Origin of the sequence: Glycomyces arizonensis DSM 44726 (genome assembly GCF_000482705.1) — a bacterium.
Taxonomy (GTDB): domain Bacteria; phylum Actinomycetota; class Actinomycetes; order Mycobacteriales; family Micromonosporaceae; genus Glycomyces; species Glycomyces arizonensis.
This window is the reverse complement of sequence record NZ_AXWO01000014.1, coordinates 1-57333: the sequence shown is the minus strand read 5'-3', so window position 1 is coordinate 57333 and position 57333 is coordinate 1. Positions and strand designations below refer to the sequence as shown.

At 68.5% G+C, this 57333-nt stretch carries 48 protein-coding genes and 5 pseudogenes (1 of these 53 only partly in view); 36 read left to right on the top strand and 17 right to left on the bottom strand.

The genetic code is table 11. The features are described 5' to 3' along the window. Positions 1–746, top strand: the 3' portion of a protein-coding gene (locus tag H613_RS0111365) for an SDR family oxidoreductase (RefSeq protein WP_026923887.1). 19 nt of this gene lie to the left of the window's left edge; only the last 746 of its 765 coding nucleotides appear in the window; the start codon falls outside the window, past its left edge; its stop codon occupies positions 744–746. Between the two features lie 150 nt (positions 747–896). Further along, complete coding sequence (locus tag H613_RS0111360) at positions 897–2099, top strand: glycosyltransferase (protein ID WP_026923886.1); 1203 nt, start codon at positions 897–899, stop codon at positions 2097–2099. On the opposite strand, the gene H613_RS0111355 is transcribed toward H613_RS0111360, so the two are convergent. Next, the gene (locus H613_RS0111355; protein ID WP_026923885.1) at positions 2087–3133 is read right to left on the bottom strand and encodes an aldo/keto reductase family protein; all 1047 of its coding nucleotides are present in this window, start codon (positions 3131–3133) and stop codon (positions 2087–2089) included. The genes H613_RS0111360 and H613_RS0111355 overlap by 13 nt on opposite strands. Positions 3134–3359: 226 nt before the next feature. Here H613_RS0111355 and H613_RS0111350 point away from each other — a divergent pair, with 226 nt between their 5' ends. The 9 genes from H613_RS0111350 (at position 3360) to H613_RS26025 (ending at position 13643) form a co-directional block, all read left to right on the top strand. After that, positions 3360–3842, top strand: coding sequence for a hypothetical protein (locus H613_RS0111350; protein ID WP_156925972.1), 483 nt, complete (start codon positions 3360–3362; stop codon positions 3840–3842). A 337-nt stretch (positions 3843–4179) separates the two neighbouring features. Continuing rightward, positions 4180–4917 (top strand): SDR family oxidoreductase, encoded by a 738-nt coding sequence (locus H613_RS0111345; RefSeq protein WP_035737731.1) that lies wholly within the window; start codon positions 4180–4182, stop codon positions 4915–4917. Between the two features lie 570 nt (positions 4918–5487). Further along, positions 5488–6165, top strand: a complete 678-nt coding sequence (locus H613_RS0111340) for a DUF624 domain-containing protein (protein ID WP_026923882.1) — start codon at positions 5488–5490, stop codon at positions 6163–6165. A gap of 55 nt (positions 6166–6220) precedes the next feature. Then, complete coding sequence (locus H613_RS0111335) at positions 6221–7741, top strand: extracellular solute-binding protein (protein ID WP_035737727.1); 1521 nt, start codon at positions 6221–6223, stop codon at positions 7739–7741. Between the two features lie 71 nt (positions 7742–7812). Next, positions 7813–8784 (top strand): ABC transporter permease, encoded by a 972-nt coding sequence (locus H613_RS0111330; protein ID WP_026923880.1) that lies wholly within the window; start codon positions 7813–7815, stop codon positions 8782–8784. Further along, complete coding sequence (locus tag H613_RS0111325; RefSeq protein WP_035737724.1) at positions 8784–9668, top strand: carbohydrate ABC transporter permease; 885 nt, start codon at positions 8784–8786, stop codon at positions 9666–9668. The genes H613_RS0111330 and H613_RS0111325 overlap by 1 nt, the downstream gene beginning before the upstream one ends. Next, positions 9668–10372, top strand: a complete 705-nt coding sequence (locus H613_RS26030) for a rhamnogalacturonan acetylesterase (protein ID WP_051393255.1) — start codon at positions 9668–9670, stop codon at positions 10370–10372. The genes H613_RS0111325 and H613_RS26030 overlap by 1 nt, the downstream gene beginning before the upstream one ends. Continuing rightward, entirely contained in the window at positions 10369–11025 is a 657-nt protein-coding gene (locus H613_RS0111315; protein WP_211234781.1) for a DUF1961 family protein, read from the top strand. Before H613_RS26030 ends, H613_RS0111315 begins: the two co-directional genes overlap by 4 nt. After that, positions 11022–13643: an exo-rhamnogalacturonan lyase family protein gene (locus H613_RS26025; protein ID WP_035737721.1), complete on the top strand. Its 2622-nt coding sequence runs from the start codon at positions 11022–11024 to the stop codon at positions 13641–13643. Before H613_RS0111315 ends, H613_RS26025 begins: the two co-directional genes overlap by 4 nt. Positions 13644–13694: 51 nt before the next feature. On the opposite strand, the gene H613_RS26020 is transcribed toward H613_RS26025, so the two are convergent. The 5 genes from H613_RS26020 to H613_RS0111285 form a co-directional block, all read right to left on the bottom strand. Next, a complete protein-coding gene (locus H613_RS26020) occupies positions 13695–14351 on the bottom strand; it encodes a hypothetical protein (protein ID WP_051393254.1) in 657 nt (218 codons plus the stop codon). Beyond that, positions 14348–15259, bottom strand: a complete 912-nt coding sequence (locus H613_RS0111300; RefSeq protein WP_026923877.1) for a carbohydrate ABC transporter permease — start codon at positions 15257–15259, stop codon at positions 14348–14350. Before H613_RS0111300 ends, H613_RS26020 begins: the two co-directional genes overlap by 4 nt. Then, positions 15256–16203, bottom strand: coding sequence for a carbohydrate ABC transporter permease (locus tag H613_RS0111295; RefSeq protein WP_084546550.1), 948 nt, complete (start codon positions 16201–16203; stop codon positions 15256–15258). Before H613_RS0111295 ends, H613_RS0111300 begins: the two co-directional genes overlap by 4 nt. 68 nt (positions 16204–16271) lie before the next feature. Then, entirely contained in the window at positions 16272–17564 is a 1293-nt protein-coding gene (locus H613_RS0111290) for an ABC transporter substrate-binding protein (RefSeq protein ID WP_026923875.1), read from the bottom strand. Positions 17565–17697: 133 nt separating this feature from the next. Beyond that, positions 17698–19545, bottom strand: coding sequence for a glycoside hydrolase family 2 protein (locus H613_RS0111285; protein WP_026923874.1), 1848 nt, complete (start codon positions 19543–19545; stop codon positions 17698–17700). 102 nt (positions 19546–19647) lie between these two features. Here H613_RS0111285 and H613_RS0111280 point away from each other — a divergent pair, with 102 nt between their 5' ends. Then, entirely contained in the window at positions 19648–20646 is a 999-nt protein-coding gene (locus H613_RS0111280) for a LacI family DNA-binding transcriptional regulator (RefSeq protein ID WP_026923873.1), read from the top strand. A 30-nt stretch (positions 20647–20676) separates the two neighbouring features. Here the strand turns inward: H613_RS0111280 and H613_RS32790 are convergent. After that, positions 20677–21342: pseudogene (locus H613_RS32790) on the bottom strand (dienelactone hydrolase family protein); the annotation flags it as partial. 252 nt (positions 21343–21594) lie between these two features. Here H613_RS32790 and H613_RS26015 point away from each other — a divergent pair. Continuing rightward, on the top strand, positions 21595–22449 hold the full coding sequence (locus H613_RS26015; protein ID WP_051393252.1) for a helix-turn-helix transcriptional regulator: 855 nt from the start codon (positions 21595–21597) through the stop codon (positions 22447–22449). Positions 22450–22561: 112 nt separating this feature from the next. Continuing rightward, positions 22562–22834, top strand: a complete 273-nt coding sequence (locus H613_RS0111270) for a DUF2277 domain-containing protein (RefSeq protein ID WP_026923872.1) — start codon at positions 22562–22564, stop codon at positions 22832–22834. 110 nt (positions 22835–22944) lie between these two features. Here the strand turns inward: H613_RS0111270 and H613_RS0111265 are convergent, their stop codons facing one another. The 3 genes from H613_RS0111265 to H613_RS0111255 all read right to left on the bottom strand — a co-directional run bounded on the left by H613_RS0111265 (position 22945) and on the right by H613_RS0111255 (position 26419). Then, the gene (locus H613_RS0111265) at positions 22945–24003 is read right to left on the bottom strand and encodes a TFIIB-type zinc ribbon-containing protein (protein WP_026923871.1); all 1059 of its coding nucleotides are present in this window, start codon (positions 24001–24003) and stop codon (positions 22945–22947) included. A gap of 22 nt (positions 24004–24025) precedes the next feature. After that, positions 24026–25135 (bottom strand): SPFH domain-containing protein, encoded by a 1110-nt coding sequence (locus H613_RS0111260; protein WP_026923870.1) that lies wholly within the window; start codon positions 25133–25135, stop codon positions 24026–24028. A gap of 459 nt (positions 25136–25594) precedes the next feature. Next, entirely contained in the window at positions 25595–26419 is an 825-nt protein-coding gene (locus tag H613_RS0111255) for an SAM-dependent methyltransferase (RefSeq protein WP_051393251.1), read from the bottom strand. A gap of 451 nt (positions 26420–26870) precedes the next feature. Here H613_RS0111255 and H613_RS0111250 point away from each other — a divergent pair, with 451 nt between their 5' ends. After that, the gene (locus H613_RS0111250) at positions 26871–27248 is read left to right on the top strand and encodes a hypothetical protein (protein ID WP_026923868.1); all 378 of its coding nucleotides are present in this window, start codon (positions 26871–26873) and stop codon (positions 27246–27248) included. 94 nt (positions 27249–27342) lie between these two features. On the opposite strand, the gene H613_RS0111245 is transcribed toward H613_RS0111250, so the two are convergent. Next, on the bottom strand, positions 27343–28359 hold the full coding sequence (locus tag H613_RS0111245) for a LacI family DNA-binding transcriptional regulator (RefSeq protein WP_026923867.1): 1017 nt from the start codon (positions 28357–28359) through the stop codon (positions 27343–27345). Positions 28360–28498: 139 nt separating this feature from the next. On the opposite strand from H613_RS0111245, the gene H613_RS31695 reads away from it, so the two are divergent. The 3 genes and pseudogenes from H613_RS31695 to H613_RS32595 form a co-directional block, all read left to right on the top strand. After that, entirely contained in the window at positions 28499–29206 is a 708-nt protein-coding gene (locus H613_RS31695; RefSeq protein WP_026923866.1) for a ThuA domain-containing protein, read from the top strand. Further along, positions 29191–30282 (top strand): Gfo/Idh/MocA family protein, encoded by a 1092-nt coding sequence (locus H613_RS31690; RefSeq protein ID WP_026923865.1) that lies wholly within the window; start codon positions 29191–29193, stop codon positions 30280–30282. The genes H613_RS31695 and H613_RS31690 overlap by 16 nt, the downstream gene beginning before the upstream one ends. Further along, a pseudogene (locus H613_RS32595) lies at positions 30279–30660 on the top strand (potassium-transporting ATPase subunit KdpA); the annotation flags it as partial. The gene H613_RS31690 and the pseudogene H613_RS32595, both read left to right, overlap by 4 nt. 280 nt (positions 30661–30940) lie before the next feature. Here H613_RS32595 and H613_RS26010 read toward each other — a convergent pair. Further along, positions 30941–32050: pseudogene (locus H613_RS26010) on the bottom strand (ISAs1 family transposase); the annotation flags it as partial. Positions 32051–32356: 306 nt separating this feature from the next. Here H613_RS26010 and H613_RS30025 point away from each other — a divergent pair. From H613_RS30025 to H613_RS0111165, 12 genes and pseudogenes are all read left to right on the top strand, one after another. Beyond that, positions 32357–32455 (top strand): annotated as a pseudogene (locus H613_RS30025) (transposase); the annotation flags it as partial. Between the two features lie 416 nt (positions 32456–32871). Further along, a complete protein-coding gene (locus H613_RS0111215; RefSeq protein ID WP_051393250.1) occupies positions 32872–33900 on the top strand; it encodes a branched-chain amino acid ABC transporter permease in 1029 nt (342 codons plus the stop codon). Next, a complete protein-coding gene (locus tag H613_RS26000; protein WP_051393249.1) occupies positions 33897–34955 on the top strand; it encodes a branched-chain amino acid ABC transporter permease in 1059 nt (352 codons plus the stop codon). The genes H613_RS0111215 and H613_RS26000 overlap by 4 nt, the downstream gene beginning before the upstream one ends. A 32-nt stretch (positions 34956–34987) precedes the next feature. Next, positions 34988–36442, top strand: a complete 1455-nt coding sequence (locus H613_RS0111205) for an ABC transporter substrate-binding protein (RefSeq protein WP_169731984.1) — start codon at positions 34988–34990, stop codon at positions 36440–36442. Between the two features lie 34 nt (positions 36443–36476). Further along, positions 36477–37265 (top strand): ABC transporter ATP-binding protein, encoded by a 789-nt coding sequence (locus H613_RS0111200; protein ID WP_026923861.1) that lies wholly within the window; start codon positions 36477–36479, stop codon positions 37263–37265. After that, on the top strand, positions 37262–38020 hold the full coding sequence (locus tag H613_RS25995; protein ID WP_051393248.1) for an ABC transporter ATP-binding protein: 759 nt from the start codon (positions 37262–37264) through the stop codon (positions 38018–38020). The genes H613_RS0111200 and H613_RS25995 overlap by 4 nt, the downstream gene beginning before the upstream one ends. Further along, the gene (locus H613_RS0111190; protein ID WP_026923860.1) at positions 38013–39209 is read left to right on the top strand and encodes a Gfo/Idh/MocA family protein; all 1197 of its coding nucleotides are present in this window, start codon (positions 38013–38015) and stop codon (positions 39207–39209) included. The genes H613_RS25995 and H613_RS0111190 overlap by 8 nt, the downstream gene beginning before the upstream one ends. Further along, entirely contained in the window at positions 39206–42760 is a 3555-nt protein-coding gene (locus H613_RS25990) for a lectin (protein WP_156925970.1), read from the top strand. Before H613_RS0111190 ends, H613_RS25990 begins: the two co-directional genes overlap by 4 nt. A gap of 25 nt (positions 42761–42785) precedes the next feature. After that, a complete protein-coding gene (locus H613_RS0111180) occupies positions 42786–43790 on the top strand; it encodes a sugar phosphate isomerase/epimerase family protein (RefSeq protein WP_026923859.1) in 1005 nt (334 codons plus the stop codon). Positions 43791–44235: 445 nt separating this feature from the next. Continuing rightward, entirely contained in the window at positions 44236–45240 is a 1005-nt protein-coding gene (locus H613_RS0111175) for an ABC transporter permease (RefSeq protein ID WP_026923858.1), read from the top strand. A 43-nt stretch (positions 45241–45283) separates the two neighbouring features. Next, the gene (locus tag H613_RS0111170; RefSeq protein ID WP_026923857.1) at positions 45284–46318 is read left to right on the top strand and encodes an ABC transporter substrate-binding protein; all 1035 of its coding nucleotides are present in this window, start codon (positions 45284–45286) and stop codon (positions 46316–46318) included. After that, positions 46315–47082, top strand: a complete 768-nt coding sequence (locus H613_RS0111165) for an ATP-binding cassette domain-containing protein (protein ID WP_026923856.1) — start codon at positions 46315–46317, stop codon at positions 47080–47082. Before H613_RS0111170 ends, H613_RS0111165 begins: the two co-directional genes overlap by 4 nt. On the opposite strand, the gene H613_RS25985 is transcribed toward H613_RS0111165, so the two are convergent. Next, the gene (locus H613_RS25985) at positions 47071–47784 is read right to left on the bottom strand and encodes a FadR/GntR family transcriptional regulator (protein WP_035737698.1); all 714 of its coding nucleotides are present in this window, start codon (positions 47782–47784) and stop codon (positions 47071–47073) included. The genes H613_RS0111165 and H613_RS25985 overlap by 12 nt on opposite strands. A 326-nt stretch (positions 47785–48110) precedes the next feature. Here H613_RS25985 and H613_RS0111155 point away from each other — a divergent pair, with 326 nt between their 5' ends. From H613_RS0111155 to H613_RS30840, 6 genes and pseudogenes are all read left to right on the top strand, one after another. Further along, positions 48111–49067, top strand: a complete 957-nt coding sequence (locus tag H613_RS0111155; protein WP_026923855.1) for an alpha/beta hydrolase — start codon at positions 48111–48113, stop codon at positions 49065–49067. Further along, complete coding sequence (locus H613_RS0111150) at positions 49060–49530, top strand: GbsR/MarR family transcriptional regulator (RefSeq protein WP_035737695.1); 471 nt, start codon at positions 49060–49062, stop codon at positions 49528–49530. Before H613_RS0111155 ends, H613_RS0111150 begins: the two co-directional genes overlap by 8 nt. An 8-nt stretch (positions 49531–49538) precedes the next feature. Further along, positions 49539–50351, top strand: a complete 813-nt coding sequence (locus H613_RS0111145; protein ID WP_026923853.1) for a class I SAM-dependent methyltransferase — start codon at positions 49539–49541, stop codon at positions 50349–50351. A gap of 80 nt (positions 50352–50431) precedes the next feature. Beyond that, positions 50432–51609: pseudogene (locus H613_RS32785) on the top strand (transposase). Positions 51610–51830: 221 nt separating this feature from the next. After that, positions 51831–52325: a hypothetical protein gene (locus H613_RS30845; protein ID WP_156925969.1), complete on the top strand. Its 495-nt coding sequence runs from the start codon at positions 51831–51833 to the stop codon at positions 52323–52325. 85 nt (positions 52326–52410) lie between these two features. Beyond that, positions 52411–53946: a hypothetical protein gene (locus tag H613_RS30840; protein WP_156925968.1), complete on the top strand. Its 1536-nt coding sequence runs from the start codon at positions 52411–52413 to the stop codon at positions 53944–53946. A gap of 8 nt (positions 53947–53954) precedes the next feature. Here the strand turns inward: H613_RS30840 and H613_RS30835 are convergent, their stop codons facing one another. From H613_RS30835 to H613_RS0111115, 4 genes are all read right to left on the bottom strand, one after another. Continuing rightward, on the bottom strand, positions 53955–54671 hold the full coding sequence (locus H613_RS30835) for a hypothetical protein (RefSeq protein WP_156925967.1): 717 nt from the start codon (positions 54669–54671) through the stop codon (positions 53955–53957). A gap of 132 nt (positions 54672–54803) precedes the next feature. Continuing rightward, the gene (locus tag H613_RS0111125) at positions 54804–55367 is read right to left on the bottom strand and encodes a class IV adenylate cyclase (protein WP_026923850.1); all 564 of its coding nucleotides are present in this window, start codon (positions 55365–55367) and stop codon (positions 54804–54806) included. A gap of 13 nt (positions 55368–55380) precedes the next feature. Further along, positions 55381–56232, bottom strand: coding sequence for a helix-turn-helix domain-containing protein (locus H613_RS0111120; RefSeq protein ID WP_026923849.1), 852 nt, complete (start codon positions 56230–56232; stop codon positions 55381–55383). 160 nt (positions 56233–56392) lie between these two features. After that, a complete protein-coding gene (locus H613_RS0111115; RefSeq protein ID WP_026923122.1) occupies positions 56393–57226 on the bottom strand; it encodes a transposase family protein in 834 nt (277 codons plus the stop codon). Positions 57227–57333 lie beyond the last annotated feature (107 nt).

Genomic DNA, 57333 nt, shown 5'->3' with positions numbered 1-57333 from the left:
CCATTTTCATTCCGGGCTCGACCAGCGGCATCGGCCTGGCGCTCGCACTCGAGCTCCAGGCGAAGGGCAACACCGTCATCGTCGGCGGCAGGCGCGGCGACCTGCTGCGGCGGATCGCCGACGAGCATCCCGGCATCGACACCGTGCAGATCGACACGGCCGACTCCGCGAGCATCGAGGCCGCCGCCAAGGACGTGCTGACGCGCCATCCCGAGCTGAACGTGCTCATCGCTATGGCCGGGATCATGCGGGCCGAGGACTGGCACCGCCCCGAGGGATTCCTGGAGACGGCGGCCTCGGTCATCACGACCAACGTGCTCGGCCCGATCCGCCTCATCGGCGCGTTCGTCGAGCACCTCCAGACGCGGCCGGACGCGACGATCATGACCGTCTCCTCGGGCCTGGCGTTCACGCCGCTGCGGGTCACGCCGAGCTACAACGCCTCGAAGGCCGCGATCCACATGCTCAGCGAGTCGATCCGGCTCCAACTGGCCGACACCTCCGTCAAGGTCGTCGAGCTGGAGCCGCCCGCGGTGCAGACCGACATCGTGCCGGGCCACGCGGAGAACCCGAACGCGATGCCGCTGGAGGAGTTCGTCACGGAGACCATGGGGCTCATCGAATCCCAGCCGGAGGCGACCGAGATCCAGGTCGAGCGGGTGAAGTTCCTGCGCTACGGCGAGGTCAGGGGCGACTACGACCAGGTCGTGGCGGTGCTGAACGCCGCCGACCCGCACAACCGGTAGCCGCTCGGCAAGGGGGACTCCCGTCCCTTTGCCTCCATTGTGCGGCACTCCCGGCGAGCCGCGACCTCCGGCGGGTCGCGGCTATGACCTGGGGCTTAGTGCAGCATTGTCGTCCGGAACCGGAAACCTTCACAGGACGGGAGTCGTGGAATGCGGGTACTGCTGTCGACCTACGGGTCGCGGGGCGACGTCGAACCGCTCGCGGGACTGGCGGCGGAATTGCGGACGCTCGGCGCGGAAGTGCGGGTGTGCGCGCCGCCGGACGCGGAGTTCGAGAAGCTGCTGAACGGCGTCGGCGCGTCGCTGGTGCCGATCGGGCCCTCGGCGCGGGAACTGGTGTCCGGGGTGACGCCGGGATCGATGGACGACGCGCGCCGGATCGCGTCCGCCCTCGTGGCGATGCGGCTCGGCATGCTGGAAGCGGCGTCGGAGTGCGACGCGCTGCTGGCGACCGGCCTGGTTCCGGCCGGGGCGCGGGAGGTCGCCGAGCGGGTGGGCATCCCGTACGTGTTCGCCGCCTTCATACCGGGGGTGCTGCCCTCGCCGCACCATGCGCCGCTGCCGCTGCCGGGCAGGCCGTTCCCGCCCGGCGCCGACAACCGGACGATGTGGGACGTCCACGCCGAGAACATGGCCGCGCTGTACGGCGAGCCGCTCAACGCCCAGCGGGCCGGACTGGGCCTGCCGCCGGTCGACGATGTCCGCGCCCACGTCTACACCGACCACCCGTGGCTGGCCGCGGATCCGGTCCTGGCGCCGATGCCGGAGGCGCCGGAGCTCGGCGTCGTGCGGACCGGCGCGTGGCTCCTGCCGGACGAGCGCCCGCTGTCGGAGGAGTTGGAGGCGTTCCTCGACGCCGGGGAGCCGCCGGTGTACGTCGGCTTCGGCAGCATGCCCGTGCACGTCCTGAAGGGAGCCGCCGAGGCAGCCGTCGAGGCGGTCCGCTCGCACGGCCGACGCCTGCTCGTCTCGCGCGGTTGGGCCGAGCTGGGCCTGGTCGACGGCGCGGACGACTGCTTCCTCATCGGCGAGACCAACCACCGGGCCCTGTTCGGCCGGGTGGCCGCGGTCGTGCACCACGGCGGCGCGGGCACGACGACCACGTCCGCCAGGGCCGGTGCGCCGCAGGTGGTGGTGCCGCAGATGGCGGACCAGCCGTACTGGGCGCGCCGGGTGGCCGAGCTCGGCATCGGCGCCACTCCTGAGGGGCCGCCGACCGCCGAGTCCCTGTCGGCCGCGCTCGCGACGGCCCTGGATGCCGAGACCGGCGCCCGGGCGAGGGCGGTGGCCGCCGAGGTCCGCGCCGACGGGGCCGCGGCGGCCGCGCGTCTGCTGGTCGATCAGCTCCGCTGAGCAGCGCCCTCCTGCTTCCAGGCGTCCATGACGGCGAACATGCGGGCGGTCTTGGACGGGTCGCGTTCGACCAGGTCGCCGTGCTCGTCGTCCACGAGTGCGGCGTCCACGGCGGCGAGCACGTCATCGCCGAGTTCGAGCTCGGTGGCGGCGACGTTGTCGAGGATCTGCTTGGGGCTGGAGGCGCCCATCACCGCGGCCGCGACGGTGGGGCGGCCCAGCACCCAGGCGAGCGAGAGCTGCGCGATGGTCGCGCCGAGGTCCTTGGCGATGGGTTCGAGCCGGGCGACGGCGGTCAGGACCGGATCGGACATGTACCGGCCCACGAAGCGCGCGGCGTTCTCCGCGGCGGCCCTGCTGGACTCAGGCGGCGCCTGGCCGGGGCGGTACTTGCCGGTGAGGACGCCCTGCGCCAGCGGCGAGAAGACGATCTGGCTCAGGCCGGACTCGACGCACTCGGGGACGACCCGCGCCTCGACGATGCGCCACAGCAGGCTGTACTGCGGCTGGTTGGAGACCAGCGGGACCTTCAGCTCGTCGGCGAGGGCGGCGGCGCGCCTGATCTGCGGGGCGGTCCACTCCGAGACGCCGAGGTAGCCGACCTTGCCCTGGCGGACGAGGTCGGCGAAGGCGCTCATGGTCTCCTCCAGCGGGGTCTCCTCGTCGTAGCGGTGCGCCTGGTAGAGGTCGATGTGGTCGGTGCGCAGCCGCCGCAGCGAGCCTTCGCAGCCCTCCATGATGTGCTTGCGCGAGAGGCCGCGGTCGTAGGGGCCGTCGCCGACGGGCATGCAGACCTTGGTGGCCAGCGCGATCGACTCGCGCCGGACTCCGGCGAGGGCCTCGCCGAGGGCCCGCTCCCCCGCGCCGAAATCGGGGCGGCCGTAGACGTCGGCGGTGTCGAAGGTGGTGATGCCGACGTCGAGCGCGGTGCGGACGCAGTCCTTGGCGAGCGCGGGGTCGACGCCGGGAAGCCAGTTGCCGTAGGTGATGGCGCTGACCTTGAGCCCGCTGCCGCCGAGTCGCCGATACTCCATTGGAAGGTCCTTCCCAGTCGCGATTGACGAACGCGTGTAAGGCTACTCGCCGAGCGGTCTCGGAGCGGGCGGCCGCGCGGAGGGCCTCACTTCCGGAGGCGGTCGGCCGGTCGGCACCGGGGCCGAAATCGGCTGTTCGGCCGATGACCGAAAGTCGTCTCATTGCTACAGTCCTTTGAGACATCATATTGATGTTTTTCGATTTACTTCGATCAAGGGAAATGCGATGCGAACGAATCTCCTGCGACGCGCGCTCGTGGCGCTCGCCGCCGTCCTCGCCATGTCCGGCGTGGCGGTCATGGCGCCGTCCGCGGCCCAGGCCGCCTGGGACGGCCAGCACTCGGTGACGATCCAGGTGACCGGCGCCGGCCAGAACCTCGGCTACGCCGACGGGTGGATCCAGTTCAACGGCGACGGCGAGACCTTCAGGTACTCGGTCACGGTGTGCCGCCAGTCCAGCTACACCCCGCCGCACTTGACGGTCTCCTACAACACCTCCTCGTGGGACCTCGACGGCACGCCCGTGACCACCCACTACATGTCGGGCTCGCAGACCAGCGACGACGGCCCGTGCTACGGCCTCACCACGACCTTCACGGGCCAGTACTCCCGCCAAGGGCTCAACAACGTCTACTTCGTGCTCTCGGGCAACACGTTCGTCAACGGCAACAACTTCACCGTCTTCACGCAGGACCGACTGACCTGGTAGCACCGGGTCCGGCCCGGGTCGCCACCGCGCGGCCTCCCCTCACGCCCCCATCATGACCGACCATGGCGCCTCGCCCCGGTGGTGCTCAAGCCCGCTCCCCGGGCACCACCGGTGAACCGCGGCGAGCCGCACGCGGCCTCCAGCGGTCGACACGCGCCGCGACCCACCGCCCCGTCTGAGCCGAGGCCGGAGTGCCCCCCATCGGCGGATTCTGTGCCGTGGCGGCTTCGTCGATTAGACTCGCCACGCGCGCCGCTCAGCATGACTCCCGCCCCGAGCCCACCGGGTTCGATCGGCGCGGCCGCGGCGCCGCCCCGTCATCGACTTGGAGGAACCAATGACCGTCGCACTCGTTTCAGGAGCTTCTCGAGGACTGGGTGCGGCCATCGCCCGCAGGCTCGCCGCCGACGGCTTCGCCGTCGCCGTCAACTACGCGGCGGGCCGCGAGCGGGCGGAGCGGGTGGTCGCCGACATCCGCTCGGCGGGCGGAACCGCCGAGGCCTTCGGCGCCGATGTGACCGACGAGGCCGCCGTGCAGGACCTGGTCGAGCGGATTCGGGCCGCTTTGGGGCCGGTCGGGGTGCTGGTCGCCAATGCCACGGGCCCGCAGCCGGAGATTCCGGTCGACCGGCTCGGCTGGCGCGATCACCTGGACCAACTGGAGTTCTTCGTCAAGAGCCCCACCCTGCTGCTCCAGGCCGTGCTGGCGGACATGCGGGCGGCCGGGAACGGGCGGTTCGTCCAGATCGGCTCGGACGCCTTCGAGCGGGCGATGCCGGGAATGTCGGCGTACAACGCCGCGAAGGGGGCTCAGTGGGGGCTGACCCGCACGTGGGCCCGGGAGCTGGGCGGCGACGGGATCACCGTGAACCTGGTGGCGCCGGGCTGGGTGCCAGTGGAGCGGCACGGCGACCTGACCGACGCCGACACGGCGGGCTACGTGTCCGAAGTCCCCATGGGCCGCATCGGCAGGCCAGAGGACGTGGCCGCGGCGGTGTCGTATCTCGCGTCCGACGCCGCGGGCTTCGTCACCGGCCAGCGGATCACCGTCAACGGCGGCCACAACATGGACTAGCCGACCGAACGGGACCGGCCCCGCGCGCTCGCACGTCGCCGCGGCGCTGGTCCCGTTCCGTTCCGTCGACGATCAAAGCACCTGCCGGGTCGCGCCGCAGCGGCGGCTGCGGGAGCGAGTCGGCCTTGTCGGCGCGAGTCGCGGCCGTCTTGAAGCGGTGCTCGGAATGAGTTATCGCACACTTGTCCGGACTTCATTTGAACCGATTCAATGCCGCCGCCCCATCCACAAGCCGCAATCCGGTCCGTACACTGCGATCTTTTCTCACGAACCATGTTGTGCCACAACATTATTCGACAATCTCAACGTCCGTATCACCAGTGGACTCACCCCTGTGGACAGGGTTTCACCGGAACACGGTCCCGACCGACCGGCGCCCGCGCAGGCGACCGTCTTTACGTCTGTCTCTACCCCCCATTGACGTGACATCGTTCATTAACTATTGTGTCAATCACATTTGAATCCTTTCAAATGTGATCGTGAACGGAGCCGCCGAACGGCGGCCCCGAAGACGGGCGGTCGACGAAGCTCAGACCGCGGCAGACACCGATGAAGAAGGGGAGCGCACCGATGACGACGCTGGACACCCCTCGCGGCCCGGCGGCACCCGACCGCGGCGCTCGCGCCGCCCGCGACGGCTCGCGGGTCGAACGCTGGTACGGATGGGCCGACGCCGCGGCGTTCATCGGACTGCTGAACCTCCTGGTGATCGTCTTCTCGCTGGCGGGCGGGATCGTCCTCGGCTGGGCGCCCGCGCTGGCGGCCGCCACGTCGTGCAGCCGGACCCGGCTGCGGGGCGACGACCAACGGCTCGTGCGCGCCTTCGCAACCCGGTGGCGCGCCCAGTTCAAGCACGCCAACCTCCTCGCAGCGCCGTCCGCCGCCGCGCTCACGTGCTTCGGCGTGAGCCTCCTGGCGCTGGCCGGACGCCCCGGCACGGGGTGGCTGGAAATCGCGCTCATCGCGGCGGCCGCCGTCTGCCTCGCGCACCTCGTGCTCGCGGTGACGATGGACGCCCATTACGAGCTGCGGCGCGGGCGGTGCATACGCCTGGCCTGGGCCTTCCTGGTCCGGTTCCCCGGCGCTCCGCTCCTGCTCATCGCGACGACCGCGCTCGTCGCCGCGATCACCGCGTTCGTACCCGGGCTGCTGCCCGTGGTCTCCATCGGCGGGTGGGTGTACCTGTGCACCGCGCTCTGCCTGTCCTTCTACGCCGCGAACGACCGGAACCTTCCGGCCGACGCCTGACCCCACCGGCAAACCACAGAACAACCGACGAAATCCCCTTGTGAAAGGACCCCCGATGACGCTAAGAAAGCGCATACCAGTAGCCGTCCTCCTGTCCGGCAGCCTGGTGCTGGCCGGATGCAGCGACGACGGCGAATCCGGCGACCCGCTGGAGACGCTCGACATCATGGCGCCCTACTTCTCCGCGACGCCGCCCGAGGAGGACGACCCGATCGACGAGGCGCTCAGCGAGATCGCCGGCGTGGACCTCAGCGTCCAATGGGTGCCCAACAGCGATTACGGCGCCAAGACCAACACGGTCCTGGCGGGCGACGACATCCCCGACGTCATGGTCATCCAGGGCAAGGACCAGGCCTTCGTCCAGACCGCCGAAGCGGGCGGGTTCTGGGACCTCACCGACTACCTCGCCTCGGGCGACTATCCCAACCTCGTCACCGAGAACCCCGAGGTCCAGGAGGCCTCCAGCGTCAACGGCAAGGTCTACGGCGTCTACCGCGCCAGGGACGTCATCCGCCACAGCGTGATCATCCGCCAGGACTGGCTCGAGAACCTGGGCCTGGAGCTGCCCGAGACCACCGACGACCTCATGGAGATCGCGCGCGCCTTCACCGAGGACGACCCCGACGGCAACGGCGAGGACGACACCTACGGCATGATCAACATCGCCTGGAGCGGGCTCGGCAACGGCAGCCCGTACGACGCCATCGAGGTCTGGCACGGCGCGGGCAACCTGTGGCGCGACGAGGGCGGCGAGCTCGTCCCCTCCTTCACCACCGACGAGTGGAAGCAGGCGCTGGGATACGAGCGCGAACTGATCCAGAACGGCTACGTCAACCCCGACTACGCCACGCTGGACGGCGCCAAGTGGAACGAGCCGTTCCTGAACGGCGAGGGCGGCATCATCATCGACGTCCAGTCCCGGGCCGCCCAGCTCGTCGACCTGTTCAAGGAGCAGGACCCCGAGAACTACGACCAGTATGTGGCGCTCGCCGGCCAGCTCGATGGGCCGAACGGCACCTACGCGATGCCCACCGCCGGGTACTCCGGCTTCCTGGCGATCCCCCGCTCGGGCGTGCAGACCGAGGAGCAGCTCAAGGAGGTGCTGACGGTCCTCGACAAGCTGAACACCAAGGACGCGCAGGTCCTCATGAACAACGGGATCGAGGGCGACAACTTCACGGTCGAAGACGGCTACTCCGTGGACAACCCGGACAGGCAGGACTTCACCGACCAGGTGACCGGAGCCTGGGCCCAGCTCGGCATGAACGTCGCCGGATATGAGGCCTACAAGGCCAAGCCCGAGTCCGAGTACGACGAGCAGATCGCGCAGCTGCGCCTGGAGCTCCAGGCCGAAGACCTCGAGAACGCCGTGTTCAACCCCGCGGCCTCACTCGTCTCGCCGACCTACACCACCAACGGCGCCCAGCTCGACACCATCATCACCGACGCCCGCATCCAGTACATCGCCGGGCAGATCGACGACGCCGGACTGCAGGACGCCATCGACCAGTGGTACGCCAGCGGCGGCGAGGACGTGATCACCGAGATCAACGACCTCTACGCGGAACTCGACTGACCCCCGGTGCGGGGCCGGTGGCGTGAGACCGCCACCGGCCCCGCACCTCGAACCTCAAGGAGGAGACTGCGATGACGACCGTCGTGGAGGTCGAGCGCGAGTCGCCGGGCACGCGGTCCCCGCGGACCGCCGCGCGCCGGAAGCACCTCTGGTCCCGCATGGTGCGGTACCGGTGGCTGTTCTTCCTGATGCTGCCGGGCATCCTGTACTTCGTCCTGTTCCGGTTCTGGCCCATGTACGGGGCCCGGATCGCGTTCAAGAACTACATCCCGTTCCTCGGCATCGAGGGGAGCGAGTGGGTCGGCCTGGAGCACTTCCAGGAGTTCATGTCCAACCCCGACTTCCCGCGGCTGCTCGAGAACACCCTGATCATCGCGGCGCTCAGCCTGTTCATCGCGTTCCCGATCACCATCGTGGTGGCGCTCCTGCTCAACGAGCTGCGCCTCCAGATCCTCAAGCGCACGGTGCAGACGCTCGTCTACATCCCCCACTTCCTGTCGTGGACCGTCGTGGTGTCCCTCACCGCGCTGCTGTTCGCCATCGGGACCGGGCCGCTGTGGACGTTCTTCAACGGGCTGTTCGGCTCGGACACCAACATGCTCGCCGACCCCGGCTGGTTCCGGCCGCTCATCCTCATGCAGATGATCTGGAAGGACACGGGCTGGGGCACGATCATCTTCCTCGCGGCCCTGGCAGGCGTGGACCAGGGGCAGTACGAGGCGGCGGTCATCGACGGCGCGGGGCGCTGGCGCCGCGTCTGGCACATCACGCTGCCCTCGATCCGCCCCACGATCGTGGTGATGCTCATCCTGCAGACCGGTCAGCTCCTCAACACCGGCTTCGAGCAGATCTACCTGATGTCGAACGCCCTGAACCGCAATGTCGCCGACGTCTTCGACACCTACGTCTACTTCGCGGGCATCGAGCAGGGGTCGTACAGCTACGCCACGGCCGTGGGCCTGTTCAAGGCGCTCGTGGGGCTCGTGCTCATCTTCGGCACCAACTGGCTCGCGAAGCGATTCAACCAGCAGGGGATCTTCTGATGAGCTCTTCGATCAACAAGCGGTTCAACACCCGCGCCGGACGCGCCTTCGACGTCTTCAACGTCCTGCTGCTGATCGCGGTCGGGCTGCTCGCGCTCCTGCCGTTCCTGTACGTGCTGGCCGGTTCCTTCGCCACCGAGTACGAGATCACCACTCGGCCGTTCTTCGTGTGGCCGAGGGAGTTCACCACCACCTCGTACGAGTCGATCCTGTCCTCGGACGTCATCGTGCGCGCGTTCGTCACGACGATCGTGGTCACCTTCGTCGGCACGCTGATCCAGCTGGCGCTGACGGCGCTGATGGCGTATCCGCTGTCGAAGACGGACCTGCCGGGGCGCGGCCCGATCCTCAGCCTGGTCATCTTCACGATGGTGTTCAGCGCGGGCATGATCCCGACGTTCCTCGTGGTCAAGCAGCTCGGCCTGCTGGACACGTACTGGTCGCTGATCCTGCCGATGGCGATCAACCCGTTCAGCCTGATCATCATCAAGAACTTCTTCCAGCAGCTGCCGGTCGAGCTGGAGGAGTCGGCCAAGATCGACGGCGCGAACGAGCTCCAGGTGCTGCGGCACGTCGTCCTGCCGCTGTCGAAGCCGGTGCTGGCGACGTTCGCGCTGTTCTACGCCGTGGGCATCTGGAACGACTACATGTCGCCGCTGCTGTACCTGAACGACACCAGCAAGTGGACGCTGCAGATGATCCTGCGGCAGGTGACGGCCGCGGCGTCGCTGACGCCTGAGGAACTGCACTCGGAGGTGCCGCCTCCGGCGCAGGGCATCAAGTTCGCGGTGGTCATCGTCGCGACGATCCCGGTGCTCCTGGCGTATCCGTTCCTGCAGAAGCACTTCGCGAAAGGCATGCTCATCGGGAGTGTGAAGGGCTGATGACGATCCACCTCGCGGGCGACTCCACCGTCGCCCCCACCGACGACGGCGCCACCTCCGGGCGCGCCGACCTGCCGCTCCTGGGATGGGGCGACGAGCTCGCCCGCTTCACCGGCGAGGCCGTGCGCAACCTGGCCATCGGGGGCGCCACCACCCGGTCCTTCCGGGAGGAGGGGCACTGGGACAAGGTCACCGCCGAGCTCCGCGCCGGCGACACCGTCGTGATCCAGTTCGGCCACAACGACCAGAAGGAGCCCGACGTCCTGGCCGCGGAGGGCGGGTACCGGCTGCGGCTGGCCGAGTTCGTCGCCGAGGTCCGCCGCGCCGGGGCGCGGCCGGTCCTGGCCACGAGCGTCGAGCGCCGCCTGTTCGACGAGGACGGGTCGCTGCGGTACTCGCACGGGCCGTACCCGGCCGCGGTCCGCGCGCTCGGCCACGAGCTCGACGTGCCGGTCATCGATTTGACCGTGTTCACCCGCTGGCTCTACACCTGGCTCGGCGAGGCCGATTCGGCCGCGCTGTTCGTGCACGGCGCGGCCGCGGCGCGCGGCATCGACGTCGATGCGAACCTGGCCAAGGACAACACGCACTTCACGACGGCGGGCGCCAGTGCGGTGGCACGGTTCGTCGCCGAAGCGCTGGGCGCGCTGGACGGCGTCGGCGACGACGGCGAGCCCCTCGGCAAGTGGATGGTGCGGCCTTGAGCTACCGCAACCCGCTCGCCGCTCCGTCCGATCTCGACGGCTGGGTGGCGGAGGGACCGGTCGGCGTCGAGCATGCGGACGGCGGCATGGTTCTGTCCAGCACCGCCGACGAGGCCGCCCTGGCCGCGGACGGGCGCGGCGACCTGGCTCACTTCACGTTCTGGTGCCCGGAGGTGTTCGGCGCCGACGTGGCGATCTCGTGGGACTTCCGGCCGCTGACCGGCGACGGCCTGGCGATGCTGTTCTTCGCGGCGACCGGCACGGACGGGCGCGACCTGTTCGACCCGTCGCTCGCCGCCCGCACCGGTCACTACCCGCAGTACCACTCGGGCGACGTGTCAACGCTGCACGTGTCGTACCTGCGGCGCAAGTGGCCCACCGAGCGCCGCTTCCGCACCTGCAACCTGCGCAAGAGCCCCGGGTTCCGCCTGGTGGCGCAGGGCGCGGACCCGCTTCCCGCTCCCCAGGACGCCGACGGCCACTATCGCGTCCGCGTCGTCAAGCGCGGCGGCGAGGTGTCCTTCGCGGTCGACGACCTGGAGCTGTTCACATTCCACGACGACGAGCCGCTGGGCGGGGGAAGGATCGGCTTCCGCCAGATGTCCCCGCTCACGGCCCACTACCGCAACCTCGAGGTGACTCCGCTGACATGAAGACCGTCGATGTTCCCCTGCGCTGGCTCGAAGACGCCGAACCCGTCCTTGCGATCGGCGGTGTGACCTGCGGCGTCCCGCTGGCGTCCGGCGCCGTGACCGACGCCGCGAGCCTGGCGGTCGTCGACGCCGCCGGTGCGCCGGTGCCCGCCCAGACCTGGCCGCTGGCGACCTGGCCGGACGGCAGCGTCAAGTGGGCGGGCGTGGCGCTCGGCGCCGAGGGCGAATCCGCGGACGGCTACCGGGTCGTCGCCCGGGACGCCGCCGAGCCGCGGGCGCGGGTCACGGTGTCCCCCGTCGAGGACGGCGTCGTCGTCGACACCGGCGCGTGCCGCGTCACCGTGGCCGCCACCGGACCCGACCTCGTGCGGTCCATGCGGATCGGTGAAACGGAGGTGGCCGCGTCGGGCAGGCTGGTCTCCAGCAGGCAGGACCGCCCCGAAGCCGACGTGCGCGGCCGGGTCCACGCCGTCGGGCACGTCACCGCCTGCGAAGTGGAGCAGGACGGGCCGCTGCGCGCCGTCGTGCGGGTCACCGGGGTCCACCGCGACGAGGGCCGCGCATGGCTGCCGTTCACGGTGCGGCTGGTGTTCGCCGCCGGTGCGGCGACGTTCAGGCTCGTGCACTCCTTCGTGTGGGACGGCGACCCCGAACGCGACTTCCTCTCCTCGCTCGGACTGCGGTTCACGGTGCCGATGCGCGCGGCATGGCACGACCGGCACGTGCGCCTCGCGGGCGCCGAGGGCGGATTCCTGCGGGAGGCGGTGCGCGGGCTGACCGGGCTGCGCCGCGACCCGGGGGCCGAGGTGCGCGCCGCGCAGCTCGACGGGCGGGCCACGCCGCCGCCCTCGGAGTGGGAGCGGGACGTGGAGCGGCTCTCCCGGTGGATTCCCACCTGGGCCGACTACTCGCTGCGCCAGCTCAACGCGAACGGCTACACCGTCCACAAGCGCACGGCCGCAGACAAGCCGTGGATCGACGTCGCGCAGGGCACGCGCGCGGACGGCCTCGGCTACGTCGGCGACGTCTCCGGCGGACTCGCCGTGGGGCTGACCGGGTTCTGGCAGTCGCACCCGACCGGCGTCGACGTGCGCTCGGCCGACACCGACGCGGCGACGCTGACCATGTGGCTGTGGTCGCCGGACGCCGCGCCGATGGACCTGCGGTTCTACCACGACGGCCTCGGTCAGGACGAGTACGCCGACCAGCTCGACGCCCTCGACATCACCTATGAGGACTACGAGCCCGGCTTCGGCTCGGCGCACGGCATCGGCCGCACCCACGAGCTGACCGTGACCCCGTTCGCGGCCACCCCGCCGGTCGCCGAGCTGGCGCGCCTCGCCCGCGGGACGGCCGCCCGTCCGCAGCTGGTGCCCACGCCGGAGGCGCTGCACGAGGCGGGCGTGCTGGGCGACTGGGACCTCCCCGACCGCGCCGACTCCCGCCGCGCCGCCCTGGAGGACCGGCTCGACTTCCTGCTGGACTTCTACGTCGGCCAGGTCGACCAGCGGTCCTGGTACGGGTTCTGGAACTTCGGCGACGTCATGCACGCCTACGACCGCGACCGGCACACCTGGCGCTACGACGTGGGCGGGTACGCGTGGGACAACTCGGAGCTGTCGCCGGACCTGTGGCTGTGGACCTCGTTCCTGCGCACCGGCAGGGCGGACGTGTTCCGCCTGGCCGAGCGCATGACCAGGCACACCGGGGACGTGGACGTCTACCACGCAGGCCCCTGGCAGGGGCTCGGCAGCAGGCACAACGTCCAGCACTGGGGGTGCAGCGCCAAGCAGGTGCGCATCTCCACGCCCGCGTACCGGCGGTTCCACTACTTCCTCACCGGCGACGAGCACACCCGCGACCTCATGCTGGAGCTGCGGGACTCCGACACGACGTTCCTGTCGCTCGACCCGACGCGCAAGGTGCGGCCGGACGCGGCCACGTATCGGCCCGAGCGCCGGGCGCTCGCCGTGGGGCTCGGGACGGACTGGAGCGCGCTGGCGGCGACGTGGCTGGCGGACTGGGAGATCACCGGGAACGAGCGCTCGCGCGACCGGCTGATCGGCACGATGAGCGACATCGGCGCGCTGCCGAAGGGCTTCTTCACCGGTGAGGCGCTGTACGACCTGGACACGGGCCGGTTCGACACCGAGCGCGACCGCGTCTCCGTCTCGCACCTGTCGGCCGTGTTCGGCCTGGTCGAGGTGTGCAGCGAGCTGGTGAGCCTGATCGACGCAGGCCAGGTCGAGGCCCCCGGCTTCAAGGAGGCGTGGCTCCAGTACTGCCGCCTGTACCTGGCCGGGCCCGAGGAGCAGCGCGCGGAGCTGGGCGTGGTGCCCTCGGGCTTCAACCTGGAGCAGGCGCACTCCCGGCTCGCGGCGTACGCGGCGAACCGGACGGGCGACGAGGCGCTCGCCGACCGGGCGTGGCGGGCGTACTTCCAGGGCGGCGAGTTCATGGGCGAGGAGGCGTTCCGCGCGGTGCGGATCCTCCCGCCGGAGGTGCTGTCCCCGGTGGACGAGGCCCGCACGCTCTCCACCAACGATGCCGCGCAATGCGGCCTGGCGACGATCCAGAACCTGGCCCTCATCGGCGAACGGCTCGCGCGGTCCTCGTGACACGAACATCGGCGGGTCCCGGGGCGTGCCCGGGGACCCGCCGATGTTCTTTTAACGCCCCCTCCGGGCGTGGTCCATGCAGACCGGCGCGTTCGCCCGCCGCCGCGCGGCGAGCATGGCGATGGCGAGCATTCCCGGCGTGACGATGATGAGCGGCAGGAACATCCACGCCACGACGGCGCCGACGCCGAGTCCGATCAAGACGTATGCCGTGCCGACGGGGTCGGCGGTGGTCAGGGAGGCGGCCTCGCGCAGCAGTTCGCGCCAGTCCGCCGAGGGCTCCCACAGCGACGCCGCGCGCACCACGACCACGGCGATCACCGCGGCGAAGAGCGCGCTGACGATCGCCAGCGGCGTGCCGCCGGGCACCAGTCCCTGGACGCCGAGCGCGACGTTGAGCCCGAGCAGGCCCAGCGCCAGTGCGGCGACGGCGCCCACCGCCCAGCCACCGCGGCAGGCCCGCCGGGCGGCGTCCAGGAGCTCGCCCAGGCCGTCACCGCGATCGGAGACGTGGCGGTCGAGATGGTGGACCCCCGCCGCGATCGCGGGGACGGCCGTCACCAGCGGCAGCGACAGCGCGGTCACGACGAGCCCGACCACGAGCATCTCGCCGAACAGGGCGACGGACCCGCCGCCGAACCGGAACAGGTGCTCAGCCCCCGCCGATGCGGGCCGCTCCTCGCTCTCATGAGCGGTGTGCGCGCTCATCCCTTCAGCCCCTGGGTCGCGACGCCGCCGACCAGCTGGCGCTGGAACGCGAAGAAGAACAGCAGCACCGGCAGCAGGGAGAGGATGGCCATCGCCATCTGCGCGCCGTAGTCGCTCGTCGACGTCTGGTCGACGTACAGGCGCAGCGCGAGCGGCATCGTGTACATGCCGGGCTCCTTGAGGTAGAGCAGCGGCCCGAAGAAGTCGTTCCACGACCAGATGAAGGCGAAGATCGCGCTGGTGACCAGCGCCGGTTTCATCAGCGGGAGGATGATGGAGAAGAAGATCCGCGGATGCCCGGCCCCGTCGATGACCGCCGCCTCGTCCAGCTCGCGCGGCAGCCCGCGGATGAACTGGATCATCAGGAACACGAAGAAGGCGTCCGTCGCCAGGAACTTCCCCAGCAGCAGCGGCCAGTAGGTGTTGATCATGCCCAGCTCGTTGAACACGATGTACTGGGGAATGATCACGACGTGGAACGGCAGCAGCATCGTGGCGATCATGCACACGAAGAACAGGTTGCGCCCACGGAACCTGACCCGCGCGAACGCGTACGCCGCGAACGAGCACGACAGCAGGATGCCGACCACCGAGCCGACGGCCAGGATCAGCGAGTTGCACACGAACGTCCAGAACGAGATCCCGCCGATGCCCTCCAGCGCCTTCGCGTAGTTCTCGAATCCGCCGCCGGTGGGGGCGAGGCTCACCGAGCCCACGATCTCGCTGCTCTCCTTGAAGGAGCTCATGAGCATCCACACCGCGGGGTAGAGGATGACCACGACCACGGCGAGCGCGAAGGCGTGGAACAGGATCGAGCCGCCGGTCCGGCGGGCCTCGGCCCGGCGCCGGAGCCGGACGGACTGCTGGTGGTCGGCGCGCGGGGCGGCCGGTGCGGGGGTCTGGCTCATTTGTCGTCTCCCGAGTAGTGCACCCACGATTTCGAGCTGCGGAACAGCAGGAGGCTGACCAGCCCGACCACGAGCACCAGGACCCAGGCCATCGCCGAGGCGTACCCCATCTGGAAGTCCCGGAAGCCGCGGAAGTACAGGTACAGCGTGTAGAACAGGGTCGACTGGGCGGGGCCGCCCGAGCCGTTGGAGATGATGAACGCGGAGTTGAAGATCTGGAAGGCGTGGATCGTCTCCAGGAGGAGGTTGAAGAACAGCACCGGCGAGAGCAGGGGGACGGTGACGTTCCAGAACCGGCGGACCGGTCCGGCGCCGTCGACCTCGGCCGCCTCGTACAGCTCGGTCGGCACCTGCTTGAGGCCGGCCAGGAAGATGACCATGGGCGCGCCGAACTGCCACACGGTGAGCAGGATGAGCATCGGCAGGGTGCGGCCGGGGTCGCCGACCCAGCCGCCGTCGGCGGCGGGCGCGGCGCCGAACACCTCGCCGATCCGGGCGACGATGCCCTCGTCGATGAACATCGCCTTCCAGACGATCGCGATCGACACGCTGCCGCCGATGAGCGAGGGCAGGTAGTACGCCGAGCGGTAGAAGCCCTGGCCGCGGCGGGAGTTGTGCAGCAGCATGGCGACCGCCAGCGCCGCCGCCAGCTTCACGGGCGTCCCGAAGACCACGTAGAGGGCGGTGACCTTGGCGGCCTGGAGGAAGTTGGAGTCCGTCAGGAGCCGCTGATAGTTCTCGAGGCCGATGAAGGTCGGCGCCGTGAACAGGTTGTAGTCGGTGAACGACAGGTAGAGTGACGCGATCATCGGTCCGGCGGTGAGTCCGAGGAATCCGATGAGCCACGGGGACAGGAACGCGTATCCGGCGCGAGTCGAGCGGTCCCGGCTGCGCCTTCGCGCCCGGGCGCGGACGGGGTCTCGCGCGATCGTCGTTCCGGCCATGTGCCGACCTCCTTTGAGCCGAAGGGGTTTGGCGCGGCCCGGGCACTCGCCCGGGCCGCGGCGGGTGGTCATCCGAGCAGCATGTCCATTTCGGAGAACAGCTCCTCCGCCATCTGCTCGGTGGTGATGTCGCCGTACAGCAGCTGCTCGTGCAGCGAGCCCCACTTGGCCTCGATGGACCCGTACCCCGACGGCAGCAGCGGGTAGCTCTCGGTGAGCTCGTCGGCGATCGAGTCGAGGTAGGCGAAGTCGACGGCGTCCGAGGCCGACTGGTCGACGGCCGCGCGGCCCTCCTCGGTCGGGGGCGCGCCGAGGGACGCGCCGAAGATCGCCTTGACCTCGGGCGAGTTGGCGAGGAAGTCCACCAGGACGGCGGCGGCGTCGGGCTGGTCGGAGCCAGCCGACACGCTCAGCAGCATGCTGGGGTGGTCGGCGAGCACGTGCTCGCCGTTCCCGGTCGGGGCCTGGACCATGCCGATGTTCTCGGTGCCGATGTCGCTCATCGCCTGGGCCACGGTGGTGGAGAAGTTGAACCAGAGCGCGGTCTCGCCGCTGAGGAAGCCGCCGAGGGGGTCGAGCGCGACGCTGCGCTCCACGGGGTAGAAGTCGCCGTTGTCGCGGAGGCCCGCGACGGAGTCGAGGTAGTCGACGACGTCGTCCTCGCTGAAGGCGGGCCCGCCGTCCTCGGTGAACACCCGCTCGCCCTGCTGCATCCGGTGGTAGATGAATCCGGGAAAGCCGCCGGTGTAGTCCGAGGCGCCGTAGATCCGCGGGTCGTGCGCGGCGCCGGCCTGGTTGACCTGGAGGACGTACGCCTCGAGGTCGGCGAGGGTCATGTCGTCGGTCGGGTAGGGGACGCCGAGCTCGTCGAGCAGGTCCTTGTTGTACATCATGGACCAGGCGTTGTACCCCATCGGCACCCCGACGAACTCGCCGTCGACGGTGCCGGATTCGATGAGGGTCTCGGAGTAGCCCTCGGTGTCGAGCAGGCCGCCCTGGTAGGCGCCGAGGTCGAGGAAGAGCCCCTTCTCCGCGTATTCGCCGAGGTATCCGGCGTCCATCATGAGCACGTCGGGGAGCGCGTGGCCCGCGGCCTCGGTGTTGCGCGCCGTCCAGTAGTCGCCCCACGCGTTGAAGTTCCGCACCACCTCGACATTGGGGTACTCCTCGTTGAAGAGGTCCAGCGCCCGTTCGAACCATTCGGCGCGTTCCTCGTTCCCCCACCAGGTGAAGGTGATCTCCGCTTCCGTGTCGGGGGCGAACGTCGTCGCGGCCTCGTGGGGGGTGCCGCCGTTCGAGCACGCGGCGAGGGAGAGCACCGCGGCGGTGCCGAGCGCCGCAGCCGTCTTCATTCTTGTCATGGATCCTCCTCAATAGTGGAAGGACGTTGTCCAACCTGGATAGTTCAGCGTTGAACTACGAAAGATCCAGTTCAACGATGAACTATTCGCGTGACGCTATCACAGGCCCCCTCGCGGGGGCAATGCCCCGGTTTCAGTCCTCGCGGCCGAGCACCAGCGCCCGCAGCCGCTCGATCGGCAGTTTCGGTTCGCGGTCCTCGGACAGCAGGCCGTTGGTCTCCTGGAGGGTGTCGGTCAGCTGCGTCCAGCACCATCCGGCCAGGCCGTGCCGGCGGCCGCGGTGGCCGATCGTCCCCCGCTGGACCGCGCCGAGGATCTCGCCGACCCGGCGCTCGAAGTCCTCGTCGCTCACCGCCTCGGAGTAGCCCCACGCGCCGTCCGCCTCGGGGCCCTTCGACCACTTCACGCCGCCGAACTCGGTCAGCATGACCGGCTCGCCGCGGTCCTCGGTCCCGGGCAGGCGCACCGGGCGGTCCGCCGGACCGGTGTCGCCGATGTGCGCGCGCAGCTCCTCGATCGGCACGTCGTAGCGCTCGGCGAGCGTGCGCCCGTCGGACTCGTAGTCGTGCATGGTCCACAGGTCGGAGGTGCCGAGCTCCCAGCCGTCGTTGGAGATGACCGGCCGCGTGGGATCGAGCGCCTTGGTCAGGTGGTAGAGCGCCTCGGCGAGGGCGCGCTGGTCATCGCGCAGGGCGAGGTGCTGCACGCCCCAGCTCTCGTTGAGCGGCACCCAGGTCACGATCGAGGGGTGGGCGGCGTCGCGCCGCACCGCCTCGGTCCACTCGGCCACGGTGCGGCCCACGGAGGTACGCGAGAAGGCGTAGGTCGCCGCCATCTCGCCCCACACCAGCAGGCCGATCCGGTCGGCGTGGTAGAGGAAGCGCGGGTCCTCGATCTTCTGGTGCAGCCGCACGGCGTTGAAGCCCAGCTCCCCGATCAGCTCGGCCTCGCGCCGCAGCGCGTGCTCCGAGGGGGCGGCGAGGTGCGACTCGGGCCAGTAGCCCTGGCTCAGCACCGAGCGCAGCACCACGGGCCGGTCGTTCAGCAGGAACCGGCCGCCGCCCACGCGGACCGAGCGGAGCCCGAGGTAGCTCGCCACGGCGTCCTCGGTCCGGCCCTCGGCCTCGACGCTGACCCACGCGTCGAGGAGGGTCGGCGACCCCGGCCGCCACAGCAGCCGCTCGTACTCCTGGCCGTTCTCCTGCCCCGCGAGCGGCACGGTCACGCTCGCCTGAGCGCCCGTGGCGCGCACCGCCGCCTCGCCGATCACGGCGCCCTCGTGCTCGATGCGGACGCGCACCTCGGCGTCGGTCCGGTGGCTGAGGTCCACCTGCGCCGTCACGGTGCCGTCAGTGAGATCGCAGGTCCACAGCAGACGCTCCACGTGCAGCGGTGCCACCGACTCCAGCCACACCGGCTGCCAGATGCCGGTCGTCCGGTGGTACCAGATGGCGTGCGGCGCCTCGTGCCAGTCCTGCTTGCCGCGGGGCTGCGCGAGGTCGTGCGGGTCGTCCTCGGCACGGACCACCAGGACGTGCGGCCCGGCGGCTCTCAGATCATCGGTGAGGTCGAGGGCGAACGGCGTATGCCCGCCCTCGTGCTCCCCCACCAGCTGCCCGTCGAGCCAGACGCGGGCGCGGTAGTCCACCGCGCCGAAGTGGACCAGCAGCCGCCTGCCTCGCTCGTGGCCGACGGCGGCCAGATCGTCGGCGGTGAGCTCGCGCCGGTACCAGACGACGGGGTGGAAGCCGGTCGCGCCGATGCCGGACGCCGGGGACTCCGGGGGGAACGGCACCGTGATCGCCTGCGGCAGCTCGCGGCCGTCGAACCAGCGCTGGGCGAGGCCGCGGTCGTCGTCGTCATGGGCGAAGCCCCACTGGCCGCTCAGGTCGAGGAAGGACTCGCGCAGCATCTGCGGGCGCGGCCGGGCGACCTCCTGGCGGCTCGCTCGAATGTCGAATGTCGGCGATTGGCTGTTCATGTTCGCTACTCCCTGCTCGGCTTAATTCAACGTTGAATGTATCAGCCCCGGAGGCTATCATCGACACCGTCGACCCTGCCCCATCCGCACGGAGAGAGTCCCATGGCCCGAGCCCGCGTCACCCTCGCCGACATCGCCGCGCGCGTGGGCGTCAGCGCCAAGACCGTCTCCAACGTCGTGAACAGCACCGGCTGGGTGGGCGCGGAGGTCCGCGAGAAGGTATTGGCGGCGATCGATGAACTCGGCTACCGGCCGAACCTGGCCGCGCGCCAGCTGCGCAGGGGCTCCAGCGGAGCGCTGGCGCTCGCCTTGCCGAGCCTCGCCGAGCCCTACTTCGCCGAGCTCGCCGCCGTCTTCGTCGACGCCGCGCACGACCGGCACCTCACCGTGCTCGTCACGCAGACCGGAGGCGCACGCGAGCGGGAGGTGGAGGCGCTCGACGGCGTCCGACTGCCCGCCCTCGACGGGCTGATCATGAGCCCGCTCCGCCTGAAGGCCGAGGACGTGGCCGAGCGCCGCCGCGACATCCCGCTCGTCCTCGTCGGCGAGCACGGCGAGCGCGTCGCGGGCGTCGGCGACCACCACGTGGGGATCGACAACGTCGCCGCGGCCGCGGCGGCCACCGCCGAGCTGATCGCCCAGGGCTGCCGCCGGATCGCCGCGATCGGCGTCCAGGACGAGGGCGCGATCGAGACGTCGCGCGACCGCTTCGACGGCTACGCGCTGGCGCTGCGGCAGGCGGGCATCGCCATGGACGACACGCTGACGGGGCACGTCCGCAAGCTCAACCGCGCTGAGGGCGCGGTCGCCGCGCAGCGCCTGCTCGAATCCGGAGCCGAGTTCGACGGGCTCCTGTGCTTCAACGACTCGCTCGCGCTGGGCGCGCTCTACACGCTCGGAGTGCGGGGGGTGGCCGTCCCGGACCAGGTGCGCGTGATGGGCTTCGACGACATCGCCGACGGCCGGTACTCCATCCCGGCGTTCTCCACCGTCGCACCGGGCCGCGAGGCGCTCGCGAACCGCGTGCTCGACATCATCGCCGACCCCGACTCCGCCGCGACGGGACACCACGAGGTGCCGTTCTCCCTGGTGATCCGATAAGGGCCGACGGGTCGGCCGCTCGAGCGCCTTGAGGATCCGCTCCCATGCGTCCCCGGCGGCACCGGCGTCGTAGCCTGCCGGGCGGTCCTCGCACAGGAAGCCGTGCGCGGCCCGAGGGTAGGCGACCAGTTCGTGGCGCACACCGGCCTCGTCGAGCCGCTGCCCCGTCCGTCGCCGTTCGTCGGCCGAGATCAGGAAGTCCTGTGCGCCCACCAGGATCAGCAACGCGGTGCCGTGTCCGGCGATGGCGGCCGCGCCTCCGGGCGAGAGCGGCGGCTCCGGCTCGGCCAGCGGGATGCCGCCGTCCAGCGTCCAGCCGCCGTAGCAGCTGACGACCAGGTCCAACGGCAGGCGGGTGGCCGCGAGGATCCCGAGATGCCCTCCCAGCGAGAACCCGGCGAAGGCGCGGGCTCGGGCGGCCCCTCGGGCCGCGCCGAGCGCCAAGGCGGCCTCGGTGTCGGCGGCCACGCCCTCGGGGGTCAATCCGTTCAGCAGCCGGAACCCCTCCTCGCGGCCCGCATCGTCGTAGCCGAGCTCGGCACGGGGAGCCTGGCGCCAGTAGAAGTCGGGGGCCACCGCCGCATACCCGGCGCCCGCCAGCCGCTCGCACACCCGCCGCACCCACGGGGTCAGCCCGAACAACTCCATGCCCACCACCACGGTCGCCGCGGGGACCCCCGTCGACGGCACGGCCATGAACGCCTCGGCCCCGCTTGGCAGCCGAGTCCAACCGGCAGAGTTCGGAACGCTAGACATGGACACCCCCCAGCGGGCATGAGCGGCCGCCCATCGCAGCCGATCCGGCGACCACCGATCGTCCCAGTCGCTTCCGCACCACTTCGCTCCTTCATGATTGACAGTCGAGACGGTCGGCTCAAGCCTCGCCGAACAAGCGGATGCGGAGCGGGCGCGCTCGATACTGGTAGTCCCACCACCAGGGAGCGGAACATGGACGAGGTACGGCGCGGCACGCTGGCGGCGTTCCTGCGCAGCAGGCGCCGGAGGCTCACGCCCGAGGAGGTCGGGCTCGCTCCGGGCGCGAGGCGCCGGACGCCCGGGCTGCGGCGCGAAGAGGTCGCGGTCCTCTCCAATGTGGGTTTGACCTGGTACACGTGGCTGGAGCAGGGCAGGGACATCAACCCCTCCCCCGAGATCCTGTCGGCGGTCGCCCGGGCGCTGCGGCTGGACGATGCGGGCACCGAGTACCTGTTCCGGCTCGCCGGGCAGCTCCCGCCCGCCCCGGGACACGGGAGCGCCGCCGCGCCCGAGCGGTTGCTGCGGCTCATGCACGCCCAGGAGCCCGCGCTCGGGATCGTCGTCGACGCCGGTTGGGACCTGGTGGCGTGGAACGCCGCGGCCGAGGCGCTGTACCGATATGCGGAGTTCCCTCCCGAGGAGCGCAACGGCGCGTGGGTCTTCTTCTCCTCCAAGCGGATCCGTGAGGAGACCGTCGACTGGGAGTCGCACGCCCGGCGCATGCTCGGGGAATTGCGCGAGTCCTTCGCCAGGAGTCCCGACCGCCGCATCGAGCGCCTGCTCGACCGGCTGAGCGCGTCCTTCCCGGAGGCGGCCGCGTGGCTCGCGGAGCACGAGGTGGTGCACCGGGGAGCGGGGGTCGACAAGGTCGTGGAGCATCCCGACGTCGGCACGCTGCGGCTGGAGCAGGTGGTGCTGCAATCGGCCGAGGCGCCGGAGCTCCAGCTGATCGTCAAGAGCCCCAAGCCGGGCACCGGCACCACGGCCAGGCTGCGCGAACTGGTCGCGCTGCACGGCGGCCGGCCGGCGCACACCGCAACGGCGTGAGCGCGGAACACCGATCGCTCATCCGCGGGTAGACGGGCGTCCGAGGATCCGCCGACGCCGTCGGGGCGGTGATCGGGTCCCCGCCGGTTCGGCGCCGTGCGACCCTGGAGGCATGTGTCGCAGCATTCGCACCCTGTTCAATCTCGAGCCGTCCGCCACCGACGACGAAGTCGCCGCGGCGGCGCTCCAGTACGTCCGCAAGATCAGCGGCTCGTCTCGACCGTCGCGGGCCAACCGGGAGGCCTTCGACAAGGCGGTCGCGGCGGTCGCCGACGCCACCCGGGACCTGCTGGACTCGTTGGTGACCACGGCGCCGCCGCGGGACCGGGAGGTCGAGGCGGCCAAGGCGAAGGCGCGGGCGGCCGAGCGATTCGGCAACGGATGACGCCGGTGGAGACCAAGGCGCCGCGGCCGCGCTCGACAGTGCGGTAGGCGGGTCGAACCGCGAAGGCCATGACCGTTCGGACGATCCGGCCCCGGCGACGCCCGCTCCCGCTACCGGATGGCCATCAGGTAGACGACGCCCGCGATGACGATGAGCGCGACGAGGACCGCGAAGGTGATCTTCCAGGCGCTCCAGGGCCGTTCGCCTCTGACCTTGCCGGTCTGGCCGCTGACCAGGACCTGCCAGGACTTGCCGTTGAACAGGTAGGCGAGGAGCCAGACCGGCAGCAGCAGGAGCTTGTAGGTGAGGTTCTCGTACCTGGTGTCCACGTCGTGGATGCGCTGCGCGTCACCGCCGATGTGGCGCTTGATGTCCTCGCGGATCACCGGCGCCATCTTCTGCTTGGCGGCTTCGAGCGCCGCGTCGGGGCCGATCTCGTAGCGCTGCGTGAAGTGCCCCGAGAGGTACTGCGGCTGGAACGCCGCGGCCTCCTTCGTGTTCCAGTCGCTGGAGAGGCCGTCGAGGTGGTCGCCGCCGACGTGGGCGGTGGCCGGGACGACCACGTCGTCGAAGTCGCGCTCGACGGTGCCGTGCGCGGGGTACCACCGGGTCCTCCGCTCCTGCTTGCCGTCCCGCTCGACGTAGTAGTGCTCGCCCCGCTCCCCGCGGTAGTCCGTCGTGGTCCCCGCGTCCCAGGTCCAATGCGGCAGGTAGGTGCTCTTCAGCGATTCGGCCTCGTCGACCTTCTTGAACGAGTTCGGGGCGAACCAGCGGCTCGACACCCATTCCTTGAGCGCCTTGCGCGCCCCGCTCTTGTCGATCTGGAACGGGACGAGGCCCTCGGGGGCGACCAGGTCCGGGTTGAACTGGTCGGTCACGACGGGCGCACCGCAGAACTGGCACACGTCCGACCAGGCGTCGGACTCGGTGTGGGCCTGGCATCCGGTGCACACGAACAGGTTCGGCGGCACCTGCTGCGGGTTCCGGCGGGGCTTCGCGCCGAGCTCTGCGTACGAGTGCTCGACGACCTGCCGCCGCTGGGGCACGATCGCCTGCTGCGCACCGCAGTAGGGGCAGGTCAGGGACGTCGTGCCGGGCGCGAACTGGAGGTGCGCCCCGCAGTCCCCGCACGGATAGGTCTGGTGATTGGTGGGGGCCGGATTCGTCACGGGTCTCTCCTGTTCGAGGGGCTTACGACGGCAGGGGCGGGGGAATCATGCCGAAGAGGCCCGACAGTTCGGGGATCTGCCCGGCGGGGGTCCAGGCGGCCTGGCCCTGCTTCCAGGCGAGGGTCTCCCGCGTGAGTTCGCCGCCGGCGACCTTCTGCTGGAGGGTCGGCACGTCGAACGGCCCCGCCTGCTGGCCGCCGATGCCGAGGTACCACGCGGGAGCGGTCGGGAGCGGCGGCGGGGCCGCCGCCTGCGGGGGCTGCTGCTGGACCTGCTGCTGCGCGGCCATGTTGGCGGCCATCTGGTTGCCCATGGCCATCCCGGCGCCGAGGGTCATGGCGTCGGCGGCCCCGCCGCCGTGCTGGGCGGCGTCCTCCAGGGCGTTCGCGGCCTGGTACTGCGTGTACGAGCCGAGGTCGCCGATCATGCCCATGGAGGCGCGCTTGTCGATGGCCTCCTCGACCTCCTTGGGAAGGGAGATGTTGGAGATGGTGAAGGAGGGGACCTCGAGTCCGAGCGGGGCGAGCTGTTCGGAGATCGCGGACTTGAGCTGCCGGCCGATCTGATCCTGGTGGATCGCCATGTCGAGCACCGGGATCCGGGCGGAGGCGATGGCGGGCGCGAAGGCGCCGATGACCTTCTCGCGCAGCCAGGTCTCGATCTCTTCGGTGCGGAACTGCGCGTCGGTGCCGGCGGACTCGCGAAGCAGGGCGGCGGGGTCGACCACGCGGATGGCGTAGGCGCCGAAGGCGCGGATGCGCACCGCGCCGAACTCGGGGTCGCGGACCAGGACCGGGTTCTTGGTGCCCCACTTGAAATCGGTGAACTGGCGGGTGTTGACGAAGTAGACCTCGGCCTTGAACGGGGAGTCGAAGCCGTACTTCCAGCCCTTGAGCGTCGAGAGGACGGGGAGGTTGCGGGTCTCGAGGGTGTAGGTGCCGGGTGTGAAGACGTCGGCGAGCCGCCCTTCGTTGATGAACACCGCCACCTGGGACTCGCGCACGACGAGCTTCGCGCCCATTTTGATCTCGTTGTCGTGGCGGGGGAACCGCCAGACGATCGTGTCGCGGGAATCGTCGGTCCATTCGACGATGTCGATGAATTCCCCGCGAAGGCTGTCGAACAGACCCATGCGCAATCACTGTCCTTCTGTGCGAGCGCATGCCCGGTCACAGTTCGGCGAACGGGCTGCTTCTCGCTTTACTACTCGGTCGGGGGTGCGGGCTGTGGCGAGTTCGAGGAGGCGGTCGACCCGTCGCTGCCCCAGGTGTCACCTGGTTCATCGACGGCCGCCATCGCTTCGATCACCGGTGTCGGATCCGCCTCGGCACGCATCCGCGCCAGCAACATTACAAGAACGCCGCAAGCCGCGGGTCCCCCGGTGTTCCCCGCATGCCCCGGCCGAGGGGCTCTCGGCGCGGTTCTCATACGACCGGTTGAGTCGTTCTTGGACGGTCGACCGAGCCGCATCCCCCGTTCGGCCGCGAGCGGGCGAGCCTCCGACGCGGCGAAGGGGCCGTCGCCCAAGTGGCGTCCCAGGTTTCAGCACGAAGGCGCGCGGCTGACCGCCGCGCGCCTTCGGTGGCCGTTCTCACGGTTTGCGTGCGATGCCGCCCATGAGGATGCGCTGGTACGGCTCGAGGTCCTCTGCCGCCGGGACCTCGCGGTCGGGCTCGCTGGGGAACCAGCGGGCCAGGAAGTCCAGGCCCGGCGGCTCCAGCGGCAGGCCCAGGAAGTGCTCGGTGATCCGCTCGGGCGTGCGGATCCACCCGTTGCCGAGGCTCTCCAGGCCGGCCTGCTCCATGCCCTTCTGGAGGGGCTCGCCGGTGTCGACGAAGTCGGTGATGAACAGGTACGAGCCGGACGGGCAGGCGTCCAGCAGGGTTCGGACCCACTCGTCGGGCTGCTCGTCGTCGTGGAAGTGCATGTGGAGGCCCACGGTCATCAACCCGATCGGCCGGGTGAAGTCCAGCATGGCCTTCACGTCCGGGTGGTCGAGGATGTCCTGCGGGTTGCGCAGGTCGGCGGTGACGACGGTGGTCGACTGGTCTTTGGCCAGCAGGGCCCGTCCGTGCGCCAGCACGATCGGGTCGTTGTCCACGTAGACGACCTTGGCGTCGGGGTTGATCGACTGAGCGGCCTGGTGGGTGTTCTCCATCGTCGGCAGACCCGCCCCGATGTCCAGGAACTGGTCGATGCCCTTGCTCGCCATGTACTTCACGCCCTTGACGAGGGCCTGGCGGTTCTCCTTGGCGCAGTCGCCGGCGTTCGGCACGTACTTGAGATAGGCGGCGGCGCCTTCGCGGTCGGCCGCGAAGTTGTCCTTGCCGCCGAGCAGCGCGTCGTAGACGCGGGCGATCGTGGGTCTGCTGACGTCGAAGGAGGTGACGTCCACTTGTTCGTCGTTCTCAGTCATCGGCTCAACCTCATCGTTGAAGGAACGTTGTGCACATCGTACGGCCTCGGTCACACTGGCGGCCTGTGGGATCAACCACTTCGATCACAGGAATCCCGTGCATGCCAAAGCAAACCACGAATAACAACAGGCACTGCCGGGTGACATCTCCACCGGCGGGTAAAGACGGGTCGGCGGCGGCCGGTTCCGGTCCCGTCCGCAACCGAGCGCTGGTACGGTATCGGATTCGGTCACCGGCTGTGGTTTCCCGAGGTGCAGGCCGGTGCGCAGGCGAGTCGCCGATTGCTTATGCATATTGCATTGACCGGCTCTGACCTGGAGCGTCGGCGGCAGCGGCCTGGTGGAATACTGACGTTGTGAACAAGCTGCCGCCTTTGCGAGAGTTTTCCGTGCCCTTGGTGGTTCGGGCTGTTCGGGCGGCTTCCGGCGGGAGACGAGGAGGAGCTGGCCTATGACCGACTCCGTCAACGACGTATTCGGTCTTGATGATGTCAAGCTGTACGAGCGTTATCGGGACTTCGAGGTCGAGGGGCTGGGAGTGCGGATAACCGTCCCCGACGTCGTCCAGGAATCCGGCGAGCGCATGTCGGCGGTGGTGTCGGTCTACGAACTCGTCGACGAGGAGCGGGGCCGGTTCATCGCAACGGTCTTCCGCCTCGACAGCACCCTCCCGCCCTTGGCGCACTTCAACGTCAACTTCGAGCGGACGCTCAGCCGTGAGCGCCGGAGCACCATCGTCGACCTCGCCCAGGCATGGTGGCGGCGTCGGCAGCTCTGGAAGGCTCCGGCACCGGCTCGTCGGCGTACGGCGACACCGCGGGGCCGTTGACCGCAGAGACCTCCTCATCTCTCGACCGCACGCGGCTACGGTGTCGGTGTCCGCTGCACCGAAGTCGCCATGGGCTATCGCGACCGGTTCCAGTTCAGCCCTTCGGGGGCGCGGTCGATTCGCGCACGATCAGCGAGGTCGCCAGCTCCTCCCCCGGTGCCGTCTCGGGCGGGTCGGCCATGATCCGCAGCAGCATCCGCAAAGCCGCCTCGCCCATCTCCACGATCGGCTGCCGCACCGTCGTCAGCGACGGCCGCAGCCACTGCCCCTCCGGCAGGTCGTCGAACCCGACGACGCTCACGTCCTCGGGGACGCGCAGCCCCAGCGACTCGGCGGCGTCGTACACGCCGGCGGCCATCGTGTCCGAGCACGCGAACACGGCCGTCGGCGGCTCCTCCCGGCGCAGCAGCGCCGCCGCGTGCGCGGCGGCGCTCGCCCGCCTCCAGTCGGTGTGCGCGACCGCTTCCTCCCGCACCGCGACGCCCGCTTCCGCGGCGGCCGAACGGAAGCCGTCGATGCGGGCCTGACTGTAGAGGTGTCTGCGTTGCCCGCCGACGGCGGCGAGCCGTTCGTGGCCGAGCCCGATGAAGTGCTCGGCGGCGGCCCGCCCGCCCGCCCAGTTCGTGGCCCCGACGCTCGCCACCGTCCCCGGCGGCCGCGTCACCGGGTCGAGCAGGACCACCGGGACGCTCGCGGCGTTGAGCGTCGCCAACTGCTCCGGCGTGGCGTCGACCAGCGCGAGCACCGCCCCCCGCAGGTTCCGGTCGAGCAGCCTGGTGAGCCAGGCGTCGTCGTCGCGATGCGCGACCGAGACGACGAGCGCGACCCCGGCGGCGGTGGCGGCGCGCTCGACGCCGCTGAGTGCCCGGTTCGCCCACGTGCCTTCGACACCGCTCATGACGAGGTCCACCATGGCCGGTCTCGCGGTCCGCCGAGCGGCGCCGCGACCGGAGCGGCCCTCGTATCCGAGGTCGGCGACGGCGCGCATGACCTTGGCGCGGGTCGCGTCCGACACATCAGACCGTCCGCTGAGGACTTTCGAGACCGTCGGCACGGTCGCCCCGGCCGCTGCCGCGACGTCCGCGAGGGTCGTCCTCCGTCCGTTCTTCATGCACCGAATCTATGCGAAAAGTTGCGCAACTTCAAGTCACAATCGCCCTTGCCGTAGTCGGACGATTGCGGTAGAAATAAACCGGCATCGCGCTCAATGGCGTGAACTTTGCGCAACTTTATAGGAGCATGCACCGCACATGTCTGCACAGGGAACCAAACGCGCCCTCATCGTGCGCGGAGGATGGGACGGCCACCACCCGGTCGCGGCCACCGACTCGTTCATCCCGTTCCTCACCGAGAACGGGTACGAGGTCCGCGTCGAGAACGCCACCGCCGTCTACGCCGACGCCGGATACATGGCCTCGGTCGACCTCGTCGTCCAGACCAACACCATGAACACGATCGAACGCGACGAGCTGAACGGCCTGCGCACCGCGATCGAGCACGGCACCGGCATGGCCGGCTGGCACGGCGGCATCGCCGACTCCTACCGCAGCAGCTCGGACTACCTCCAGCTCATCGGCGGCCAGTTCGCGACCCACCCCACCCGCGCCCCCGAGGACGAGCTGAACGGCGACGAGACCGACTGCTTCACGCACTACACGGTCAACATCGTCCCCGAGAAGGCCGACCACCCCATCGTCAAGGGCATCGAGGACTTCGAGCTCACCACCGAGCAGTACTGGGTCCTCTCCGACGAGTACAACGAGGTCCTGGCGACCACCACCATCCCCGTCACCGACCACCACCCGTGGCACGCGCCGATCACCTGCCCGGCCGTGTGGACCCGCCTGTGGGGCGAGGGCCGCATCTTCGTCGCCACCCCCGGCCACGACATGGGCGTCCTCGCCGACGCCAACGTCCGCACCATCATCGAGAGGGGCCTCCTGTGGGCCGGCCGCTGAGGATCGGCATCGTCGGCGCCGGGGCGATCTCGGGCGCGTACCTCTCCACCTTCGAACGGCTCGACGCGGTCCGCCTCACCGCGATCGCCGACCTCGACCCCGTCCGCGCCCAGGCCGTCGCCGACGAGCGGGGCGTGCGCGCCCTCGCCGTCGACGAACTCCTGAACGACCCCGAGGTGGACCTCGTCCTCAACCTCACCGTCCCGGCTGCGCACGCCGAGATCGCGCTCAAGGCCATCGCCGCCGGCAAGCACGTCTACGGCGAGAAGCCCCTCGCAGCGACCCTGGAGGACGCCCTCGCCGTCATCGAGGCGGGCCGCGAGGCCGGCGTCCGCGTCGGCTGCGCCCCCGACACCGTCCTCGGCACCGGCGTGCAGACCGCCCGCAAGGCGATCGACGACGGCCGCATCGGCGCCCCCGTCGCCGCCACGGCCACGATGGTCACCCCCGGGCACGAACGCTGGCACCCGAATCCGGACTTCTACTACCAGCCCGGCGGCGGGCCCCTGCTCGACATGGGCCCGTACTACGTGACCGCGCTCGTGACGCTCCTCGGCCCGGTCGCCTCCGTCATCGGCGCGGCCAGCCACACCCGCGGCACCCGCGTCATCGGCTCGGGCCCCCGCGAAGGCGAGACCGTTCCGGTGAACGTCGACACGCACGTCACCGGCGTGCTCCGCCACGAGAACGGCGCGTTGTCCACACTGGTCATGAGCTTCGACGCCGTCGCCACCCGCGCGGCCAACATCGAAGTCCACGGCCAGACCGGCTCGCTGATCGTCCCCGACCCGAACGGCTTCCACGGCGAGGTGCGCCTCCACCCGCTCAACGGCGAATGGGAGACCCTGGAACCGAGCGCGGGCTACCTCGACTCGGCCCGCGGCTACGGCCTCGCCGACCTCGCCGCCGCCCCGGCGGGCCAGCCGTTCCGCGCCGACGGCGACCTCGCGTACCACGTCCTCGACATCATGACCTCGCTGCTCGCCGCTGCCGAGAAGGACGCCGCGCTCACCGTGGCGAGCACCTGCAAACGACCCGCCGCCGTCCCGCTGCAGACCGCACCGCAAGCGGCTTGATCCACAAGGCCCGCGCCGCGGCGGCGGCGCGGGCCCGCCTCACTCGCAAGCACCACCGCACGGTCGAGCGCGGGATCTACCGCGTCACCGGCGCGCGGGCCGGCACCGAGCAGCACTGGGCGGGGTACGCGCGCAGTGGGCTCGCCTTCTCGGCCGTGAGCGTCCTGCTGCTCTTCGCATTCCAACGGCTCCAGCGACACCTGCCGCTGAGCAGCGGCCTCGACGGCGCCGAGCCGAGCCTGGAACACCGCAGTCAGTTTCGTGACGAACACGAACTGGCAGGCCTCCTCCGGCGAGTCCACGATGGGCATGCTGGTCCAGGCCGCCGGGCTCGCGGTCCAGAACTTCGTGTCGGCCGCCGTCGGTGTCACACCCGCTCCCTAGAGTTGCGGGGGTGAACGAAGAACGGAACCCCTTGCCGGACGAGTCGCTTCTCGAACTCCCGGAAGCGCTGCGGGCGCACCTCTACCCCAGACGAGGCTTCCGGCCCGCGACGGCGCCCGAACCCGACCGTGAGGCCGTGGTGCGGTTCTCCGAGCTCCTCGCGGCGAACGAGGCCGATCTGCGCGAGACGCTGGCCAACCCCTCCAACAGCGCGTTCAGGGCCGAGGCGCTCGACTACCTCGACCAGGGCGCGGGTGAGTTTGCTTCTTGGTGGTTATGTCGTCATTCCGATGAATGGCATGGGTCTGTTGGCGTCTGGCGTGTTATGCCGGGTGGCTTTGGCGAGGTTGGTCACGCCCGCGAGGCGGAGTGCTCCGATGGCGAGGTTGCGGAACGAGGCCATGGCGCGGGGCGCGGTCCCGGTTCTGAGCCGGGAAGCGTCTTCGCGGAAGGTGGTGTCGCGGACGTGGTGGCACTTGTTCTCGATTCCCCAATGGCCTTTGACCAGGCCGGCAGTCTGGGCTGGTGTGGCTTGGTGGGTGTCGATGGTGGTCACGGCGTAGACCGTCTCGCGGGTTTCCTTCTTCCCCTTGACCTTGCGGCGGCGGTGCAGCTTGATCGCGCTCACCGCGCCGGGGAAGGGCAGGCCGCCGGCCGCTGGGTCGATGCCGCAGACCTTGATCGAACGCGATTCCTCCCTGCCGTGGCCACGTCCCGCCTCGTGGGCGCCGCGCTCGATCGCGGCCCAGGGCAGGGCCTTGAGCTGGCGGTACAAGTTTTTCTGATTGGCCTTGACGATCGCGACGTAATGGGCGCGTTTCGTCTCGACCAGCCAGGTGGCCTGGGCTTTCACCGTGTGGAGCGCGTCGAAGGTCACGACCTTCCCTTCGAGGTCGAGCCAGGCCAGGAGCCGGCAGCACTCGCCGGTCTCGTTGGTCTTGGCCCCGACATCGCGTTGCGCGAGGGTGTGTGACTGCGCGTGGTCGATCGCCGAAAGCAGATGCACCCGGTGCCCATCGGCGTCCTTGGACCCGCGCAGGGTTTTGCCATCGACCGCGACCGCCGCCAGGTCGGGGCCGATCTCGCCCTCGTCGGTCTCGGCACGGGTTCGGGCGAGGGCGGCCCGGTCGGCCAGCCAGGCGCATACGGCCCGGTCCAACGCATCGCCCTCGATCTTGGACAAGACCGCGACCAGACACCGCCGTGAGGGCGAACGCCGCAACAGCAGCGGATGACGGCGCACACCCAGGGCCTTCAACACCTGCGCGGGAGCGTCGGCGGCCCACTCGGCGACCGCTTCGACTGTGGTCGCTCCGGCCAAGACCGCCGCCGCGCACACCGCGAGCAGGCTCCCCAGCGAATACCACCGGCCGCGCTTCGCTCGCGGATCAGGGACCTATGACAGGTAGTGGCACAGGTCAGCGACGTCATCGACATCGACCGGGCCCAGTTTCGCGAACGAGGAGACGATGGGAGAGGATAGGGCAGCGGACACGGTTCTCCTTGGTGCACATGCGAATTCGACACTCACATGATCGCCTGAGCTGTGTCCGCATTGCTATTGCGGCCCAACCGATCTCAACACCGTCAGGTGCGTATAACCCGATACACGCATGGGCCCGTACTAATCGTCAAAATCCCGGCACAGCCGTCAGACGACAAACTCGCCCACGCCCTGGCGATCATGCACGGGCACTTCTGGGCCCCGTCATACTTCGCCGCCTCCTGCGACGGTGCTCCCCTGTCGATCATCCGCCAGTACATCGAGCAGCAGCAACGCCCCGCATAGTGGTAAGGCGTTTCATCCCCGCCCTGAAGGACGGGGCCTTCACACCAGGGATCGGTAAGGACCGTGATCCTCCACGACGCCCCTCAGGAACGGCATCGACGTCCAGGTCGATGTCTCCGCCGCCGGATTCGACGACAGCGCCCTCTGCTCGCTCCCGCGGCCCTCCCCGAGAACCGTCGAGCAGGACTTCGAGGTTGTCCACGCGGAGGCTTCGCAGCATTAAAGATCAGATGATAGCTGAAACTATTGCCGCGATCGGCCGCCATTCGTCGCATTGAACCGGGATATCAGGCTCTTTATGGCGATCATGGCGAGAACTATTGACATAATACGTCTAATGTTTATACGCTGTCGGTGCTTGTTGCTGAGTATGCGTCGCGTTCTTGGGAGCGCGACCACCCCCTCGGAGGACCGACATGATCGCAACCCGTCGACGGCTGCCGGCGCTGTGCGCCGCCGCGGTGGCCGTCGCGGCGGCCGTATGGGTGCTGTTCCTCGCCACTGACACCCCCGCCGGAACCGCGGTGGAGCACCCCGGCGCGTTCGCAGTGACCGTGCTCGACGCGGTGACCTTCGCGGGGCTGCTGTTCGTGGCGGCCTCGGGGTTCACCCTGATCTTCGGGCTCATGCGGACGGTGAACATGGCGCATGGCTCGCTGTTCCTGCTGGCGGCGTACGTGGCGATCGGCGTCCAACAGGCGATGGTGGGCAAGACGCGCAACATCGACGCCGCAGAGGTGGGCATCGCCGACTGGCTGGTGCCCATGCTCGTGGGCGCGGCGGCCGCCGCCGTCGTGGGCACGGTCATCCAACAGGCCTTCCTGCAGTGGAACGAGGGCCAGGAACTGCGCCAAGCCCTGATCACACTGGCGATCACCGTGGTGCTCGCCGACCAGATGCTGCGCGAGTTCGGCGGGCTGGCCCAGCGCATGGTCTGGCCCGGCGCGGTGACGCACTTCATCACGATCTTCGGCCAGCGCTACGCCACCACCCGCCTGTTCATGCTCGGGGTGGCCGTGGTGATCGGCGTGCTGCTGTGGCTGTGGTTGGACCGGACCCGCCTCGGCATGATCGTGCGCGCCGGCGTCGACGACCGCCAGATGGTGCGCGGCCTGGGCATCAACATACGGCTCGTGTTCGCGGTGGTGTTCTTCGCCGGGGCGTTCCTGGCCGGGGTCGGCGGCGTGCTCGGTGCCTCCTTCGCCGGCGCGGCGCCGGGAACCGACGGCGCGTGGCTGCTGAACGCGCTGGTCGTGGTGATCATCGGCGGACTCGGCTCCCTCAAGGGCGCCGCCGCCGGATCGCTGCTCTACGGGACGGTCGTGGCGTTCTCGCCGGTCTACCTTCCCAGCCAGTACTCGTTCTACGCGATCATCCTGACCTTCGGCCTGCTCGCACTGGTGCTGGCGGTCCGCCCCTACGGACTCTACGGGAGGCCGGCATGAGGACCGGATCGACGGTGAACCGGCGGACCGCGGCGCTCTTGCCGCTGGTGGCCTTCCTGGCCGCATTGCCGAGCATGGCACCGGCGTTCTTCATCAACTTCGTCATGACCCAGACCCTGATGCTCGGCCTGGCCGCGGCGACCATCGTGTTCTTGGCGAAGTACGGCGGCATGGTCTCGCTCGCCCAGTTCCTGCTGTTCGGCGTCGCCGGGTTCATGTACGGCAACGCCGCCCTGGAAGCCGGATCGCGCGGTCTGAATCTCGGGTGGCATCCGTGGGCCGCGGTCGCCTCCGCGCTCGCCGTCACGACCGCCGCCGCGTTCGCGCTGGGGGCGCTCGCCAGCCGCACCACCGGCCTGTACTACCTCATGCTCACCCTCGTGTACGCCGTCATCGGGTACTTCGTGTTCGCCCAGATCACCGAGATCTCGGGGCCGAGCGGCATCACCAGCATCGAGCGGCCGGAGCTCTTGGCGGCGCCGGTGAGCCTGTACTACACCGCGTTGGGTCTGTCGGTGCTCGCCTACATCGGATTCCGCGCGCTCGGGCGGACCGCGTTCGGGCTCGCCCTCCAAGGGGTGCGGGACGACCCGGTCCGCATGGCCTCGCTCGGGTTCAACGTGCCGCTGCACCGGACCCTCGCGTTCGCGCTGGGCGGCTTCGTCGCCGGGCTGGGAGGCCTGGTGAACGTGTGGTGGAACGGGCAGATCGACCCCGCCTCGATCGGGATCGGACCGACCTTGATCCTGCTGATCATCGCGGTGATCGGGGGCGTGTCGCACTTCGAGGGCGCCTGGCTCGGCGCGTTCGTGTACGTCCTGATGTTCACCTACCTGCGGGACCTGCCGCTGATCGACCGCATCGGCATCACCGAGGCCCGGTTCAACACCGTGATCGGAGCGATCGTGCTGCTGATCATGGTCCTCTCTCCCCAGGGGCTGGCCGGCATCGCCGATCGGCTCCGGCGGCGCCTGCCACGGCCCCGCAGGCCCGGCGCGGAACGCCCGGCGAAAACGACCGGGCGTCTCACCCGTGCCGAACTTATCGATGAATGAGCATTCCCCTATTTAATGTGGAGGAGACCCCCATGCGAAGACTCGACAGACCGAGGAGGACCGCCGCACTGCTCGCCGCCGCCGCGCTGGCGCTGGCCGGCTGCACCGACGGCGGCGACTCGACCGGGCTTCCCGCCGACGAGGGCGCCGGACCGGCGAGCGGCGGCGACGGCGTCCGGCTGGGGATCCTCGGCGAATGCGAGGGCCCCTTCGGCGGCTTCCACGAGGACGTCGTCGGCGGGACCTCGCTCGCGATGGTGAACCACGCCGGAGCACAGGTCGAATCGGCGACCAGCGCGCTCGACGGGTTCACCGGCGCCGAAGTGGCCGGGACGCCGATCGAGCTGGTCGGCATCGGCTGCGGGGACGACACGGCGGACCGCATCCTCGAGGAGGTCCGCCGCCTCGTCGAGCAACTGGGCGCCAACGTGATCATCGGACCGCTCTCCGGCGACGAGGGCATCGCGGTCGCCGAATACGCCGCGGAGCACCCCGACCTCACCGTGCTGTCCGGGATCTCCGGATCCCAGGAGCAGACGCTCCAGGTCCAGGCGCCCAACTACTTCCGCTTCTTCGGCGACGGCGCGATGTGGAACGCCGGACTCGGCGACATCCTCCACAACCAGGAGGGCTGGGACTCCGTCGCCGTCATCGCCGACGACTACAGCTTCGGCCACACCTCCGCCGCCGGATTCATCGCCGAGTTCTGCGGCGTCGGCGGCCAGGTGGACACCAGGGTGTTCCCGCCGCTGGGGACCACGGACTACTCGCCCTACATCGCCCAGCTGCCCGGACCGGACGAGGTGGACGGCTACTTCTGGGCGGTCGGCGGCACCGGCACCCAGGCGGCGCTGGAGGCATTCGTCAACGCCAAGGGCGACCTGACCGGAGATCAGCACGCGGGCAACCTGTTCTTCAACCCCGACCTCGCACAGGCGCTCGGCACCGACATCGCCGGCGCCTACGTCGGCGGCTTCGCCACGCTGCCCGGAGACGTCACGACGCCGGCGATCGAGGAGTACCTGGCCAGCGCCGACGAGACGTGGGAGAGTCTGCCCGGCGGCGTGAGCGGCAACGAGCCCGCGCCGCCGTCGACGGCCGCCGCCTTCGGGTTCTTCTACGGCTACTACTCGGCCGGCGTGGCGTTGATCGAGGGGCTCGAGGCCGTGGAAGGCGACGTCTCGGACCCGACCGCGCTGCACGCGGCCCTCTCGGATCTCACTCTCGACCTGCCGTACGGGCAGGTCAGCCTCGACGAGAACCGGAGCGGCATCGTCGATGTCGGACTGTCTCAATTGGTCGTCGATGACGACGGCGAGATCGTCCAAGAGGCCGTGGCCATCATCCCGCAGGTCGACCAGTCCTTCGGAGGCGCCTTCGGCCCCGACACGCCCTCGCCGTCACGCGATTTCCCGCCCTGCGAGGAGCGCGACGTGCCCTGGGAGGGCGAGGCGATCCCGGTCGTCGACGGCGTCCCCCAGCGGTAGCGCCCCCGTGAACACCGAAAGGAGGTCCCCGCTCATGGCCGAGGCCGATACGACGGACGCCGAACCGGACGGCGCCGCTCCAATCGTCCAGGTCCGCTCCGTTCGAGTGGCCTTCGGCGGGCTGCTCGCCCTGCGCGGCATCGACCTTGACGTCGCGCGCGGCGAGCGCCTGGCGATCCTCGGGCCCAACGGCGCGGGCAAGACGACGCTGTTCAACGTCATCGCCGGCGACATCGCGCCCACCGGCGGGACGGTCGCCATCAAGGGTGTCGACTGCACCCGTCTGCCCTCCCGCCGCCGGCCCCGACTGGGGGTGGCGCGCACCTACCAGAAGGCGCGCACGTTCGAGGGACTCTCCGTCGCCGACAACATCTATCTCGCATTGGCGGGCCACCGCCGACGCCACCGAGTGCCGTGGCGATCGGCGGTGGATCGCCGCATGCGGGCAGAGGCCGAACGCGTCGCCGAGTCGGTGCGGCTCGGCGACCACCGTGGCACCGCCGCGGGCGCCCTCGCCCACGGCCAGAGACGCCAGCTCGAACTCGGCATGGCCCTCGCGACCGAACCGGAGGTGCTCATGCTCGACGAGCCGGCCTCCGGACTCTCCCGCGGCGAGCGCGAGCACCTCGTCACGCTGCTCGAAGCCCTGCCCGAAGCGGTCACGGTGCTCCTGATCGAGCACGACATGGACGTGGCGTTCCGGATCGCGGGGCGGGTGGTGGTCATGGCCGACGGCGAGACCATCGCGGCGGGGACGCCCGACCAGGTCCGCGGCGACCCCAGAGTCCACGAGATCTACCTCGGATCGGAGGGCGGGACATGACCGGGGCGCCATTGCTGGAGGTCCGCGGCCTGCGCGCCGGATACGGCGCCTCGGTCGTGCTCGAGGACCTGGACTTCCACATGGACGTGGAAGCGGTCGGCATCGTCGGCCGCAACGGCATGGGCAAGACGACCCTGTGCGACACGCTGGTCGGTTTCCTCTCGCCTTCCGGCGGGCAGGTGCTCCTGCGCGGCGAGCGCATCGACGGCCGATCGCCCGAGCGGATCGCCCGCGCGGGCATCGCCTACGTCCCGCAGGGCCGCCGGCTGTTCCCGTCGTTGACCGTGGAGGAGCATCTCGCGATGCTGAGCAGGCGCGGTCGACGTTGGACGCCGTTCAGGGTCTACGAACTGTTCCCGCGTCTGGCCGAGCGCAAGCGCCAGCGCGGGGGGCATCTCTCCGGCGGCGAGCAGCAGATGTTGGCCGTCGGCCGGGCCCTACTGCTCGACGCCGACCTGATCGTCATGGACGAGCCGTCCGAAGGACTCGCGCCGGCCGTCGTGGACGTCCTCGTCGACGCCGTGCACCACCTCGTCGCCGAAGGCGTCGCCGTCCTGGTCGTCGAGCAGAACCTCCGCGCCGCCGTCAGGATGGCGCCGCGTCAGCTCGTCATGGTCTCCGGCCGCATCGAGGCCGAGTTCGCCGGTGCCGAACTGCGCGACCGCCCCGACCTCCAACACCGCTACCTCGGCGTCGGCGCCGGAGACGGCACCGTCCGATCCGACTCGGACAGAACAGGAACGACAGATGCATGACCGGATCAACGTAGCGCTCATCGGCTCCAAGTTCATGGGCCGCGCCCACTCCAACGCCTGGTCGAAGGTGACCAAGTTCTTCCCCGGCGACCTCGAACCGGCCATGCACACCGTCGTCGCCCGCGACGCCGAGTCACTGGCGGCGTTCGCCCGCACCTGGGGCTGGCGCCGCCCCACCACCGATTGGCGCCTCGCCGCCACCGATGCGGCGGTGGACCTCGTCGACATCGCCACGCCCAACCACCTCCACGCCGAGCAGGCGATCGCCGCCCTGGAGGCCGGCAAGCACGTCGCCTGCGAGAAGCCGCTCGCCGGGACGCTCGCCGACGCCGAGGCCATGGCCGCCGCCGCCGAGCGCTCGAGCGGCAGGACCTTCGTCTGGTACTCCTACCGGCGCGTCCCCGCCGTCGCCCTCGCGCACCGGCTGGTCGCCGCGGGCGCGCTCGGCCGCGTCTACCACGTGCGCGCCGCCTACCTCCAGAGCTGGGGCGGCCCCGAAGCGCCCCTGGTGTGGCGCTTCCAAGGCGACATCGCCGGCTCCGGCGCGCACGGCGACCTCGGCGCCCACATCGTCGACACCGTCCGTTTCGTCACCGGCGAGGAGATCGTCTCGGTCGAAGGCGCGATCGAGCACACCTTCATCGAAGAGCGCTCGCTCGTCGAGGGCGGGGGCGGCGGCGAGATCGCCGGGGCCGGCGCCGGAACCACCGGCGCCAAGGGCAAGAGCACCGTGGACGACGCCGTCATGTTCCTCGCCCGGATGAGCGGCGGCGCGCTCGCCAGCTTCGAATCCACCCGCCTCGCCACCGGCTACCACAATGCCAACCGGTTCGAGATCCACGGCGAGAAGGGCGCGCTCCGGTTCGACTTCGAGCGGATGAACGAGCTCGGCTTCTACAGCAAGGAAGCCGAATCGGCCGTCCAAGGCTGGACCACGATCGACGTCACCCGCGGCGGTGACGAGCACCCCTACGCCGAGGCGTGGTGGCCCGACAGCCACGGCCTCGGCTACGAGCACACCTTCATCAACCAGGCCGCCGACATCCTCGCCGTGCTCGGCGGCGGAGAACCGCGAGTGCCGCTCCCCGACTTCGCCGACGCCCTCCGGACGCAGCGAGTCCTCCACGCGGCCGTCGAGTCGGCCCGCCACCGCAGCCCGATATCACTGCACGAAGGGACATCATCGTGAAACTCCCCAGACTCAGAAGACGCGCCGCGACCGGCGCCACCGCCGTGCTCGCGGCCTCGCTCCTCACGATCGCCGCCCCGGCCTCGGCGATAGAGGAGGAGGCGTCCGCGCAGCAGGCCGAGCCGTTCAACGCGCTGATCTACAGCGAGACCGCCGGATTCCGGCACGGCGCGATACCCGACGGCATCGCCGCCATCGAGAACCTCGCCGCCGAGCACGGCTTCACAGTGGACGCCACCGAGGACTCGGCGCAGTTCACCGACGACAACCTCGCCCAGTACGACGTGGTGATCTGGCTGAACACCACCGGCGACGTCCTCGACGACGCCCAGCAGGGCGCGTTCGAACGCTACATCCAGGCCGGCGGCGGCTACGCCGGTGTCCACGCCGCCTCGGACACCGAACACGAGTGGGCATGGTACGGCGACCTGGTCGGCGCCTATTTCAACAACCATCCGACCCCGCAGGACGCGACCGTCAAGGTCGAGGACCCCGCGCACCCCTCGACGGCCCATCTCGACCCGCTCTGGGAACGGTTCGACGAGTGGTACAACTTCCGCACGAACCCGCGCGGCGACGTCCACGTCCTCGCCTCCCTCGACGAGTCCTCGTACGACCCCGGCTCGGGCGCGATGGGCCCCGAGCACCCGATCGCCTGGTGCCAGGACTTCGACGGCGGCCGCTCCTGGTACACCGGCCTCGGCCACACCGCGGAGTCCTACAGCGATCCGGCCTTCCTCCAGCACTTGCTCGGCGGCATCAGGTCCGCGGCGGGCGACGTGGGCGCCGACTGCGGCGCGTCGCAGCCCGACGGCTTCGAGAAGGTGGCGCTCGACGAGTCGACGCTCAACCCGATGAAGCTCGACATCGCCGAGGACGGCAGGGTCTTCTACATCGACCGCGGCGGCGACGTGCGCATCATCCGGCCAGACGGCTCCACGGCCACCGCCGGCCATGTGGACGTCTACACCGGGCAGGAGTTCGGGCTGCTCGGCCTCGTCCTGGACCCCGATTTCGCGAGCAACGGCTGGCTCTACCTCTACTACTCTCCGGCGGGAACCCAGTCGGTAGACCGAGTGTCGCGGTTCACCATGGACGGCGACACGCTCGATCTGGGAAGCCAGGCCACGCTCCTCGAGGTCGACACCCAGCGCAGCCAGTGCTGCCACGCGGGCGGAGCGCTCGCGTTCGGACCCGAAGGCGACCTGTACATCGCCATCGGCGACAACACGAACCCGTTCGGCTCCGACGGCTACACGCCGATCGACGAGCAGCCGGGGCGCCAGTACTGGGACTCCCAGCGCACCGCCGCGAACTCCGACGTCCTCAACGGGAAGGTCCTGCGGATCCACCCCGAGGACGACGGCACCTATTCGATCCCGCCCGGCAACCTGTTCGCACCCGGCACCCCGAACACCCGGCCCGAGATCTACGCGATGGGATTCCGCAACCCCTTCACGATCGGCACCGACCCCGAGACCGGCAAGCTGATCCTCGGCGACTACGGGCCGGACGCCGGGTCCGCCGATCCGAACCGCGGACCGGACGGCCGGGTCGAGTGGAACATCGTCGACGAGCCCGGCTTCTACGGCTGGCCCTACTGCGTCGGCGCCAACACCCCCTACGTCGACTACGACTTCGCCACCGGCCAGTCCCATGGGGAGTTCGACTGCGGCAGCCCGGTCAACGACTCGCCGAACAACACCGGGATCACCCAGCTGCCGGCCGCGATCGGAGCCGAGTTGTGGATGGGCAAGGCCAGCTCCGGCGTGCCCGAGATCGGCGGGAGCGGCGCCCCGACCGCGAGCGGCGTCTACCGCTTCGACACCGGTGCCGACCCCAGCCGACGCTGGCCGTCCTACTGGGACGGCAAGACGATCCTCGGCGACTGGAACGACGGCAGGCTCTTCTCGATCCAGCCCGACGACACGGTGAGCGAGGTCGTCGACGTCAACCGCATCCTCCCCGACATGGACTTCATCCGAATCCACGATCTCAAGTGGGGTCCCGACGGCGCGCTCTACGTGATCGACTGGGGCACCGGCTTCGGCGGCGGCAACACCGACTCCGGCATCTACCGGATCGACTACACCAGGGGCGGCGGCGTCCGTGACCCGATCGCCCACATCGAGGCCGACAAGACCTCGGGGCCGCTGCCGCTGAGTGTCCAGTTCTCCTCGGCCGGTTCGAGCGATCCCGAAGGAGCGGCGCTGGATTACGCCTGGGACTTCGACGGCGACGGCGACACCGACGCCACCGGGGCCGAGGCGTCCCACACCTACACCGAGGCGGGCACCTATCTGGCCGCGCTCACCGTGACCACTGAGGACGGACGGATCGCCGTGGCCGACGTCGAGATCGTCGCGGGCAACACCGCGCCCACCATCACCGTGGAGGCGCCGATCGACGGCGGACTGTTCGAGTGGGGGGACACGATCCGGTACCGGGTCACCGTCACCGACCCCGAGGACGGGCAGGTCGACTGCCAGGACGTCGTCACGCAGCCCGCGCTCGGCCACGACGAGCACGCCCACGGCTACGAGCAGTACTTCGGCTGCGAAGGCGTCTTTCCGCTGCCCGGAGACGAGGGGCACATCGGGGCGGACATCTTCGGCGTCGTCACCGTCACCTACACCGACCAGGGCGGTCCCGGCGGCGCCGAGCCGCTGACCAGCCAGGAGGTCGTCGTGCTCCACACCAAGCACAAGGAGGCCGAGTACTTCACCGACACCGGTCGGATCCCCGGCGGCGCGGGGACCGACGACCCCGGCGTGCAGGCCGAGGCCACGACCGACACCGGCGGCGGCCAGAACATCGGCTGGACCACCGACGGCGACTGGTTCGGCTACGCGCCGATGAACCTCACCGGCATCGACGCCGTCGACCTGCGGGTGGCCTCGGGCACCGTCGGCGGCATCGTCGAAGTCCACGCGGACGACCCCGAGGGACCGCTGGTGGGCACCGCCGCAGTCGAGGCCACCGGGGGCTGGCAGAACTGGACGACCGTCACCGCCCAGCTCGAGAACGCCCCCGCGGACGGGACGGCGCTCTACTTCGTGGTCCGCAGGCCGTCGGGCAGCAGCAGTACCGACTTCCTGCTGAACGTCAACTGGGTGGAATTCCAGGGCGACGGGATCGCGGAGGGGACGGGAGCCCTGTCCGGCCAGCTCATGTCGGTGAGCGCCGCCAAGTGCCTGGACGTGCCGGGCCAGTCGACCGAGAACGGCACGCAGCTGCAGATCTGGGACTGCCACGGCGGATCCAACCAGAGCTGGACCTACACCGACGCCGGGGAGCTGACCGTCTATTCGGGGGGCTCGCAGAAGTGCCTCGACGCCGAGGGCGGCGGGAGCAGCGCCGGAACGCCGGTGATCATCTGGAGCTGTCACGGCGGGGCCAATCAGCAGTGGAGCCTGGGCGCCGACGGCACCTTCACCAGTGCGCAGTCCGGGCTGTGCCTGGACGTGGAGGAGGCCGCCACCGCCAACGGCACCGCCGTGATCCTGTGGACGTGCAACGGCGGCGCCAACCAGCGATGGACCCTCGGATGACGATCCGGAAGCGAAGGAGCGAACGATGACACGACCGATCACGCTGTTCACCGGCCAGTGGGCGGACCTGCCGTTCGAGGAGGTGTGCCGCCTGGCCTCCGGCTGGGGCTACGACGGCCTCGAGATCGCCTGCTGGGGCGACCACCTCGACGTGCAGCGGGCCGCCGCGGACGACGAATACGTCCGATCGAAGCTGGATACGCTGGAGAAGCACAATCTGAAGGCGTGGACGATCTCGAACCACCTGGTCGGCCAAGCCGTCTGCGACGACCCGATCGACGATCGCCACCGCGACATCCTCCCGGAGCGGGTGTGGGGCTCCGGCGATCCCGAATGGGTGCGCCTCCGCGCCGCCGAGGAGATGAAGGCGACCGCCCGCGCGGCCCGCCTGTTGGGAGTGGACACCGTCGTCGGCTTCACCGGCTCGGCGGTCTGGAAGTACGTGGCGATGTTCCCGCCGGTCTCCGCCGAGGCGATCGAGGCGGGTTACCAGGACTTCGCCGACCGGTGGAACCCGATCCTCGACGTCTTCGACGAGGAGGGCGTCCGCTTCGCACACGAGGTCCACCCCTCCGAGATCGCCTACGACTACTGGACCACCGTCGCGGCCCTGGAGGCGATCGAGCACCGCCCGGCCTTCGGTCTCAACTGGGATCCCTCGCACATGGTGTGGCAGGACCTCGACCCCGTCGGCTTTCTCTGGGATTTCCGGGACCGGATCTACCACGTCGACTGCAAGGACGCCAAGCGGCAGACCGGCGACGGCCGCGCCGGAAGGCTCGGCTCGCATCTGCCGTGGGCCGATCCCCGCCGCGGCTGGGACTTCGTGTCCACCGGCCACGGCGACGTGCCCTGGGAACGGTGCTTCCGCATGCTCAACGCGATCGGCTACGACGGCCCGATCTCCATCGAGTGGGAGGACGCGGGCATGGACCGCCTCGTGGGCGCGCCCGAGGCGCTGGAGTACGTCCGCCGACTCGCGTTCGATCCGCCGGAGGCCGCGTTCGACGCCGCCTTCAGTTCGAATTGACGGCCGATCACGCGGCCGATGAGAGTGGGGAGCCGCGGCGCCCGAGCCGGGGCCGCCGGGGCTCCCCCACTGCAAGCCGCCCGCGGACACCCCGCGAGACCGGCCTCGACGCGTGCCGTTCCGGGCGGGCTCGCGGAGGCCCGAGCCACTCGCGCGACGACGGTGCGCGACGCGGAGGCGCCCCGCAGGTCGAGGCCGTCGCTGCCGAAGGCGCCGGACACGACCTGCCGCAGAGCGGCATGGAGCGGACGGCCGTCGAGTTCCCCGGCCTCGCCATGACCAGACACATCGGACATATGGCGGCGCCGGCGAGGCTCGAGGCGATTCATCGGACCTCACTCGTGTGCGTCCCTCACGAACACCGTTGCAAAGACTTGTAAATATGCCAATACGTATGGCATGATAACGCTTTATTCACGGAAAGATCTGATCTATACGGAGTGCAATGGCGACTGTCGACCAAGCCGTCGGATGGCGCGGCCGGCTGGAAGAGTGGCTGCGGGAGCGGATCTCCGTGGCCGTCTCGGAGGTGACCGCCGCGACCGCGCTGGCGGTGCTGTTCATCGCCCTCAGCCTGGCCAGCCCGTACTTCCTCACCGCCGACAACCTGTTCAACATCGGCTCGCAGACCGCGGTCATCGCCATCATCGCCGTCGCCCAGACGATGGTGATCATCACCAAGGGCATCGACCTGTCGGTCGGATCGGTCGCCGCCCTCGCGGGAGTCGCGGGCGCCATGGTGGTGCGGGACCTGGGCTTCTCCGTGTGGGAGGCGAGCGCCGTCGCCGTCGCCGTCGGCGCGGCGGCGGGTCTGGTGAACGGCCTGCTGGTGTCGTTCGCGCGGCTCCCGCCCTTCATCGCCACCCTGGGGATGATGTCCGCCGGGCGGGGTCTGGTCTTCATCGTCACCGGCGCCGTCGGCGTCTACTCCCTCCCCGAGTCGTTCCAACTGCTCGGCAACGGGGTGATCGCCGGCGTCCCCTTCACCATCGTGGTGACCGCGGCGGTCGCGCTCGCCGTGGGAGGCCTGCTCTCCCAGTCCCGCTTCGGCCAGCACGTCTACGCCATGGGATCCAACCTGGAGGCCGCCCGCCGGTCCGGCATCCCGGTGCGCCGCAACCTGACGGCGGTCTACGTCCTCGCGGGCATGCTCGTCGGCCTCGGCGGCGTGATCGCGGCCTCGCGGGTGAACTCCGGCCAGCCGAACTACGGCATCGGACTCGAACTCGACGTGATCGCGGCGGCGGTCATCGGCGGCGCCAGTCTGTTCGGCGGCCAGGGGCGCATCGTCGGCACCCTCATAGGCGCGTTCCTGATCGCCCTGGTGCGCAATGGCTCGGTGCTGCTCGGCATCAACATCCACTACCAGCAGCTGATCGTCGGCCTCATCATCTGGGCCGCCGTCTACTTCGACCAGTTCCGCCGCCGGCGCCTCGAATCCCGAGGCTGAGACGCCGCGCGGCCGCCACCGCCCACCGTGGAAGGACAAGACAATGGCAATCAGTACCAAGGCCCGCAGCGGTCTCGCAATGCTCGCCGCGGTCGCGGCCATGGCCGCCGGCGCCTGCGGCGGCGTGGAAGTCCGCGACGACTCGGGCGGCGGCGGTGAGGGGACCACCGACGGGCCGCTGGAGCTCGCCGTCGTCCCCAAGGCGGTCGGCCACGAGTTCTGGAACACGGTCCGCGCCGGCGCCGAATGCGCCGCCGAACGCGCCGGGGACGTCACCGTCGAATGGGACGGCGTCGCCGCCGAGACCGAAGTGGAGGGCCAGGTCAACCTCATCCAGAACTTCGTCACCCGGGGCGTCGACGGCATCGTGTACGCCGCCACCGACTCCGCGGCCCTGGCACCGGCCACGCAGGGCGCCCTGGACGCCGACATCCCGGTGGCGATGATCGACTCCGGCACCGACCCGCAGCCCGAGGAGGTCCCCCTGTACGCCACCGACAACCGCGCCGGAGCGGCCGAGGCCGCAGAGCTGCTCGCCGAAGCGCTCGGCGAGGGCGACCACGACGTGGCGCTCATCGAGTTCCAGCCCGGCTCCCAGACCAACACCGAACGCGTCGAGGGATTCACCGAAGGCCTCGCCCAGCACGAGAACCTGAACCTGGTCGGCCAGCAGCCCAGCCACAGCGACGTCAACGAGGCCCGCCGCGTCACCGAGGACCTCCTCACCGCCAACCCGGACCTCGCCGGCATCTTCGCCGCCAACGAGCCGAGCGTCCTCGGCGCCGTGCAGGCCGTCGAGGCCGCCGGCAGGTCCGGGGAGGTCGTCATCATCGGCTGGGACGCCGCGCCCGACGAGATCACCGCCCTGCGCGAGGGCCAGATCTCTGCGCTGGTGGTGCAGAACCCGTTCAACATGGGCTACCTCGGCGTCGCGAACATGGTCGAGCACCTGCGCGAGGGCACGCCGATGGCCTCGGCCGACACGGGCGTGACCTTCGTGACGCCGGAGAACATCGACTCCGAAGAGGTCCAGGCGGTCCTGGAACCCAGCTGCGACAACCCGCCGGTGGACCAGTGAGCGGCGAGCCGGTCCTCGAGGCCCGCGGGATCGTCAAGCGCTTCGGTCACGTCGCGGCCCTCAGCGGCGCGCACCTGACCGTCCACCACGGCGAGGTGGTCGCGCTCATCGGCGACAACGGCGCGGGGAAGAGCACCCTGATCAAGGTGCTCTCCGGGGTGCACCCGCCCGACGAAGGCGAGATCCGGCTGGGCGGGCGCGCCGTGGCGTTCTCCTCCCCGGTCGACGCGCGGCGCGCCGGAGTCGAGACGGTCTACCAGGACCTCGCCGTCGCCGACGACCTCAGCGTCGCCGCCAACCTGTACCTGGGCCGCGAGATCAAGCGGCGCGGGCCGCTGGGGCGGATCGGGCTGCTCGACAAGCGGGCGATGCGCCGCGGCGCCGCCGAGGCCCTCGAGCAGCTCGGAGTGCGGATCCCGCGGGTCACCACGCCCATCTCGATGCTCTCGGGCGGGCAGCGGCAGAGCGTGGCGGTCGCACGGGCGGTCGTCTGGGCGACCGACGTGGTCATCCTCGACGAGCCGACCGCGGCGCTCGGCGTGGTCCAGACCCGCCGGGTCCTGGAGCTGGTCGAGCGGGTGCGCGACGCCGGGATGTCGGTGGTGCTGGTCAGCCACAACATGCCGCAGGTCCTCGAGGTCGCCGACCGCGTCGAGGTCATGCGCCTGGGCCGCCGCACCGCCCGGTTCGCCGCCGCGGAGGCCACTACCGACGACCTGGTCGCGGCGATGACCGGCGCGCTCACGACCGAGTCACTCGATTAGCGTCGTGTCGTCGTCGGCCGGCAGGTCGGCTAGGGATTCTTCGACGCCCATGAGGTGGTTGGCCATGCGGATCCTGGCGGCCTCGGGGTCGTGTGCTTGCAGGGCGCGCCAGATCGCGATGTGTTCTTGGTGGGTGCGTTGGTCGACGCCTTCTTCGCGCAGGCTTCGCCACAGCCGTTCCCTGACCGTCCGCCCGGCCAGTGCCTCGATCATCCCGATGAGCACGGGGTTGCCCGTGTGCGCGGCGATGACGCGGTGGAAGGCGATGTCGATCTCGATCACCCGCTCGTGCTCCTCGGGTGTCTTGTCCAGCAGCCGTCCGGCCTCTTCGAGCAGGGCCCCGGCCGCCTCGATGGCCGCGTCGGTGATCTGGGAGGCGGCCAGGCGCGCGGCCTCGCATTCGAGGAGGCGCCGGATGGCGTGGACGTGCCTGGTCTGGCCCTGGTCTTGGAGGTCGACCACGAACCCCATGGGCGCGAGCAGCCGCGCCACGTCCAGGGCGGTGACGTAGGTGCCATCGCCCTGGCGGGTGTTGAGGACGCCGAGGATCGACAGGGCCCGCACGCCCTCGCGCAGCGAGCCGCGCGAGACGCCCAGGGTCTCGGCGAGTTCCTTCTCCACCGGCAGCCGCTCGCCCGGGCGCAGCTCGCCTGTCAAGATCATGCGTTTGATGCCGTCGACGACATCGTCGGTGCGGGACATGCCAGCAAGTATCGCCGCCTCGCCCGCCGAGGCGCAACATTGGTCTGATCTTTCGCTCAGGACAGGATCGGTGCGGGACATGCCGGGCCCGCACCATCCACCCGACACCTCAGGCACGGCAATCAGGATGTCCCCATCAAAGGGGGAAGCTCCAGGCGTCAACGTAGGTGGGTCGACCCCGGGCCGGCGCCCCGTGCGGCGATGGCCCGCCCGCCTGGCGACGGGATCCTGCACTTTCCGACCGAGCGCGAACAGAAGCTTGACAATGCTACTTGTTTCAGTCATGATTGAAATAAGTAGCACTGAGAGGTTCTTGGAGGGCGAGCATGACCTGGCAGACCGAACGAGTGGACTTCAACAGCCTCGGCACTCGATGCGCCGGTGACCTGTACTTGCCGGAATCGCAGGATCCGGTGCCGGGACTGGTCCTGGGGCACAGTGGTGTGATGGTCAAGGAGGCGCTGGCGGCATTCGCCCCGTATTTCGCGCGGGCCGGGTTCGCGGCCCTGGCCATCGACTACCGCACCGTCGGCTCCAGCGACGGCGAACCGCGGGGGCAGGACCACCCGCAACGTCAGGTGGAGGACTTCCGCAGCGCGATCTCCTACCTCCAAACCCGCCCCGAGGTCGACGCCGAGCGGATAGGCTTGTGGGGTGTGAGCATCGGCGGATCGGTCGCCGTGCAGGCGGCGGTCCTGGATCGGCGCGCGACATGCGTTGTCGTGCAGAGCCCGAGCGTGTGGGACGGATGGCGCTATCTCGAACGGATGCTCGGCCGCGCCGAATTCCGGGCGCTGCGAGACCACTTGGACCAGGACTGGCAGCACCGCTTCGACGGCGAGGAGAGCGCCCGCGTGCCGCATCTGGCTCTAGAGGGAGAGACCGTCAAGGACAGTCCGGACCTCGCCGAAGCGCTGTTCCCCTCCTACCGCAACGAGAAGACCCTCGATTCCACCGAGCACATGCTCACCTTCGCGCCGGAGCACCTCATCAGCCGCCTCGCGCCCACACCGTTGCTCATGATCGCCAACGGCGGCTGGGACCCCTACCACGCGCTCGAAGAAGCGCAGAGCGCCTTCGCCAAAGCGGGCGAGCCGAAACGCCTGGAGGTGCTGCCGTACGACGTCCTTGGCCTCTACACCGGTCCCGGCCTTGACGAAGCGATGTCCATGGCCACGGACTGGTTCGACCGGTACTTGCGTCAGGCTCGGCGGGCCACTGCGACGCCGACACCCACGCGGGAGTCAGCGGCCTTCATCACGAAAGAAAACACCCATGACTAGCCGAGCTGGCAACAATGCACCCGACCGGGACGAGGTCATGGCTTGGGTGGAGGGCGTGGCAGCGTTCTGCGTGGAGGAGTGGGGGCTGCCGCCCATCACTGGGCGCATCCTCGGGCTGCTGATGATCTGCGATCCGCCTGAGCGCTCGGCGGGCGAGATCGCCGACGTCATCCAGGCCAGCCGCGCCTCCCTGACCTCGAACATGCGTTTCCTCACCGCCGTCGGCCTTGTCCGCAAAGTCCGCGTCCCCGGCGACCGCACCGCCTACTTCCGGATCGAGGACGACGCCTGGCAGAAGGTGATCCAGCGCAAACTCGACAGCCTCGGCCGGTTCGACGCGATCGCCGAGCGGGGCCTCATGCTCACTGGCGCAGACGGCCCCGGCGCCGAGCGCATCCACAACGCGCAACGATCCCTGACCTGGCTGCGCAACATCGCCAACGACCACCCGCTCGGACCATGAGGACCCATATGCAACAAGAACGCCTCGACCTCGACCCGATCCAGGAGACCCTGCTGCTCACCCTCTACGCCAGGGCGCTAGACAGTCGGCGAGACCGCTCCATCCTCGGCGACACTCGGTCCGCCGACCTGGCTGACCGTATCGAATACGACTTCGCCAGGCTCGACGTCAAGCCCAGCCTCGTGTGCGGTACCGCATTGCGTGCCAAGCGCATCGACGAAGCCGTCAAGAGCTTCACCGCCGACCACCCGAACGCCGTCGTGTTGGATCTCGGCTGCGGCCTCGACACCCGTGTCCTCCGCTGCGACCCGCCGCCCGGCGTCGACTGGTACGACGTCGACTTTCCCGAGATCATCGCGATCCGCGAACGACTGCAGCCGTCCCGATCCGCGCACATCGGCGCCGACCTCACCGAGACCGGCTGGCACACGGAGCTACCCGCGGAACGCCCCGTGATCATCGTTGCCGAAGGCCTGCTGCCGTTCATGCCCGGCGATTCCTTCCAGCGGATGGTCTGGGCGCTGACCGCGCACTTCACCGCCGGCGAGCTCGTCCTCAACGGCTACACCAGGTTCGCGGCCTGGGCGATGAAGTACCATCCCGTCATCAAGACGATCGGCATCGCCGCGGCCCAAGGCTTCGACGACCCGCACGAGCCCGAGACCTGGGAGGCCGGGTTGACCTTGGCCGAGGAACTGCTGCTGACCCGCGCCACCGAGGTCGCCGACTTTCCGCAGCCACTGCGCGCCCTCACCCGAGCCATGGGACTGAGCACCCGACTGTCCCGGCAAGGAACCCGAATACTCCGCTACCGGTTCTAACCCGACCAGCGACACCCTGGTACTACAGCGGCCATTCGGTAGGTGACCTGTGGTGATGCCGGGGTTTCGTGTCGTGGTTGATGCGACCTGGCTGCAACGTGGAGCAGCCGCTCGGCGTCTTTCGTGCTGTGAGACAACAAAAGCGACAAGCGGCTGCGGATTCTACGGTAGCGGCCCGGTCCTGCGAGGCGGCGTTGCGGTCGCTCATGGCACAACTCGCGGTGTGTTTCGCTCGGATCGAGCCACGCCGAAAGGCCGGCCAGTATGTGCGGGCGTTGATGTCTGACCTCGGTAAACGCAACGGATGGGCCGTCAGTGAATGGATCGGGGACCGCACGCCCGAGACCGTGCAGCGGCTGCTCTCCCGCGCGACCTGGGACGGCGACCAGGCGATGAGCCTGATCAGAAGATTCGCCCTCGACCGACTCGGTGAGATCACCCCGGCCGGGCGGCTCAGGATCGGGGTGCTCGATGAGACCGGGCAGGTCAAGAAGGGCGCCTCGACCGCCGGGTGCAACGCCAGCACATGGGCTGCGCTGACGGCAACGCCAACGGCATCAACACCGTCCATCTGGCCTTCGTGGTCGAGCAGGTCGGGCATGCGCTCATCGCGCACCGGTTGTGGGTCCCGGCCTTCCAGCCGGCCGACCAGCGACTGCGGCGACTGATGGGCTTGCCCGCATCGATGCGCCGGGCCCGCACCAAGGGCCGGATCGCGATCGACCTGCTGGCCCAGGCCTTGCGCGACGGCGCCTGGTTCGATCTCATCTGCGGTGACGAGGTTTACGGCAACTGCCCGATCCTGCGCGCCTGGGCCGAGCGGATCGGCCAGGCCTACGTGCTGCGCGTGCCCAAGAACTTCACCCTCGACTTCGGGCCCAGGGTGCGCTTCACCTGCGCGAGGGCCGTCACCGAGTTCGCCTCCGCGACCTGGGAGCTTCCCCAACGCCCTGGGACCACGACGGCCCCGCAACGCCCCACCATGCCCCAGGATGACCCGATCCGAAGGGCGGTTTCGGAAACGGCTCCAAAACCAGCGACCAATGGCTCCCCTATTGGCTCCCCAAGGCCCTCACGGCAGCCCCACGAAAGGCCGCGTGACCTCGCCATAAGACACGAAAAAAGGCCCTGTGACCAGGGCCTTTGTTCTGTGCACCTAGCGATCGCCTACCTGAACCCATCACCCCAGGTCACGGCCCTGCTTGTACTCTTGGCAGGCCGCTTGATCGTAATGGGACAGCCCCCAGAGGGGTCGTAGCCGGAACATTCCACTAGAATAGTAGGTGGCGGGGCCAAACCCGGCCACGGGCACCCGCGTCGGAGCGGAAACCAGAGCGTTCGCAGGTCTCACATAGGGATCGAGTACTTCGGGTTACTCCAGGTTTCCCGACAAGCCATGGTAGAGATTCCGTATTCCATCTGCCGTGGGAGACAAGTAGGCTGAACCCTACGCACTGTCAATCGGACCCGAGGTGTGACATGAACATGGCGAACCACCTGGCGGAACTGAGACTCGCCATCGGCGACGCGACCCCTGAGTCCGCGAAAGCTGAACTTCTACTGGAAGGCCTGCTGGTCGGCCTGGTGGAGTCTCATGATGCGCGTGTTCTGGGGAAGCCTGGGCCTATGGGTCCCCTTATCCAACGCTGCAAGGGCCTCTTGCAGAAGCGTGAAGACTTGGACCCTCAGAGGGCAGAAGCTCTTGCACTCCTGGATAAAGTCGACACGCTCAGAAACAAGAGAAATCGCCTGATTCACGACGTTGTTGCGGTACAACCGATCCAAGCAGGCAAAAGGGAGGGACCGCAGTTTGCGCGCCTCGCAAGTCCATGGAGATCTTCAATCCAGTCAGATCCGTTTGAGGTGTCAGAACTCTGGGAGCTTTCAGAGGAGTTTCGTCAGATTTCAATGAAGCTTTTCTTGTGGTCCTACGAGAACTTGCCCTACCTTGGTAAGCAGTGGACTTCCAACTAATCGAACCTAGAGACACCGCCAGGCGGGCGCAGCACACCCTTAGTAATCATCGAAAGTTAGAAGAAGTTCATACCGGAACAGTTGAGTGCTAGACGCAGTACCAGGGCAGGAAACAACCGCCAGCGGCGATGCACCAAGGCGATCGAATGTCCAGACCCAGCAATACGGAGATGATATGGGCAAAACTCTCGTCTCAGGCGAAAAGATAATCGGCATATTCGTTGACCCTGCAACCAGCTCAAAACCAATTGGAGCTGGAGCACTCTGGCTAGACGAAGATTATGGAGTCACGGCAGAAATGCCACATCTGCTCGAAAAATCTTCCGATCCGTTCGCTCAGATGGACCGTATGCAACAGCACCAGCTTCCTTCGAATCTAATCTTTTATGGTGAGGATTTCGTAGCATCTCTCTATGGATGCGCGTACATCGAATATAAGTCCGGCAACGTAGCCATAGCAAAACTCCGAGCAAACGAAGCAGTGATAGGCGAAACACCACTCAATATTGTGAATCCGTTGGAAGTTTCAACCTTCATTTCACACATTGACGGCCTTAACGTGTGGTCTGATCTCTCTTCGGTAGAATTCTGGCCCGATTGGCACAAGGATGAATACGGCCATAAGAAGATGCGGGCGAACTACATTGTTGAGAGCAAGAACGGACATGTCTGGTGCCAGGGAGCGACAAGAATGAGTCTTATAACTCACCCGGGAAACAAGGTTGGAGAATCGAACCCAGGGATTCATCTCGATGACCCCGTAGTACTACTTAGCAAGACTCGAAGCCCTCGACCTATATCTGTACATTTGGCCGAGCATCGAAAGTTTCGAGATTTGCACGCCCTGATTCATGGAGCTAGTGTCTTCTTCCGCGCGCATCAAATTCGAGACAGAATGTTCCCGGCTCGAACCTGGACGAAGGATGTAATTGGCGCAGAGTATCATTCAGTGCTAGAGCGCACAACGGTTCGCGAACACAAGAGTCCCATACCCCCCAAGGAACGATTCTACGATCCGCTTCTAACTGCCGATGAGATCACTTCATTTAGACTTTCACGATGGGCCAAGTATTACGAAGAATGGCATAGAATCATCTTTCCGGTCGCAAGCTTGCTTCTGCGACCAGGTACCCTCAACGAAAATCTCATGATCAATGCTTCCATGAGCATAGAGGCTATCGGACAACGGCTTCCCAAATATGACGGCGAAGAAGAGACGTACAGCAAACGCGGGAAGAAGAGACCAACGACGGCCACATACTTCTATCGGTCAATTAAGGCAACCAAAGTGGATACCCGATCAATTGCATACTCTGAATCAGGCATCGCATCCGCACTTGCCGATAACTATAACACGTTGAAACACTCAGATAGAGGAGGGTTTCCAGATCCCGCCTTTATCTTTTTTGCAGGACATCTGACGCTTGCCATATCGAGGATCTATCTGACACGAATTCTATTGCTTGAAGCCGAGGCGACCGACACATACTTCAACTCACATCTTATAAGCCAGATTTCTCAGGAAATGATTGCAAATAAGGTTCATATAAATGCCGATGGCAGATTTGTATTTGAGCGAAGGTTATGTCGATACAGTAGAGTTTTGCCCGCTTTTCCTTAATAGGACGGTCAGAATTGCCGATCTTGAGCAATTCCTTCTTTGTGCGTTTCCATCAGTTCACGGGACAAATAGACGGCCTCTTCAAGCTCTTCATCAGGAATGTGACGAGCATGAGCAACGGTATTTCTAGCGGTTTGAACTATCCTAAGTTCCTCCTCAAACTGACTTCTGAACCGACTAACATAGTTCTTGTATTTTGATTGAGCTCCATTGACAAAAGCTCTCCTATAACCCGCGAGCCCAAGTGCCTCGCTCAAGAACTCCCAGTTCGAAAGTAGCTGCCAAACAAGTTCCATATTGGGTTGCGGAGAAGGATCCCAATCAGGACCGCTATCCTCACCTGAGAGAAACTTTCTACGCTTTTCAGAAACACCATTTCGAGACCTTTCCACCGCATCTTGAGTAAACATCAGATCACCACCGAAGTTTACTTGAGCAGATGCTGCAGATTGGCTTGCTGAAGTGATTCGTAGCTCTTGCTCCAGGATTCGCAATTCGAACTGTGCCACTTGTCGTTCGGCTTCCTCAACCCGCTTCTTCAAGGACAAACCGAGAATGCCAACCTCGCTCATATCGGGCAAGATCAGTATAGCTCCCAGGAGAATTGGCAACGCGATTCTTGGATCAACCATTGTCACTGGGCCACATATTTCACGAATCGTATTGCCAGCAACCGCCTCACTACAAGTTCGCAACAAACCAGAGTAAGCGGCGGCTCCGATCATGATTAGCACTAGCAGAAATAGCACCCATCGGACGGCTCGGACTCTTGCGCTTCGTATCCAATCCACTTCAGTACCCGTTCTTGGTTTCACTGACCACCGTGAGAGATTACGATACAGCCCATTGGTTACATATCAGTCTCCCCGGCCTAGGCGCGCCTTCCTCACGCCGTCTGTGTAGGCGGTAAAATCTAGCTCCTTGCTGAGTTCGAGTTCGGCAATCACCGTTCGGACTACGGCGAGGGCGCCCTCGAAATTGTCGGATTCGGCGGCAACTTCGACTTCCAGGAACGTGCCATCTAGCTCAGGGACGCTGACGAGAGTAGCTAGTATGAGGCGGTTGTCGTAGATGAATTTGTAGTTCTGGCAATACTTCGTAAGGCTTACTAGCTCGACTAGACCCAGGTCGTGGAACATAGTCACCACTGGGTCTCGGTCGATAATGGTTGTTTCGTGTTCAGGCTTGGAACCACTTTTGGCGTCGGCTGGAGGTTGCTTGTAGGTCAGGAAGTGTCTGGCGCCAGTCGCAGTTTCGATGGTGCGGAGGCGGATTTCGCGACCGTCCGTATCGAGGCGGTGGTCGGGCCAGTCGTAGTAGGTGTCGTAGTAGGTGGCAGGTTCTTCGGTGGCGCGCTCGCGGAGCCAACGCTGGACGGCTTCGACGTCGCAGACTCTGGCTTTCAGCTCGGCTTCGATCACGGGTATCAGCCTCTCAGATCAAGCGGTCGGCGGTGGTCCAGAGGTCTTCGAACTGGCGGGTGAATCCGACGTGGAGCATGTTGTACTGCGCGGCGGTGAGGCGGTAGATGCTGGATTGGTGACCTTCGGTGGTGCTGTTGAACATCGACAGGTAGATGAGGTTGTCAAGTCGGATGATTCGCCAGGTGGGGAGGGTCGAGTATAGGGCAACATGGAGGTCGAGGTATGGATGGTCGATGAGCTCGCGGAGGCGGGCGACGGACAGGCGGATGCCAGCGGTGAAGGACTCTGCCGACTCGCCGATCTCCTTGGCTCGGTGGGCTGCGGCTGAGCTGTCGGGGTCGAGGAGGATGACTCGGGCTCGCACGGGCTGGGGTCGTTCGGTGGTCAGGGGTTCGCGCAGTAGGGAGTCGTTGAGGCCGATCAGGCCAAGGGCTCGGACTGCGAGGAGATCGACCTTGGCGGCTTGCCAGGCAGCGTCGCGGATCTCCTTGGCGGCGGAGGCTTGGGAGGCGAAGACTCTCGTGATGCCGATGCGGGCGGCTTGAGCCTCGGAGTCTTCGGGTTCGCCGATGGCGGGGGCGAGGCCGAGGAGATGGCGGGCGCGGTCGGGCATGGCGAGGCCGTCGGCGATGCGTTCGAGGACTTCGATGCTGGCGATCTTGCGTTTGCCGTTGAAGATCTCGTTGGTTCGGCCCTGGCCGAGGCCGGTGGCGATGCCGATGCGGGATTGGGTCAGGCCGCCGTATTGCTGGACCAGGCGGAAGACTGCGGTCATGTCTCTGGCCGCGAGCGCCTGCCGCATGGTGTCGCGACCCCAGAGGTCGTCGGGAAGGTCCACGGGAACGAACAACGGTGTGTCCATAGCCATCAACTTTACATCTCATCATGAGATACCCACTTGGGGCTAGCGGGGCAGGTAGACGGTTCGTGACGATGGGTGTTGCACAGCGGGCCGCCGTCCCGATTCCACACGCGCGGCGGCCCGCTTCACCAGAACTCGTTGAAAGGAGCGTCCTGGAGCGCTATTCAAAAGGGTTGAAGCCTTGGCGTCGGTAGATCTCCAGGGCGAGTACGCAGCGTAGTGTCCGGCCGAGCAGGCGCAGCGGCCGGCGGTAGCCGGTGTCGAGGATCTTCCAGTTCACCGCGTGGGCGATAGCCCGCTCGCCAGCGGATCGGCGGCGGTTGATCTGCCGGTTGTACCAGCCCTCGGCGGGGGTGAGCGGCCGGTAGTCGGGCTTCTTCACCGGCGTGATGATCCCGCACCCGACATAGCCCTTGTCACCGAGCAATCCAGGGCCGTCGGGTTCGGCATGGGCCGCATAGCGTTTCGCGATCCCCGACTCGCCGAAAGCGCGGGCGTCGTGCATCGACCCGTGCATCGGCTCACCGAAGTCGACCAGGTGCCCGCGCAGGTCAGCGACCGCCTGGACGTTCACCCCGCACGCGTGGCGCTTGCCCGAGAACAGGCCTTTCGTATGCGCCCGTTCGCCGGTGGGGACAAGGAAGCCGTCGACGATCAACGTCGAGCCCGCCCGGTCGCGGGCGGCCTCGGCCTCCACCTGTTCGAGGCATCGGCCGATCACCGGCTCTAGGCAGGTGAGGTAGCGCGAGATCGTGGGTTGGGAGCAGCCGAACAGCTCGGCCTCCACCTGTTGGGAGTTGTTGCGGCGCAGGTAGAACAAGACGACCACGACCGCCATGTACAGTCCCAGAGCCTTGCGCCGCCCGGTCGGGGCTTGCCAGGGGCCGATCACGGCGTGCACGGCCGCGACCAGATCCGACAGTTGCTCGTCGTCGAGACCGGTGACATGCTGGAAGCGAGGCGGTCGTCCTCGCGGGAGTTGTTGCGTTGCCATGCTTCAGCCGTCGCACAGGACGGCCGCCGTTACTGTCCGTCACCTGACTGAGCTGCAGATATTCACCCAAACGAGGCCACCAACCAGAGTTCTGAATGATGCTCCTG

Bases quoted from the DNA above. Each gene is read 5' to 3' on its own strand.
- H613_RS0111360 (WP_026923886.1), top strand. From the start codon at position 897: ATGCGGGTACTGCTGTCGACCTACGGGTCGCGGGGCGACGTCGAACCG.
- H613_RS0111355 (WP_026923885.1), bottom strand. From the start codon at position 3,133: ATGGAGTATCGGCGACTCGGCGGCAGCGGGCTCAAGGTCAGCGCCATC.
- H613_RS0111350 (WP_156925972.1), top strand. From the start codon at position 3,360: ATGCGAACGAATCTCCTGCGACGCGCGCTCGTGGCGCTCGCCGCCGTC.
- H613_RS0111345 (WP_035737731.1), top strand. From the start codon at position 4,180: ATGACCGTCGCACTCGTTTCAGGAGCTTCTCGAGGACTGGGTGCGGCC.
- H613_RS0111340 (WP_026923882.1), top strand. From the start codon at position 5,488: ATGACGACGCTGGACACCCCTCGCGGCCCGGCGGCACCCGACCGCGGC.
- H613_RS0111335 (WP_035737727.1), top strand. From the start codon at position 6,221: ATGACGCTAAGAAAGCGCATACCAGTAGCCGTCCTCCTGTCCGGCAGC.
- H613_RS0111330 (WP_026923880.1), top strand. From the start codon at position 7,813: ATGACGACCGTCGTGGAGGTCGAGCGCGAGTCGCCGGGCACGCGGTCC.
- H613_RS0111325 (WP_035737724.1), top strand. From the start codon at position 8,784: ATGAGCTCTTCGATCAACAAGCGGTTCAACACCCGCGCCGGACGCGCC.
- H613_RS26030 (WP_051393255.1), top strand. From the start codon at position 9,668: ATGACGATCCACCTCGCGGGCGACTCCACCGTCGCCCCCACCGACGAC.
- H613_RS26025 (WP_035737721.1), top strand. From the start codon at position 11,022: ATGAAGACCGTCGATGTTCCCCTGCGCTGGCTCGAAGACGCCGAACCC.
- H613_RS26020 (WP_051393254.1), bottom strand. From the start codon at position 14,351: ATGAGCGCGCACACCGCTCATGAGAGCGAGGAGCGGCCCGCATCGGCG.
- H613_RS0111300 (WP_026923877.1), bottom strand. From the start codon at position 15,259: ATGAGCCAGACCCCCGCACCGGCCGCCCCGCGCGCCGACCACCAGCAG.
- H613_RS0111295 (WP_084546550.1), bottom strand. From the start codon at position 16,203: ATGGCCGGAACGACGATCGCGCGAGACCCCGTCCGCGCCCGGGCGCGA.
- H613_RS0111290 (WP_026923875.1), bottom strand. From the start codon at position 17,564: ATGACAAGAATGAAGACGGCTGCGGCGCTCGGCACCGCCGCGGTGCTC.
- H613_RS0111285 (WP_026923874.1), bottom strand. From the start codon at position 19,545: ATGAACAGCCAATCGCCGACATTCGACATTCGAGCGAGCCGCCAGGAG.
- H613_RS0111280 (WP_026923873.1), top strand. From the start codon at position 19,648: ATGGCCCGAGCCCGCGTCACCCTCGCCGACATCGCCGCGCGCGTGGGC.
- H613_RS26015 (WP_051393252.1), top strand. From the start codon at position 21,595: ATGGACGAGGTACGGCGCGGCACGCTGGCGGCGTTCCTGCGCAGCAGG.
- H613_RS0111270 (WP_026923872.1), top strand. From the start codon at position 22,562: ATGTGTCGCAGCATTCGCACCCTGTTCAATCTCGAGCCGTCCGCCACC.
- H613_RS0111260 (WP_026923870.1), bottom strand. From the start codon at position 25,135: ATGGGTCTGTTCGACAGCCTTCGCGGGGAATTCATCGACATCGTCGAA.
- H613_RS0111255 (WP_051393251.1), bottom strand. From the start codon at position 26,419: ATGACTGAGAACGACGAACAAGTGGACGTCACCTCCTTCGACGTCAGC.
- H613_RS0111250 (WP_026923868.1), top strand. From the start codon at position 26,871: ATGACCGACTCCGTCAACGACGTATTCGGTCTTGATGATGTCAAGCTG.
- H613_RS0111245 (WP_026923867.1), bottom strand. From the start codon at position 28,359: ATGAAGAACGGACGGAGGACGACCCTCGCGGACGTCGCGGCAGCGGCC.
- H613_RS31695 (WP_026923866.1), top strand. From the start codon at position 28,499: ATGTCTGCACAGGGAACCAAACGCGCCCTCATCGTGCGCGGAGGATGG.
- H613_RS0111215 (WP_051393250.1), top strand. From the start codon at position 32,872: ATGATCGCAACCCGTCGACGGCTGCCGGCGCTGTGCGCCGCCGCGGTG.
- H613_RS26000 (WP_051393249.1), top strand. From the start codon at position 33,897: ATGAGGACCGGATCGACGGTGAACCGGCGGACCGCGGCGCTCTTGCCG.
- H613_RS0111205 (WP_169731984.1), top strand. From the start codon at position 34,988: ATGCGAAGACTCGACAGACCGAGGAGGACCGCCGCACTGCTCGCCGCC.
- H613_RS0111200 (WP_026923861.1), top strand. From the start codon at position 36,477: ATGGCCGAGGCCGATACGACGGACGCCGAACCGGACGGCGCCGCTCCA.
- H613_RS25995 (WP_051393248.1), top strand. From the start codon at position 37,262: ATGACCGGGGCGCCATTGCTGGAGGTCCGCGGCCTGCGCGCCGGATAC.
- H613_RS0111190 (WP_026923860.1), top strand. From the start codon at position 38,013: ATGCATGACCGGATCAACGTAGCGCTCATCGGCTCCAAGTTCATGGGC.
- H613_RS0111180 (WP_026923859.1), top strand. From the start codon at position 42,786: ATGACACGACCGATCACGCTGTTCACCGGCCAGTGGGCGGACCTGCCG.
- H613_RS0111175 (WP_026923858.1), top strand. From the start codon at position 44,236: ATGGCGACTGTCGACCAAGCCGTCGGATGGCGCGGCCGGCTGGAAGAG.
- H613_RS0111170 (WP_026923857.1), top strand. From the start codon at position 45,284: ATGGCAATCAGTACCAAGGCCCGCAGCGGTCTCGCAATGCTCGCCGCG.
- H613_RS25985 (WP_035737698.1), bottom strand. From the start codon at position 47,784: ATGTCCCGCACCGACGATGTCGTCGACGGCATCAAACGCATGATCTTG.
- H613_RS0111155 (WP_026923855.1), top strand. From the start codon at position 48,111: ATGACCTGGCAGACCGAACGAGTGGACTTCAACAGCCTCGGCACTCGA.
- H613_RS0111150 (WP_035737695.1), top strand. From the start codon at position 49,060: ATGACTAGCCGAGCTGGCAACAATGCACCCGACCGGGACGAGGTCATG.
- H613_RS0111145 (WP_026923853.1), top strand. From the start codon at position 49,539: ATGCAACAAGAACGCCTCGACCTCGACCCGATCCAGGAGACCCTGCTG.
- H613_RS30845 (WP_156925969.1), top strand. From the start codon at position 51,831: ATGAACATGGCGAACCACCTGGCGGAACTGAGACTCGCCATCGGCGAC.
- H613_RS30835 (WP_156925967.1), bottom strand. From the start codon at position 54,671: ATGATCGGAGCCGCCGCTTACTCTGGTTTGTTGCGAACTTGTAGTGAG.
- H613_RS0111120 (WP_026923849.1), bottom strand. From the start codon at position 56,232: ATGGACACACCGTTGTTCGTTCCCGTGGACCTTCCCGACGACCTCTGG.
- H613_RS0111115 (WP_026923122.1), bottom strand. From the start codon at position 57,226: ATGGCAACGCAACAACTCCCGCGAGGACGACCGCCTCGCTTCCAGCAT.